Genomic DNA, 57671 nt, shown 5'->3' on the forward strand with positions numbered 1-57671 from the left:
ACCGACACCGTCGAGGCCGTGATCGGAGCCGTCTACCTGGACCGCGGTCTGGAGGCGGCCACCGAGTTCGTCCACCGGCTGTTCGACCCGCTGATCGAGGAGTCCTCTCAGCTGGGAGCCGGCCTGGACTGGAAGACCAGCCTCCAGGAGCTCACCGCCTCGGTGGGCATCGGGGTGCCCGAGTACGTGGTCATGGAGTCCGGCCCGGACCACGAGAAGACCTTCACCGCGGCGGCCCGGGTGGCCGGCGAGGACTTCGGCAGCGGCGTCGGCCGCTCGAAGAAGGAAGCCGAGCAGAAGGCCGCCGAGAGCGCCTGGCGCGCGATCAAGGAGAAGTACGCCGACCGGCTGCCCGCCGGCGCGTGACGTGGAAGTAGCCTTCACTCCTGCTGATCCCTTTTCCGCAGGAGGTCTGTTCCCGTGCCCGAACTTCCCGAGGTCGAGGTCGTCCGCCGTGGTCTGGCGAACTGGGTCGCCGGGCGGACCGTCGCCGACGTCCAGGTGCTGCACCCGCGCGCGGTGCGCCGCCAGCCGGCCGGTGCGGCCGACTTCACGGCGCGGCTGACCGGCACCACCCTCGGCACCGCCCAGCGGCGCGGCAAGTACCTCTGGCTGCCGCTGACCGGCACGGGTGCGGGTTTCTCGCTGATCGGCCACCTCGGGATGAGCGGCCAGCTGCTCGTCCAGGACCCGTCGACGCCGGACGAGGCCCATCTGCGGGTCCGGCTGCGCTTCACCGACGGCGGGCGCGAGCTGCGCTTCGTCGACCAGCGGACCTTCGGCGGCCTGGCGGTCGAGGAGGCCGAGGAGGGCGACCCGGAGGGCACACCGGTCTCCATCGCGCACATCGCCCGGGACCCGCTCGACCCGCGCTTCGACGACGAGGCCTTCACGGCCGCGCTGCGGGCCAAGCGCACCACGGTCAAGCGGGCGCTGCTGGACCAGACCCTGATCAGTGGTGTCGGCAACATCTACGCCGACGAGGCGCTGTGGCGTTCCAAGCTGCACTACGACCGCCCGACCGCGACGCTCACCCGCCCGCAGGCCGCCCTGCTGCTGGCCAACGCCCGGGACGTGATGACCGCGGCGCTCGCCGTCGGCGGCACCAGCTTCGACAGCCTGTACGTCAACGTGAACGGGGAGAGCGGCTACTTCTCCCGGGACCTCGACGCCTACGGCCGCGAGCAGGAGCCCTGCCGCCGCTGCGGCACCCCGATCCGGCGGGCCGCCTGGATGAACCGCTCAAGCTACTTCTGCCCCCGCTGCCAGCGCGTGCCGCGGACCCGCAGCGGGGACTGAGCCGCTACTGCCTGGCGAGTTCCGGCTGGTCGGCGGAGTCCTCGGCCGGGGCGCCGTGGGTGTCCTGGCCGAAGTAGGCGACGCCGACCGCGGAGACCACCGCGAGCAGGAAGCCGATCACGCCGAGCCAGCCCAGGCCGGCCTTGGAGGAGTCGCCGAGCCAGAGCACGCCGATCGCGCCGGGCAGCACCGTCTCGCCGACCACCAGTGCGGCCGTCGCGCCGTTCACCGAGCCGATCTGCAGCGCCACGGTGTGCACGTACATGCCGCCGAGGCCGCCGATCACGATCGCGTACAGCGCCGGGTCGGAGAGCAGCCGGCCGAGGTCGAACGGGTCGATGCCGTTGAGGATGCGCACGCCGATGCCCAGGGCGCCGAAGCCGAGGCCGGAGAGCAGACCGGCGACGATCGCGCCCTTGGAGCCCATCCGGCGCACCAGCAGGCCGCCGCCGACCAGCAGCACGGTGGTGATGATCAGCAGCCACCAGTGGAAGGACATCTCCGCGTGGTGGCCGCCCTCCGGGCCGGCCGAGACGGCCAGCAGCACCAGCGCCGAACAGAGCACGCCGATCGAGGCCCACTCCAGCTGCTTGAGCCGGAGGCCCAGCAGCCTGATGCTCAGCACCGCGGTGATCACCAGGTTGGCGCTGATGATGGTCTGGGAGAGGAACAGCGGCAGCAGCCGCGCGGCCAGCGCGCCCAGCCCGAAGCCGATCAGGTCGAGCACCGTGCCGGTGATGAACTCCCAGGTGACGGCGGCCTTCGCGGTGGAGGACAGGCTCGGTCCGCCGTGCTCGGTGGTCGCGGTGGTGGCGCCCTCGGCCTCCTCCTCCCGGGCGGAACGGCGGGATCCGACGGCTTGCAGGACCGAGCCGGTGCCGTAGCAGGCGGATGCCGCCACGGCCGTGACGAGGCCGATGATCACCGAGCGCTCCGATCGGGAGTTGGTTCAAGAACAGGTCATGGGACCAGCGGTCCGGGACCACTATGCCCGCTCGCGCGGTACGGTCGGCACGCCCCCTCGGGCCTTTGCGGACCGCCTCCGGACCGTCCCGGGCCCGCCGGGACGCACGTCCTGGCGCCTCGCGCGGTTCCCGCGTCCCACCCGTCTCAGGGGTGATTGGGGGAAATGTCATCCGCGAGAAGGGGAAGCGCCCCGGCGGACGGCGGGGAATCTTGTCATAACCAGTATGCGAAGGGTATGCCGTGCTCTGCCGCCGGTCACGGTAGCGTCGGGGGCATGAGAACCCTTGCACGACGTTCCCGGGGCGCCGGGCCACTTGCCCTGGTGGCGGCGCTGCTCGGGCTGCTGCTCCTGTTCGCGCCGGCGGCCTCCGCCGCCGGCGGGCTGAGCGACGCCGCGGCCACCCTGAAGAAGGGGCAGGTCTACGTCGCCCCGCAGATGCTGGACCGCTTCAGCCAGGCCCAGGCGGACGCCCTGACCAAGAAGATCGAGAAGGCCGACAAGCCGATCTTCATCGCTGTCGTCCCCGACGCCGCCAACAAGGACACCGTCCTGACGGACCTGCGCACCCTGGTGGGCATCGACGGCGTCTACGGCGTCTGGCGGGGCACCAGCGGCTTCATGGCCCGCTCCGACCGCGGCGCGATGGGCGTCGGCGTCGCGGACCGGATCGGGGGCGCCGTCACCCGCGCCGACAAGGGTGACATCAACGCCACCCTGAACGACTTCGTCGACCAGGCCGCCCCGCAGACCAAGGGCACCGGGGTCAACGACAGCACCTCGATCGCCTGGGTGGTCATCCCGGTCGTGCTGGTGGCGCTGGCCGGCGCCGGCGTCTTCTTCCTCTTCCGCCGCGCCAAGAAGCGCAAGGAGGAGCAGGCCCGGGCCGAGCTGGAGCAGCTGCGCCGCGTGGTGGACGAGGACATCACCGCCTTCGGCGTGGAGCTGGAGCGGCTCGACTTCGACCCGCGCGCGAGCGATGCCGACGACGCCCAGCGCACCGACTACAGCCACGCCCTGGACTCGTACGAGAAGTCCAAGCGGCTGATGGACGAGGCCAAGAAGCCCGAGGACGTCAAGCAGGTCACCGAGGCGATCGAGGACGGCCGGTTCCAGTTGGCCACCCTGGCGGCCCGGCGGGAGAAGCGCCCGCTGCCCGAGCGGCGCCCCCCGTGCTTCATGGACCCGCGCCACGGCCCGTCCGTCAAGGACGTCGACTGGGCCCCGGCCGGCGGCTCCGCCCGCAGCGTCCCGGTCTGCCAGGCCGACGCGGACCGGGTCGCGGCCGGCCTCGACCCGGCGGTGCGCACCGTCGACACCGAGTACGGCCCGCAGCCGTACTGGAACGCCGGCCCGGCGTACGCGCCCTATGCGGGCGGCTACTACAGCAGTTTCGGCGGCGGCCTGCTGCCCGGCCTGCTGATCGGCACCGCGCTCGGCTCGATGATGAGCACCCCGTCCTACGCGGCCGCGCCGATGATGGAGGGCGGCCACGGCGGCTACGGCGGCTACCAGGACCAGTACGAGGGCGGCGACTACACCGGCGCCGACTTCAACGCCGCGGACTTCAGCGGCAGCGACTGGAGCGGTGGCGGCGACTTCGGCGGCGGTGGCGACGACTGGTGATCCGCTGATCCGATCCTGACCCCACGGCCCCGCCGGTTCTTCCGGCGGGGCCGTTCGCCGTCCTCGGCCGGGGCCGAGTGACGCGGTTTGAGAAGCCAACCCGGTGTGGCACGCTGGCACCGTGACCTCCGACACCCCGCTCGCCCGCACCCTCGCCGCCGTTCCCGGCCGACCCTGCTCGATGGCGGCCGCGCTGCAGGTGGTGGGCGAGAAGTGGGCGCTGCTGGCGGTGCGAGAGCTGTTCTACGGCAACCACCGCTTCGACCGGATCGCCCGCAACACCGGCGCCCCGCGCGACCGGCTGACCGCGCGGCTGCGCGCCCTGGAGGAAGCCGGGGTGGTCGAGCGCCGCGCGTACAGCGAGCGGCCGCTCCGCTACGAGTACCACCTCACCGAGGCCGGCCGGGACCTCGCCCCGCTCGCACACGCGCTGCGCACCTGGGGCGACCGCTGGCTGGTGCCGGACTCCCCGGTGGCCTTCGCGCACGAGCCCGAGGGCCACGAGCCGCACCCCTTCGACCCGGCCTGGGTCTGCCGCACCTGCGGCCGGGAGGCCCGCCGCGGCGAGCTGCACGCCGAGGTGCGCACCCCGGGTTGGACGGTCGAGGGCCCCGTGGAGCTGTGACCGGCCGCGGCGAAGGTTAGGGTCGGGGGCATGCACGGTCGCGACGCCCACAGCGATGAACCGGTCCGGGTGACCGCCTGGGTCCGGGGGAAGGTCCAGGAGGTCGGCTTCCGCTGGTGGACCAGGGCGCGGGCGCTGGAGATCGGCCTGACCGGCTACACCGGCAACCTCGGCGACGGTCGGGTGCAGGTGGTGGCCGAGGGTCTGGCCGCCGACTGCGAGCAGTTGCTGGCCCTGCTGCGCGGCCCCGACACGCCCGGCGCGGTGAGCGGCGTGACCGAGATCTGGACCGCCGTCGGCGCAGGTTACGAGGGCTTCGAGATCCGCTGAGCCGCTGTTTTCCGGCCCGACACCGTCGTGTCCCGGAAATGATCGGCAACCGCCGGTGTCATACGGTTGCCATTCGGGCAGACTCGTGGTTGACTCCGCATCGAACGATGATCCACGAGCACGTGGTGGACCCGGGCCCGAGACCCCCAGGCGTGACGACACCGCCGGGCAGGTGACAGGGGCGCGGTAGCGTGCGGTGATCGTGTTGACCCGTACCGTCTTTGGTGAGACGCTTGAAGCCCGCGCACACGATCGCGTTTCCCGGCAGGCGCATGCCCTCGTGAGCCCAGCTCACGGTGGTTGTGTCGTAGTGCCCAGCCAGCACTTCCGGTGCGCGCCGCGCGTGCGTCCCCCTTCCCCTAGACCTGTACCGTTCCGGTTCGGTCACTCAGCGTGGAGGACCATTCATCATGGCAAAGGCGCTTCTCGGGTACGTCGGCGGCCCCGACCCGCGAATGCTCTCCGAGATGCGACGGCTTCAGCAGCGCGTCCAGGACCTTGAAGCCCAGCTCCTTCGGATGCAGGCTGAGAACGACGCTCTCACCGCTGTCGCTAGTGAGCACTCGCTGCTCAACAGCATTGATCTGGACCAGCGGGAGCCGGCTCTCACCTGAGCCCCGCCCCGGTCCTCACAGATCGACGCCGCTGTGCACTGAGCCGCCCCGAAAGGGACGCAGCTTTGCAAGGGACGCCCGGATGTGGCGTCCCTTCGTCGTGTCGGACTCCGGATACAGTCGGTCCCCGTCGTGAGTGATTGAGGAGACCGGCCGCGTGCATCTGAAGAGTCTGACGCTGCGCGGATTCAAGTCCTTCGCCTCCAGCACCACCCTGCGCTTCGAGCCGGGCATCACCTGCGTCGTCGGCCCGAACGGCTCCGGCAAGTCGAACGTGGTCGACGCGCTGTCCTGGGTGATGGGCGAGCAGGGGGCCAAGTCGCTGCGCGGCGGCAAGATGGAGGACGTCATCTTCGCCGGGACCAGCGGGCGCGCCCCGCTCGGCCGCGCCGAGGTCAGCCTCACCATCGACAACGGCGACGGCGCCCTGCCGATCGACTACTCCGAGGTGACGATCACCCGGACCATGTTCCGCAACGGCGGCAGCGAGTACGCCCTCAACGGCGAGACCTGCCGCCTGCTGGACATCCAGGAGCTGCTCTCCGACTCCGGCATCGGCCGCGAGATGCACGTCATCGTCGGGCAGGGCCAGCTCGACTCCGTGCTCCACGCGGACCCGATGGGCCGACGCGCCTTCATCGAGGAGGCGGCCGGCGTCCTCAAGCACCGCAAGCGCAAGGAGAAGGCGCTGCGGAAGCTGGACGCGATGCAGGCCAACCTCAACCGGGTCCAGGACCTGGTGGCCGAACTGCGCCGCCAGCTCGGACCGCTCGGTCGGCAGGCCAGGATCGCCCGCCGCGCCGCCGGCATCCAGGCCGACCTGCGCGACGCCCGGCTGCGGCTGCTCGCCGACGACCTGCTCACCCTGCGCCGGGCCGTCGAGGCCGAGGTCGCCGACGAACTGGCGCTGCGGCTGCGCCGGACCACCGTCGAACAGGAGCTGGCCCGCGCGGTGCAGCGCGAACGGGTCCTGGAGGCGCAGGTCCAGCAGCTCGGCCCGAGCCTGGAGACCGCCCGGCAGACCTGGTACCGGATCTCCGCGCTCGCCGAGCGCACCCGCGGCACGATCGGACTGGCCGAGGCCCGGGCCCGGCACGCCGCCGCCGGGGGACAGAGCGAGGAGCGGCGCGGCCGCGACCCCGAGGAGCTGGAGCGGGAGGCAGAGCGGGTCCGCGAGGAGGAGGCCGCCCTCGTCGAGGCGCTGGAGGAGGCCCAGTACGCGCTGGCCGAGGCGGTCGAGCGCAAGGGCGGGCTGGAACGTGGGCTGGCCGCCGAGGAGCGCCGGCTGCGGGACGCCGCCCGGGCCATCGCGGACCGCCGGGAAGGCCTCGCCCGACTGCAGGGGCAGGCCGCCGCCGCCCGCTCCAAGGCGACCTCGGCCGAGGCCGAGATCGGCCGGCTCACCGAAGCCCGGGACGAGGCGCTGCTGCGCGCCGAGGCCGCTCAGGGCGAACTGGACGAGCTCCAGCAGCAGGTGGACGGACTGACCGGGGACGACGAGCAGGCCGAGGCCGGGCACCGGGCGGCCCGGGAGCGGCTGGCCGCCGTGGAACGGGAGCTGGCCGCCGCCCGCGAGGCGGCCGGGGCCGCCGAGCGTGAACGGGCCGCACTCACCGCGCGGCACGAGGCGCTCTCACTCGGACTGCGCCGCAAGGACGGCACCGGTGCGCTGCTGGACGCGGGGGAGCGGCTGACCGGGCTGCTCGGCCCGGCGGCCGCGCTGCTGCGGATCGAGGCCGGGTACGAGGTGCCGGTCGCCGCGGCGCTCGGAGCGGCGGCCGACGCGGTGGTCGTGGACTCGCCGACCGCCGCAGCCGGGGCGTTGCGGCTGCTGCGCGAGCAGGACGCCGGGCGGGCCGCGCTGTTGATCGCCGGCGCTCCGGAAGTTCCGTATGCGGACGGGCGGTCGCCGGGCGGGAAGTTGCCGGAAGGGGCCCGGTGGGTGGCCGAACTGGTGGACGGCCCGGCCGAGTTGCTCGCCGCCGTCCGGGGCCTGCTGGCCGGGGTGGCGGTGGTCGCCGACCTTGACCGGGCGCTGCGACTGGTCGCCGACCGCCCCGGGCTGACCGCCGTCACCGCCGACGGGGACCGGCTGGGCGTCGGCCTCGCACAGGGCGGCTCCGGCGGCGCGCCGAGCCTGCTGGAGACCCAGGCGGCGGTGGACGAGGCGGGTCGGGCGATCGGGGAACTCACCCTGCGCTGCGCCGAGTCGGCCCAGCGGCTGACCGAACTCACCGAGCTGCGCCGGGAGTCGGCAGCCGAGGTGGAGCAACTCGCCGAGCTGCGGCGGCGGGCGGAGAAGGAGCGGGCTCAGACGGCCGGTGCGCTCGGCCGCCTCGGCGGGCAGGCCCGCGCCGCCGTCGGGGAGGCCGAGCGGCTGTCGGCCGCCGCCGCCCGGGCGGAACAGGGCCTGGCCGAACTGCTGCTCACCGCCGAGGAACTGGCCGAACGACTGGCCGTGGCCGAGGAGTCGGCGGACGCGGGGGAGGACGAGCCGGACCCCGCCGAGCAGCAGCGGCTGGCCGAGGCCGCCTCGGCCGCCCGGCAGGCCGAGCTGGAGGCCCGGCTCGCCGTGCGCACCCACGAGGAGCGGGTCCGCGCCCTGGCCGGCCGGGCCGACCAGCTGGACCGCGCGGCCCGCGCCGAGCGGGAGGCGCGCGCCCGGGCCGCCGAACGCCGTCGGCGCGCCGAGCACGACGCCGGGGTGGCGAAGGCCGTCGCGGCGGGCGCCCGGCAGTTGCTGGCCTGCCTGGAGGTGTCGCTGGCCCGCGCCGACGCCGGGCGCGCGGCGGTCGAACAGGCGCGCGCCGAGCGCGAGAACGAACTGCGCGAACATCGCGAGCACGGCCGGGGCCTCAAGGAGGAGCTGGACAAGCTGGTCGACGCCGGGCACCGGGACGAGGTGCTGCGGGCCGAGAAGCGGCTGCGGATCGAGCAGCTGGAGGCCCGGGCGCTGGAGGAGTTCGGCATCGACGGGGGCGAGCTGCTCGCCTCGTACGGGCCGGACCAGCCCGTCCCGCCGTCGTCCGCGGCGTCAGCCGTTGATGTCACAGCCGAGGAGGGCAAGGAGCCGGGGGAGCCGTACCCGTACGTCCGGGCCGAGCAGGAGAAGCGGTTGAGGACCGCCGAGAAGGCCTACCAGCAGCTCGGCAAGGTCAACCCGCTGGCGTTGGAGGAGTTCGCCGCGCTGGAGGAGCGCCACCAGTTCCTTGGCGAGCAGCTGGACGACCTCAAACGCAGCCGGCGCGACCTGCTGGACATCGTCCGCGACGTGGACCAGCGGGTCGAGCAGCTGTTCACCTCGGCGTACCACGACACCGCCGCCCAGTTCGAGGGCGTCTTCGCCCGGCTCTTCCCGGGCGGCGAGGGGCGGCTCGTCCTGACCGACCCGGACAACATGCTCACCACCGGGGTCGAGGTGGAGGCCCGCCCGCCGGGCAAGAAGGTCAAGCGGCTGTCGCTGCTGTCCGGCGGCGAGCGCTCGCTGACCGCGGTGGCGCTGCTGGTGGCGATCTTCAAGGCCCGGCCCAGTCCGTTCTACGTGATGGACGAGGTGGAGGCGGCGCTGGACGAGACCAACCTGCGTCGGCTGATCGGGATCATGGAGGAGCTGCGGGAGAGCTCCCAGCTGATCGTGATCACCCACCAGAAGCTGACCATGGAGTCCGCCGACGCCCTGTACGGCGTGACCATGAAGGGTGACGGGATCTCCCAGGTGATCAGCCAGCGGCTGCGGGAGGAGCACCGCGAGCGGAAGCCCCGCGGTGCCGTCCCGGAGCCGACGGGTTGAGACCCGCCAGCCGATGTCGGGCACATGCCCACCTGCGACCCCCGATCACGGATACTGGGGGCGTTGTGACTCCTCCCCCTCAGGTGTGAGGGGGCTTCTCACTCAGTCGTCTGACGACCTTGTGACGGCCAAGCCCTGACCGGTGCCGGACGGGACAGCGGCCATAAGGGAGGCGGCAGCGCTTCGTGCGTCGAAAGCCGAAGGATCATTCTGTCGTGGGAACAAGCGAAGGAAACTGATGTGGAATACGTGATCCTTGCCGTAGTCATCGCCGTGATCGCCATTTGCGCGATCGCGGGCCTCGTCGTTTCCGGCAGACGACGCCAGCAGCTGCCCCCGAAGTCGCAGGCGCCGGTCATCACGGCGCCGAAGACCACCCCGCAGGAGCCCCAGGTCGGCGAGGAGGCCGCGCCGCCGACCGAGGAGCCCCGCCGCACCGTCGAGGAGGTGGAACTCCCGGCGGTCCCCGAGGCCCCCGAGGCCCCCTCGGTTCCTGAGGCCCCCGAGGTCCCCGAGACCGTCGAGGCCGCCGAGGCCGAGGCGGTGCCCGCCGTCGAGGTCCCCGAGCCCACCGCCGGCCGGCTGGTCCGGCTGCGCTCCCGGCTCTCCCGCTCGCAGAACTCGATCGGCAAGGGCCTGCTCTCGCTGCTCTCCCGCGAGCACCTGGACGAGGACACCTGGGAGGAGATCGAGGACACCCTGCTCACCGCCGACGTCGGCGTCGCGCCGACCCAGGAGCTGGTCGAGCGGCTGCGCACCCGGGTGAAGGTGCTCGGCACCCGGACGCCCGAGGAACTGCGCGCACTGCTGCGCGAGGAGCTGGTCGAGCTGATCGGCCAGGACGCCGACCGCACCGTCCACTCCGTCAAGCACGAGGAGGGCCCGGCCGTGGTCCTGGTCGTCGGCGTCAACGGCGTCGGCAAGACCACCACCACCGGCAAGCTGGCCCGCGTCCTGGTCGCCGACGGTCGCAGGGTGGTGCTCGGCGCCGCCGACACCTTCCGTGCCGCCGCCGCCGACCAGCTGCAGACCTGGGGCGAGCGGGTCGGTGCGCGCACCGTGCGCGGCCCGGAGGGCGGGGACCCGGCCTCGATCGCCTTCGACGCGGTCAAGGAGGGGATCGCCGAGGGCGTGGACACCGTGCTGATCGACACCGCCGGCCGACTGCACACCAAGACCGGCCTGATGGACGAGCTGGGCAAGGTCAAGCGGGTCGTCGAGAAGCACGGCCCGGTGGACGAGGTGCTGCTGGTGCTGGACGCCACCACCGGCCAGAACGGCCTGATCCAGGCCCGGGTGTTCGCCGAGGTGGTGGACATCACCGGCATCGTGCTGACCAAGCTGGACGGCACCGCCAAGGGCGGCATCGTGGTCGCGGTGCAGCGCGACCTGGGCGTGCCGGTCAAGCTGATCGGTCTGGGCGAGGGCGCGGACGACCTGGCGCCGTTCGAGCCGGGTGCGTTCGTGGACGCGCTGATCGGGGACTGACCGGGGCTCCCCGTCGGATGAAGGGTCCGCTCCTCCGGGAGCGGGCCCTTTCGCGTGCCCGGGCTCCCGCCCCGAGCCGAAGGGGCGCGCCGGTGCAGAAAGCGAGGAGCGACAAGCGAGCGACGAGCGCCGGAGCGACGACCGTCGGCACCGGGTCAGAGCGCTCCGGAGGCGAGCGGGCGAGTCACGAGGCGATCCAGGCGGGCTCGGCGGTGCGCTCGCGGCTGCGGTGGCAGGCATAGGCGAGGGTGCCGAGCAGCAGCCGGGCCTCGGGCGGGCAGCCGGCGTTGTCACGGGTGGGGCGGCGCAGCCAGCGGACCGGGCCTAGCCCGCCGAGGACGGTGGGCGGGGCGGCGACGTAGCCGCCCTCGCCGTGGCAGGCCAGGTCGAGCGCGGCGTCGTCCCAGCCCATCCGGTACAGCAGGTCGGGCAGTCGGCGGGCGGTGCCGGCGGCGACCAGGAACTGCAACCGGCCGGTGGGCGGGGCGAGCACCGGGCCGACCTGGGTGCCCATCCGCTCCAGCCGGACCAGCGCCTGCAGGCCGGCCTGCTCGGGGACGTCCAGGACGTCGAAGGCGCGGCCGGTGGGGAACAGCACGGAGCCCTCGGCGCCGGCGGAGCGGGCCCGCCTCTCGGTGCCCGGCACGGGGTGCAGGCCGGGCGCGGCGCAGCGGTGGGCGCCGCAGGGACAGCGGGTCGGGGCGGTGGCGGAGCCGGCCGGGTCGCCGGTGGCGACCGCCCAGCCCCAGCGGCCGGTGTACTCCGCGGCGGCCTGGGACGCGGTGACCTTGGTGCGGCGGCGCGCGCCCAGCGGTGCCAGCCGCAGGTGCCCCAGTCGAAGTTCGCCGAACAGGTTGTCCATGCCTCCCCCAACAGGTTCTCGTTGCCGATGGTTACGGGATGGTGACTGTGTGTTGATTGTCCGTTGCGTGGTGCGTTGTGCGGTGGCGGCGCGCGGCGCTTGGCGCGCGCCTGTTGCGGTGGTGCGCCTCGGGCGCCGCCTTGTGGGGGCGGCGTCGATGCCGGATCGTCGTGTGCGTGAGGCTGTTGCCGTCCCGAGTGGGTGGCGAGCTCGCCTGTGACTGCGGTGGATTGCGGGGTCTGCCGGGTCTTCCGGGGTTGGCCGGGGGACTTGGCGGCTCGCATATGCCGCACCGTCGGGACTATCCAGTGAAGCGCGTGCCCCTTGACTTCGGTTCACTCCTGGGGGTGGCGAAAGGTGGCGTTTCGCCAGAGCCGCTCCCACGGGTACCTCGCGGGGCACTACGTTCGGCACACGGACGTCGTCGAGGAGCCTGCTCCGGGCCGTAGGGGAACGGGAGTTGGGGATCTGACGAACCGTCCGGAGCGATGGCACACCAGTACGACGAGGCGGTACCGCAACACCTCAGGCGCGGCACGTCTGGCAAGAGCCCGCAACCGTCGGGCGGTCACGATCGGGGGCCCCTCAGGGGCCGGGCGGGATGGGGACGTTCCCATGGCAGAGAAGCAACCCAATGAGAAGCTGACCACGTGGTTCGCCCGCAGTGGCTGGTCCAAGGGGGAGTTGGCCCGCCAGGTCAACCGCCGGGCCCGGCAGATCGGCGCCCACCACGTGTCCACCGACACCTCCCGGGTGCGCCGCTGGCTCGACGGAGAGCAGCCCCGCGAGCCGATCCCGAAGATCATGTCGGAGCTGTTCTCGGAGCGCTTCGGCTCGGTGGTCTCGATCGAGGACCTCGGCCTGCGCGCCGCGATCCCGGTCTCCACCGTGGGTGGCGGCGTGGACCTGCCGTGGAGCGCCCCGCAGACCGTCCAGCTGATCAGCGAGTACTCCCGCAGTGACCTGATGCTCAACCGCCGGGGCTTCCTCGGCACCTCGCTCGCCCTGACCGCCGGCGCCGCGCTGATCGAGCCGATGCAGCGCTGGCTCGCCCCCGGCCCGGGCGGCATGCCCACCCCGATCCTGACCGCGGCCAACGGCGGCGAGGCGTTCACCGGCCGGCTCTCCGAGCCCGAGCTGGAACTGTTGGAGCAGACCACGGTCATGTTCCGCCAGTGGGACGCCCAGAACGGCGGCGGGCTGCGCCGCAAGGCCGTGGTCGGCCAGCTCCACGAGGTCACCGACCTGCTCCAGGAGACGTACACCGAGGACACCACCAAGCGGCTGTTCCGGCTCACCGCCGAGCTCGCCCACCTGGCCGGCTGGATGTCCTACGACGTCGGGATGCACCCGAGCGCGCAGAAGTACTACGTGCTGGCCCTGCACGCGGCCAAGGAAGCCGGTGACCGCCCGTTCGGCGCGCTGATCCTCACCGACATGAGCCGCCAGATGATCCACCTCAACCGGGGCGAGGACGCCCTGGAGCTGATCCACCTGGCGCAGTACGGCAGCCGGGACACCGCCACCCCGCGCCAGCAGTCCCTGCTGTACGCGATGGAGGCGCGCGCCTACGCCACCATCGGCGAGGTGAACCGCTGTGCCCGGGCGATCCGGCTGGCCGAGGACACCTTCACCGACATCCGCGAGGGGGACGGGGATCCGGACTGGCTGAAGTTCTTCTCGCCGGCCGAGCTGAACGCCGAGAACGCCCACTCCTACCGCGACCTCGCGTACCACTCGGACAACGCCCAGCTGTACGCCTCGCTGTCGGCGCCGGTGATGGAGCGCGCCGTCGACCTGTTCCGCCAGGACGAGGACCATGTGCGCTCGTACGCCTTCAACCTGGTCGGCATGGCCAGCGTGCACCTGCTGCAGAGGGAGGCCGAGGAGGCGGTGGCGTACGCCGAGCAGGCGGTGGACATCGCCACCAAGGTGCGCTCGGAGCGGCTGAACTCCAGGGTGCGCAAGACCACGGAGGCCGCGGCCGCCCGGTTCAAGGGCGTGGACGCGGTGAGCCGGCTCAAGGAGCGGGTGGTTCAGGACATCCCGGAGTACGTCTCGGTGGTCTGAACGCCCCCACGCAGAGGACTCCACCGACCGTGACGGCCGCCGCCGCCACGGTCGGTGGCATTTCCCCCCGAAGAGCGGTGCCGGTGCCGGTGCCGGTGATGGCGTGCGGCGGCACGGTACGCCATCCGGCCCTGCGGCATGGCCGCGGTTCACGTGCCCGTAACCCGCGCGTCGCACGCGTCACGGCCGCGAAACAACGGACCGCACTGGCCGAAACCAGCCTTCGGCACTCTCCTCTTCATCGCCGCCACCCCGGGTGGCACGGGACAGGTACCCGGGGGTGGAGCGGCTTTCACGCAGAGGAGACGCCGATGCCGGACGGCTTCAGCGCGGGCGACACCGCCTTCGTGCTCATCAGTGCGGCCCTGGTCATGGTGATGACCCCGGGCCTGGCCTTCTTCTACGGGGGCATGGTCAGGGCCAAGAGCACACTGAACATGCTGGCGATGAGTTTTCTCTCGCTCGGCATCGTCAGCGTGCTCTGGGTCCTCTACGGGTACTCGCTCAGCTTCGGGCCCGACTCCTTCGCCGGACTCATCGGCAACCTGGACTTCCTCGGGATGCGCGGCATCGGGCTGAACGAGCTGACCGGGTCCATCCCGGTGACCGCGTTCGCGGTCTTCCAGCTGATGTTCGCGATCATCACCCCGGCGCTGATCAGCGGTGCCATCGCGGACCGGGCCAAGTTCGCCGCCTGGGGCCTGTTCATCGCCCTCTGGGTGACGATCGTCTACTTCCCGGTCGCGCACTGGGTGTTCTTCTTCGACAACGGCAACGGCGGCTGGCTCGGCGACAGAAACGGCGTGATCGACTTCGCCGGCGGGACGGCCGTGCACATCAACGCCGGTGTCGCGGGCCTCGCGCTCTGCCTGGTGCTGGGCAAGCGGGTCGGCTTCAAGAAGGACCCGATGCGCCCGCACAGCCTGCCGCTGGTGATGCTCGGCTCCGGGCTGCTGTGGTTCGGCTGGTTCGGCTTCAACGCGGGCTCGGCGCTGGCCGCCAACGGCGTCGCCGCGATGGCGGTGGTCAACACCCAGGTCGCCACCGGCGCGGCGCTGGTCGGCTGGCTGATCTACGAGAAGCTCAAGCACGGCGCGTTCACCACGCTGGGTGCCGCCTCCGGCGCGGTGGCCGGTCTGGTGGCGATCACCCCGGCCTGCGGCTCGGTCAGCCCGCTCGGAGCGGTGGCGATCGGCCTGATCGCGGGCGCGGTCTGCGCCGCCGCCGTCTCGCTGAAGTACCGCTGGGGCTTCGACGACTCGCTCGACGTGGTGGGCGTGCACGCGGTGGGCGGGGCGATCGGCTCGCTGCTGATCGGCCTGTTCGCCACCGGCGGGGTCGGCCAGACCGCCAAGGGCCTGTTCTACGGCGGCGGGCTGGGCCAGCTCGGCAAGCAGGCGATGGGCGTGGCGGTGGTCGCGGCGTACTCGTTCGTGCTGTCCTGGCTGCTGGCGAAGGCGGTCGACAAGCTGGTCGGCTTCCGGGTCGCCGAGGAGGTCGAGGTGGCCGGCATCGACCAGGCCGAACACGCCGAGTCCGCCTACGATTTCAGCGCCGTGGGCGCGGGCCTGGCCCGAGCCCTGCCGGGCCTGGGCGGCGTGGCCTCCGCGCCGGTCGCCGGGTCCGCCGAGAAGCCCGTCGAGAAGCCCGCCGAGAAGACCGAGGTCGACGCCTGATGAAGCTCATCACCGCCGTGATCAAGCCGTACCGCCTGGACGAGGTGAAGGCCGCCCTGCAGGCCTTCGGGGTCCACGGCCTGACCGTCACCGAGGCCAGCGGCTACGGCCGCCAGCGCGGCCACACCGAGGTCTACCGGGGCGCCGAGTACACCGTGGACCTGGTGCCGAAGATCCGGATCGAGGTCCTGGTCGAGGACGAGGACGCCGACGACCTGATCGACGTCCTGGTGAAGGCCGCCCGGACCGGGAAGATCGGCGACGGCAAGGTGTGGAGCGTCCCGGTCGACACCGCCGTCCGGGTCCGCACCGGCGAACGCGGGCCGGACGCCCTGTGAGGCCCTGACCGATCGGCGGGCCCGCGCCCCCTCCCCACGGGGGGCGCGGGCCCGCCGACGGCGTATCGGCGCCCGGCCGGGCCGCAGGCCGTACGGCGCCCCGATCGGCCGCTCGGCGGCCCACCTGACGGACGGGACCCACGCGCATGACCACCGAGACCAGCCCCTCCGACCCCTCCGACCACGCCGCCGCCAGGGCCGAGCTGCTCGACCGGCCCGGTCTGACCGGCCGCCCCCGCCGCGCCGCGCTCGCCCGGCTCACGGACGACTGGCTGGCCGGGCTGCTCACCGCCGCCGATGCCCCCGCCTCCGGTGTCGCGCTGGTCGCCGTCGGCGGCTACGGACGCGGCGAACTGTCCCCGCGGAGCGACCTGGACGTGCTGCTGCTGCACGACGGCCCGATCGCCCGTGAGCTGCCCGAACGGATCTGGTACCCGGTCTGGGACGCGGGGGCCGATCTCGACCACTCGGTGCGCACCGTCGCCGAGGCCCGCTCCGTCGCCGCCGCCGACCTCAAGGCCCAGCTCGGCCTGCTGGACGCCCGCCACCTCGCCGGGGACGCGGCGCTCACCGCCGCGCTGCGCTCCGCGGTGCTCACCGACTGGCGCGCCGGTGCCGCCGCGCGCCTGCCCGAGCTGCGCGAGCTGGGCCGGGAGCGGGCCGAGCGGCACGGCGAGCTGTCCTTCCTGCTGGAGCCCGACCTCAAGGAGGCCCGCGGCGGGCTGCGCGACCTCGTCGCGCTGGACGCGATCGCCGCCACCTGGCTCGCCGACGCGCCCCGGGACGGCCTGGACGCGGCCGCGCTGCGGCTGGCCGACGTCCGCGACGCGCTGCACCTGGCCACCGGTCGGTCCACCGAGCGGCTCAGCCTCCAAGACCAGGACCAGGTCGCCGAGCGGCTCGGCGTGCTGGACGCGGACACCCTGCTGCGCCAGGTCTACGAGGCCGCCCGGACCATCGCCTACGCGAGCGACGTCACCTGGCGGGCGGTGGACCGGATACTGGCCGCCCGGTCCGGCCGGGGCCGCCGGGTGGGTCGGCTGGCCATCCCGTTCACCGGCACCGGCCGCGGCACCGGCGCGGTGGCCCGGGGCGTGGTCGAGCGCCGCCCGCTCGCCGAGGGCGTGGTCGAGCAGGACGGCGAGGCGGTGCTCGCCCAGGCCGCCCGCCCGGCCGCCGACCCGGTGCTGCCGCTGCGCGCCGCGGCTGCCGCCGCGCAGAACGGGCTGACCGTCTCGTACGCGACGGTGCGCCGACTGGCCACCGAGTGCCGACCGCTGCCGGTGCCCTGGCCGGACGAGGCGCGCGAGCAGCTGGTCACCCTGCTCGGCGCGGGGGAGGCGGCCGTCCCGGTGTGGGAGGCGCTGGAGGCGGAGGGGCTGGTCACCCGGCTGCTGCCGGACTGGGAGCGGGTGCGCTGCCGTCCGCAGCGCAACGCGGTGCACCGCTGGACGGTGGACCGGCACCTGGTCGAGACGGCCGTGCGGGCCGCCGCGATGACCCGCCGGGTGGCCCGGCCGGACCTGCTGCTGGTCGCCGCGCTGCTGCACGACATCGGCAAGGGCTGGCCCGGCGACCACAGCGAGGCCGGCGAGGTGATCGTCCGCGACCTGGCCGTCCGGATGGGCTTCGGCGCCGAGGACGTCGAGACCCTGGCGGTGCTGGTCCGCCACCACCTGACCCTGGTCGACACCGCGACCCGGCGAGACCCGGACGACCCGGCCACCGTGGAGGCGATCACCAAGGTCATCGGTACCCCGGTGGAGCTGGAGCTGCTGCACGCGCTCACCGAGGCGGACGCGCTGGCCACCGGCCCGGCCGCGTGGAGCAGCTGGCGGGCCTCGCTGGTGGACGGCCTGGTGGCCCGGGCCGCCGCCCAGCTGGCCGGGGCCGGCGGGGCACCCGCGGAGGGGGCGCCCTCCGCGGAGCAGGAGCGGCTCGCGGTCGAGGCCGCCCGCACCGGCGCTCCCGCGCTGTCGCTGCTGGCCCAGGCCGAGGGGTCGGACCCGGGCACCGAGCCGATGGGCGTCGAGCTGACCCTGGCCGTCCCGGACCGGCCCGGGCTGCTCGGCACGGTCGCCGGGGTGCTGGCGCTGCACCGGCTGACCGTCCGCTCGGCAGGGCTGCGCGAGCTGGACCCGATCGGCGCGGGCCCGGTGCTGCTGCTGTCCTGGCGGGTGGCCGCCGAGTTCGGCGAGCTGCCGGAGGCCGCCCGGCTGCGCGCCGATCTGCGCCGGGCCCTGGACGGCTCGCTGGACGTCTCCCGCCGCCTCGCCGAGCGGGACGCCGCCGCCCCGCGCCGCAAGGGCATCGCCACCCCGCCGCCGGTGGTCGTGGTGGCCCCCGCGGTGGCCTCGGCGACCGCGACCGTGCTGGAGGTCCGCGCGCACGACGCCCCCGGGCTGCTGCACCGGATCGGCCGGGCGCTGGACGGGGCGGGGGTGCGGGTGCGCACCGCGCACGTCTCCACGCTGGGCGCGGAGGCCGTGGACTCGTTCTACCTGACCGACGCGGAGGGCCGTCCGCTCACCGCCGAGCGGGCCGGTGAGGTGGCGGCGGCGGCCCGGGCGGCGCTGGGCTGAGAGCCCGCCCGGGCAGGGGTCCCGACAGGGGTTTCGACAGGGATTCCGACAGGGGTTCCCACAGGGGTGGAGACCGTACCCGGGGTGGCCGGATACCCTGGGGGACGACGACCGTACCGATACCGATGCCGCAGAGGACCCGCGCCGACGTGTTCGACACCCTTTCCGATCGCCTCGCAGCGACGTTCAAGAACCTCCGGGGCAAGGGCCGCCTGAGCGAGGCGGACATCGACGCCACCGCCCGCGAGATCCGCATCGCGCTGCTGGAGGCGGATGTCGCGCTGCCGGTCGTCCGGGCCTTCATCAAGCAGGTCAAGGAGCGGGCGCTCGGTGTCGAGGTCTCCGGTGCGCTGAACCCGGCGCAGCAGATCATCAAGATCGTCAACGAGGAGCTCATCGCGATCCTCGGCGGCGAGACCCGTCGCGTGCGGTTCGCCAAGAGCGGCCCGACGGTCATCATGCTCGCCGGTCTGCAGGGTGCCGGTAAGACCACCCTCGCGGGCAAGCTCGGCCACTGGCTCAAGAAGCAGAAGCACACCCCGCTGCTGGTCGCCTGTGACCTCCAGCGCCCCAACGCCGTCAACCAGCTCCAGGTGGTCGCCGAGCGGGCCGGTGTGGCCTTCTACGGCCCGCAGCCGGGCAACGGTGTCGGCGACCCGGTGAAGGTCGCCGAGGACTCGATCGAGTACGCCAAGCAGAAGCAGTACGACGTCGTCATCGTCGACACCGCCGGCCGCCTGGGCATCGACGCCGAGCTGATGCAGCAGGCCGCCGACATCCGCGCCGCGGTGAACCCGGACGAGGTCCTGTTCGTCGTCGACGCGATGATCGGTCAGGACGCGGTCACCACCGCGCAGGCCTTCCTCGACGGCGTCGACTTCACCGGTGTCGTGCTCTCCAAGCTCGACGGCGACGCCCGTGGCGGTGCCGCGCTGTCGGTCGCGCACGTCACCGGCCGGCAGATCATGTTCGCCTCGAACGGTGAGAAGGTCGACGACTTCGACGCCTTCCACCCGGACCGGATGGCTTCGCGCATCCTCGGCATGGGTGACGTCCTCTCGCTGATCGAGAAGGCCGAGCAGACCTTCTCGCAGGCCGAGGCCGAGAAGATCGCCGCCAAGCTGCGCGGCGGCCCGAAGCAGTTCACCCTGGACGACTTCCTGTCACAGCTGGAGCAGGTCCAGAAGATGGGCTCGATCTCCAAGCTGCTCGGCATGCTGCCCGGCATGGGTCAGATCCGCGAGCAGATCAACAACATCGACGACAAGGACGTCAACCGGGTCGGCGCGATCATCAAGTCGATGACCCCGACCGAGCGCGCCGAGCCGGAGCTGATCAACGGCTCCCGCCGGGCCCGTATCGCCAAGGGCGCGGGTGTCCAGGTCGGCGAGGTGAAGAACCTGGTCGAGCGGTTCTTCGACGCCCGCAAGATGATGTCCGCGATGGCCTCCGGCAAGGGCATGCCCGGCATGCCGGGGATCCCGGGGATGGGCGGCGGCGCGAAGAAGTCCGCCAAGAAGGCCCCGCAGGCCAAGGGCAAGCGCAAGAGCGGCAACCCGCTGAAGCGCGCGCAGGAGGAGGCTGCGGCCGCCGAGCGCCGCGCCCTCGGCGCGGGCGGCGCCCAGGGCCCGGCCGACGGCGGCGCGTTCGGCCTCGGCGCGGGCAAGGGCCCGGCCGACTTCGAGCTGCCCAAGGAGTTCAAGGACATGCTGTAGGCCCCGGCCCGGCTCCGTCCCCGATCGGCCCGTCGTCCCGCATTTCCGGGGCGGCGGGCCGCTCGCATGTCCGATGATGTTGGCGTGCGAGTGATGATCAGGGCCCCGAGGGCCGACGACGAGGTTGTGTACGCCGAGGCGGTCCGACGGTCCGCCGAGCACATCGGGCGGTGGAATCCGGTCGAGCCGGACGGTCTGCCGGAGCTGCTGGAGCGCCAGGGGGCCGGGCTGCGCACCTTCCTGATCTTCGACCGGGACACCGGCGGGCTGGTCGGCAAGGTGAACGTCGCCAACATCGTGATGGGCCGGTTCTGCAACGGCGCGCTGGGCTACGACTCGTACCTGCCGTTCGCCGGCACCGGGCGGATGACCGAGGGCCTGCGGCTGGTCCTGGAGCGCTGCTTCGCCCCGCAGTCGGTCGGCGGGCTCGGCCTGCACCGGCTGGAGATCAACGTACAGCCGGAGAACGAGCGTTCGATCGCGATGGCCAAGCGGCTGGGCTTCCGGCACGAGGGCTTCACGCCGCGGATGCTGTTCCTGCAGGGGGACTGGCGCGACCACGAGCGTTTCGCGCTGACCGCCGAGGAATGGCCGGGCAGCATGGCATAACCGCTGGTGGGGGCCGTGGCGCGGCCTGTGGGAGCGGTGGGGCGCGGCGTTGCGGTTGGCTCGTCCGAGCGCCTGTCCGTATTGTCCGGTGGGTGACCGAACCCGTGCCGCCGCGCCAAACCCCCGACCAGCCCTGGCGGTCCGAGGGCGCCCCGCCCCCGCCGCCACCCCGCCGCCGGATGCCCGGCGGCTGGCCGGGCCTCATCCTCACCGCACTCGTGGTGTTCCTGATCTCCGACCTGCTGCTGTCGTTCTTCGGCAACGAGGGCACCACCACGATCTCCTACACCGAGTTCAACAACCAGCTGAACAAGGGCAACATCACCAAGATCTACTCCAAGGGCGACGCGATCGAGGGCACCCTCAAGACCGCCCAGCCCAAGCCGGACAGCGGCAAGGGCGACTACACCGAGTTCGACACCCAGCGCCCCTCCTTCGCGGGCGACAACCTGTGGGCCACCCTGCAGCAGCAGGGCGTCGAGGTCACCGCCACCTCACCGGTGCAGCAGCGCAGCTTCCTCACCAACCTGCTGCTCTCGCTCGCCCCGATGCTGCTGCTGATCTTCATCTGGGTGCTGCTCGCCCGCCGGATGGCCGGCGGTCTCGGTGCCGGGCCGCTCGGCCGCAAGGCCCCGCCCAAGCCGGTCACCGCCGAGCAGGGCAAGCGGACCACCTTCGCCGACGTGGCCGGCATCGACGAGGTGGAGGCCGAACTCACCGAGGTGGTCGACTACTTGAAGAACCCCGACCAGTACCGCAGGCTCGGCGCCAAGATGCCGCGCGGCGTACTGCTCAGCGGCCCGCCCGGAACCGGCAAGACCCTGCTGGCGCGGGCCGTGGCCGGCGAGGCCGACGTGCCGTTCTTCTCCGCCTCCGCCTCCGAGTTCATCGAGATGATCGTCGGCGTCGGCGCCAGCCGGGTGCGCGAACTGTTCGCCGAGGCCCGCAAGGTCGCCCCGGCGATCATCTTCATCGACGAGATCGACACCATCGGCCGTCAGCGCGGCGCCGGCGGCGGCATGGGCGGGCACGACGAGCGCGAGCAGACGCTCAACCAGATCCTCACCGAGATGGACGGCTTCTCCGGCTCCGAGGGCGTCATCGTGATCGCCGCGACCAACCGGGCGGACGTGCTCGACCCGGCGCTGCTGCGCCCCGGCCGCTTCGACCGGCGGATCACCGTCAGCCCGCCCGACCGGGAGGGCCGCGCCGCGATCCTGGCCATCCACACCCGGACCGTCCCGCTGGCCGGCAGCGCCGACCTCAACCAGCTGGCCAAGGTCACCCCCGGGATGACCGGCGCCGAACTCGCCAACCTGGTCAACGAGGCGGCTCTGCTGGCCGTCAAGCGCAAGCAGGACGCGGTCAACGAGCGGGACCTCTCGGACGCCCTGGAGAAGGTCCAACTCGGCGCCGTGCGGCCGCTGGTGATGCCCCAGGAGGAGCGTGAGCGGACGGCCTACCACGAGAGCGGGCACGCGCTGCTGGGTATGCTCCAGCCCGGCGCGGACCCGGTGCGCAAGATCACCATCGTGCCGCGCGGCCGCGCCCTCGGCGTCACCCTCTCCACCCCGGAGAACGACCGCTACTCGTACACCGAGCCCTACCTGCGCGGCCGGATCATCGGCGCGCTGGGCGGGATGGCGGCCGAGCAGGTGGTGTACGGGGTGATCACCACCGGCGCGGAGAGCGACCTGGAGCAGGTCACCAACATCGCGCGCGGGATGGCCGGGCGCTGGGGGATGAGCGAGCGGGTCGGGCGGCTCACCGCGGTGCCCGCGGACGCGCAGGGCGCGTACGGGCTCTCGGCCGCGCCCACCACGCTGGACGCGGTGGACGAGGAGGCGCGGCGGATCGTCGCCGAGTGCTACGAGGACGCGGTGCGGCTGCTGACCGAGCAGCGGCACCGGCTGGAGGCGCTGGCGGCGGCGCTGCTGGAGGCGGAGACGCTGGACGAGGAGGAGGCGTACCGGGCGGCGGAGGTGCCGCGGAAGGCCTCGGAGGAGGACGGCGGGTCGGCCTCGGGCGGCGGCCCGGGTTCGTCCTCGACTTCGGGTTCGTCCTCGACTTCGGGCTCGGACGGCGACGGCGGGTCGGACGGGAAGCCGCGCGACCGGGCGTGAAGTCGCTGACCGGGGGCGCTCGCCGTGATGGCGGGCGCCCCCGGTTTCTTTCGTCCGGTTCCTTTCGTCCGGCTTCTGTCTCCGCTCGGTTCCGCTTCCGCTCGTTCCTGCTCGCGGTCGTCAGATGACCCGCTTGACTCGCTACCGGCCCGCTACCGGGGCCGTTCGGCGACCAGGTAGCGGAAGACGTTCTCCATCCGGACCGTGCCGTCCGGGCGCAGGTACGGCTGCATTGCCTCCTCCAGCTCCTTGGCCACCAGGGAGGCGCCGGAGAACTCCTCGGCCGCCTCGAACAGCCCGGTGGAGAGCAGGCCGCGGACCGCGCTGTCGAGGTCCGGGTAGGCGAACGGGCAGCTCACCCGGCCGCTGCCGGCCGGGCGCAGGCCGGCCGGGGCGAGCAGGTCCTCCAGCGCGCCGGGCGCGCTCAGCTCGAACGGGTCGCGCGCGGTGGTCCGGCCCGCCATCCGGCGTGCCACGTCCAGTACCGGGGCGCTCTGGCAGCGCTCCGGCGGGCCCCAGGCGGCGAGCACCACGTGCCCGCCGGGGAGGGTGAGCCGGGCCGCCTCGGCGACCACCGGGCCAGGCGCGGTGGCGCCGGGCAACTGCTCGAAAACGGTCACCAGCGAATGGGCCGAGCGGGGGACGGCGGCGGTCGGCCGGGACCCGGCGCACACCCGCAGCCGGCGGTCGCGGGCCAGTTCGCGCAGCTCGTCCCGCGGCTCCTGTCCGGCGACCTGGGCGCCCCGTCCGGCCGCGAGCAGCAGGGCCAGTCCGGACCGGCAGCCCAGTCCCAGCACGCTGCTCGCCGGGCCGACCTCCAGGCGGTCGTACACCGCCTCGTAGAGCGGTACCAGCATGCGTTCCTGGATCTCCGCCCAGTCGCGCGCCCGCGCGGGCGCGGCGGCTCCGGGCTGCGGGTGGTGCGGTCGTGCGCCCGCTGGTCGTACGGTTGTGCCGGTCGTCCGAGCTGAAGCCATCGCGGCCTCCCATCCGGTCCTTCGGTGTGCTGCTACGGCTCCCCCAAAGTCCCGCCCCACTCCAGCGAACAGCGGGTCGGGCCCGGCGTCCAGAGGGGTGCAGGGTGGTGCGCGCGTGTCGCGGTCGTGCGCCCCCTGCGGCCGACCGCGGGCCGCCGTCCAACGGCCGGGGGTGTGATACCGATTCGAAACCGGGGGCCCCGTCCCCGTACCATTCCGCCCATGGCTAAGGCACCCGTTCTCACCCCTCAGGCGGAAGACTTCCCCCGCTGGTACCAGGACCTCATCAACAAGGCCGAGCTGGCCGACAACGGTCCGGTGCGCGGCACCATGGTCATCCGACCGTACGGCTACGGCCTGTGGGAGCGGATGCAGCAGGAGATGGACGCGCGCATCAAGAAGGCGGGCGCGCAGAACGCCTACTTCCCGATGTTCATCCCGCAGTCCTACCTGACCAAGGAGGCCGAGCACGTCGAGGGCTTCGCGCCCGAGCTCGCGGTGGTCACCCACGGCGGCGGCAAGCAGCTGGAGGAGCCGGTCGTCGTTCGGCCGACCTCCGAGACGATCATCAACGAGTACTTCTCGAAGTGGGTGCAGAGCCACCGCGACCTGCCGCTGCTGATCAACCAGTGGGCCAACGTGGTCCGTTGGGAGCTGCGCCCGCGCGTCTTCCTGCGCACCACCGAGTTCCTCTGGCAGGAGGGCCACACCGCCCACGCCACGTACGAGGACGCCCGCGACTACGCGTCGATGATCCACACCCAGGTCTACGGCGACTTCATGACCAACGTGCTCGGCATCGACGTCGTGCTCGGCCGCAAGACCGCCAAGGAGCGCTTCGCCGGCGCCATCAACACCCTCACCCTCGAGGGCATGATGGGCGACGGCAAGGCGCTGCAGATGGGCACCAGCCACGAGCTGGGCCAGAACTTCGCCAAGGCGTTCAACACCACCTACCAGCTGCAGGGCGCCGAGCGCGAGCACGTCTGGCAGACCTCCTGGGGCGTCTCGACCCGCATGGTCGGCGGTCTGATCATGTCCCACGGCGACGACAACGGCCTGCGGGTGCCCCCGCGTCTGGCCGCGGTCCAGGCCGTCGTGCTGGCCATCAAGGGCGACGACGCCGTCATCGCCAAGGTCCGCGAGATCGGCGCCGCGCTGGAGGCGGTCGGCATCCGGACCGTCGTCGACGACCGCACCGACACCCCGTTCGGCCGCCGCGCCGTCGACTGGGAGCTCAAGGGCGTTCCGCTGCGCATCGAGGTCGGCCCGCGCGACCTCGAGAACGGCACCGCGATGCTGGCCCGCCGCATCCCGGGCGGCAAGGAGCCGGTCTCCATCGACGCCCTGGCCGCGCTGCTGCCGGGCATCCTGGAGGAGGACCAGGCGCTGCTGCTGCGCCAGTCCCGCGAGCGCCGCGAGGCCCGCACCGTCGATGTCAAGACCCTCGACGAGGCCGTCGAGGCCGCCGCGACCGGCTGGGGCCGGATCTCCTGGGCCGACCTCGGCCCGGAGGGCGAGGCCAAGCTGGCCGAGCAGGGCGTCACGGTCCGCTGCATCGTCGCGGCCGATGGTTCGGTGCCGGAGACGGACGACCAGGACGGCAATATCGCGATCGTCGCGCGTGCGTACTGAAGCCTGTTACCTGCAGGTAATGACCGCTGTCGGCGACATTTGCCCGGAATGCGGATGGGTAAGAATCCGGTAACTCTCCCGGGCGACTACCGGCACCCGACATCCTACTCACCGGTCAACTGCCGGTATTAACGGAATAGCGGTACGGTGTACGGCCCGTGGCCCTGTCAACTTCGACGGGTTCACGGGCCGTACGTCCTGGGGCGACAGCCCGCCCCTCGGACGGAATTCACGAGGCCCGCCGACTCTGCGACGGGCCGAAACCGGCAGGGGGTTGGTCTTGCGTCAGATCCGGAACACGCAATTCGCGCACAGTCGCGCATTCCTGGGAGTTCCCTGGGAATTCCTGGAGAACGGGAACATGCGGAACATCGGCTCGCTCTGCATCGTTGGTCTAGCGTGAGCACGACACAGCCCCTCGTCCTCGCGGCCGAACTGGCCGCCGCCTGGAGCGACATCCAGGCCCACCACCAGGACCTCCCGGACCTGGCCTCGCCCGAGGCCCTGATCGGCGAGTCCTCCTCGGCCTGTGGCACGCGGCTCGGTTTCGAGCGGCTCCTCCACGAGGCTGCCCACGGTCTGGCCGCGGCCCGGGACATCCGGGACACCTCGCGCGCCGGCCGCTACCACAACCGACGCTTCCTGATGCTGGCCTCCGAGCTGGGCCTGGCGCACCCGGTCGAGCCGCACGCGAGCAGCGGCTTCTCCCAGGTGACCATGCTCAAGGAGACGCAGGAGCGCTACGCGGAGACCATCGAGCGCCTGGACCGCGCCCTCGGCGCGCACCAGGAGGCGGTGGCCGGCGACGGCGCGACCCGCGCCTTCCGCGGCCCGGCCGCCCGGCACGGTTCCTCCGGCGGCGGCGTCCGGGTCAAGGCGGTCTGCGGCTGCGGGCGCAACGTCCGGGTCGTGCCGTCCGTACTGGCGCAGGCGTCCATCGTCTGCGGCGCGTGCCAGCAGCCGTTCAAGATCGCATAACCGGGCGGTCGGGACCGGTGGGCGACTGTGCGGGCAGTCGGTGCGCCGGGGCGATCGGACGTTCGGAGTCGGTGAGTTTGTGGGCTGACCGGGAGCGGGGGCTCCCGGTCGAGCCCTGAACCCTTGTGTTCCGGGTCCTGGAGCGGCTCTGTCGTGAGCCCCAGTGGTCCCCGGAGGGGTCCCCGAGTGGTCCCCGGGAGGTTCCGTTCGGGGCGGCCTGAGCGGCTGCGTCCGCGGAGGGCGGGTCAAGACCGTTCGCGCCGGTATGGCAGAATGGACAGCTGAGTACTCGGCAGCCGGGCAGGACCCCTCTCTCCTACGGCTGGCGTGTCCCTTGAACGCCCCGCCCCGCAACCCCACGCGGACGGCGAGGACGCTCACCCACGTCAACACCAGGAGAATCCACTCCCGTGGCAGTCAAGATCAAGCTGAAGCGTCTCGGCAAGATTCGCTCCCCGCACTACCGCATCGTCGTCGCCGACGCCCGCACCAAGCGTGACGGTCGCGCGATCGAGGAGATCGGCATCTACCAGCCGACCTACAACCCCTCGAAGATCGAGGTCGACAGCGACCGCGCCCAGTACTGGCTGTCCGTCGGCGCCCAGCCGACCGAGCCGGTGCTCGCCATCCTGAAGCTGACCGGCGACTGGCAGAAGTTCAAGGGCCTGCCGGCTCCGGCGCCGCTGAAGGTCGCCGAGCCGAAGGTCGAGGACTTCTCGCACCTGTTCGCCAAGGCCGTCGCCGGCTTCGAGGACGCCACCACCGGTGTCGCCATCACCCCGAAGGCCAAGAAGTCGGACAAGGCCGAGGCTGAGGCCGACGCCGCCGCCGAGGCCTGATCGTGATCGAGGACGCCCTCGACCACTTGGTGAAGGGCATCGTCGAGCACCCCGACGAGGTGCAGGTGCGCTCGCGCAACCTGCGTCGGGGCAACACCATCGAGGTGCGAGTGCACCCTGATGACCTCGGCAAGGTGATCGGCCGGGGCGGCCGCACGGCGCGCGCTCTGCGCACCGTGGTCGGCGCCCTCGGCGGTCGCAACGTCCGGGTCGACCTGGTCGACGTGGACAACATTCGCTGACGCAGCTGCTCGTTCAGCCGTCGGGCTTGAGGCCGACCGGGACGCATGTCGTCCCGGTCGGTCTTTTTTGCTAGCTGTCTCTGCTTACCTGTCTCTGCCTTCTTGCTCAGCAACTCCAGGAGAACGATCACCGTGCAGCTCGTCGTCGGCAAGATCGGCCGCGCCCACGGCATCAGGGGGGACGTCAGTGTCGAGGTCCGCACCGACGAGCCGGAACTCCGGCTCGGACCCGGTGCCGTCCTGCTCACCGACCCGGCCTCGGCCGGACCGCTGACCGTCGAGTCCGGCCGGGTGCACAGCGGCCGACTGCTGCTGCGCTTCGCCGGCGTCAAGGACCGCAACGCGGCGGAGGCGCTGCGGGGCACCCTGCTCATCTCCGAGGTCGACCCGGAAGAGCGGCCCGACGACCCGGAGGAGTACTACGACCACCAGCTGATCGGCCTCGACGTGGTGCTGCTCGACGGCACCCCGGTCGGCGAGCTGACCGAGGTGGTCCACCTGCCGTACCAGGACCTGCTCACGGTGAAGAAGGCCGACGGGACGGAGGTGCTCGTGCCCTTCGTCAGCCAGATCGTGCCGACGATCGACCTGGAGAACCAGCGGGCCGTGATCACCCCGCCGGCCGGGCTGATCGACCCCGAGCAGGCCGAGGTCGCCGGTCGGGCGGCGGCGGAGCCGGAGGCGTCGGGCGAGTCCGACGAGTCCGCTGCGTCCGACGAGTCCGCTGCGTCCGGCGAGTCCGCTGCGTCCGCCGAGTCGGGGCGGTCCGGCGAGTCGGAGCGGTCGGGGGAGTCGGAGTGACCGTCGAGCAGACCCCCCAGGGTGCTGGACAGGACGCCGGGCAGGGTGCCGCGTCGGGTGTCCAGTCCGGGATGCGGATCGACGTCGTCACGATCTTCCCCGAGTACCTGGAGCCGCTGAACATCTCGCTGGTCGGCAAGGCCCGCGCCCGCGGCCAGCTGGACGTGCACGTCCACGACCTGCGTGAGTGGACCTACGACGTACACCGCACGGTGGACGACAGCCCGTACGGCGGCGGCCCCGGCATGGTGATGAAGCCCGAGCCGTGGGGCGAGGCGCTGGACGCGGTGGTGGCCGGCGGCCCCGAGGGCGAGGTGCCCACGCTGGTCGTGCCCACCCCCAGCGGGCGCCCGTTCACCCAGGAGCTCGCCCAGGAGCTGGCCGGCCGTCCCTGGCTGGCGTTCACCCCCGCGCGGTACGAGGGCATCGACCGCCGGGTGATCGAGGAGGCGGCCACCCGGATGCCGGTGGTCGAGGCCTCGATCGGCGACTACGTGTTGGCCGGCGGCGAGGTCGCGGTGCTGGTGATGGTCGAGGCGATCGCCCGGCTGCTGCCCGGCGTGCTCGGCAACGCCGAGTCCCACCGGGACGACTCCTTCGCTCCCGGCGCGATGGCCGACCTGCTGGAGGGCCCGGTCTTCACCAAGCCCGCCGAGTGGCGCGGCCGGACCGTGCCGGACGTGCTGCTTAGCGGCAACCACGGCAAGATCGCCCGCTGGCGGCGGGAGCAGGCCTTCGCCCGCACCCTGGCCAACCGGCCCGACCTGGTCGAGCGCTGGCAGTACGGCGCCTTCGACAAGAAGGACCGGCAGGCGCTCAGCGTCCTGGGTCTGGCCTGGGACGAGGAGCTCGGCCGATTTCGGTCCGTGGCCGGTGGTGTGGAACAATAGGCCGCTGCTGTCTGTCGCCGGCCCCCTCCCGTAGGGGGCACGTGGACCGGCGCCCCCGCCACGGGGGGATCGCCGTCAGCCGACGCGGCCCGCAGCAGACCCCATTGTGACGAACTTCCGTGGGCGGCCCGTGGCGCCTGCGATGGAGAGCAACATGAGCAACAAGCTCGCTGCTGTCGACGCGGCCTCGCTGCGCACCGACATCCCGGCCTTCCGCGCCGGTGACACCCTGAAGGTCCACGTCCGGGTCATCGAGGGCAACCGCTCCCGTGTCCAGGTCTTCCAGGGCGTCGTCATCCGTCGTCACGGCGCCGGCGTCGGTGAGACCTTCACCGTTCGCAAGGTCAGCTTCAACGTCGGCGTGGAGCGCACCTTCCCGGTGCACACCCCGGTCGTCGAGAAGATCGAGGTCGTGACCCGCGGTGCGGTTCGCCGCGCCAAGCTGTACTACCTGCGTGACCTCCGCGGCAAGGCCGCGAAGATCAAGGAGAAGCGCGACCGCTGATCCACCGGCCCCCGGCCACGCCGGGGGATCGGAGCGCTCTGAAGGGCCGGGCTGCCGCAAGGTAAGCTCAGCCCCCGATGAGCACGCACGAACCACCCGCGGACCGCGACGGCAGTCCCGCACCCATCGGTGCGGACTCGCTGTCGCGGTCCGCGGTCGTTTCCGGGACGGTTCCGCGGGACGGTTCTGCGGCGGCTCCTGGTGCCGGCGCCGATTCCGGTGCCGGGGCCCTCGCCGAGGGCGCGGCCGTGCGGGAGCGCGGCCGAGGGTCGGAGCGCGACCGGGATGCGGCAGGTGCGGGGGTGTGTGAGGCCGCGGAGCCGGGCGAGAGCGAGAAGCAGCCCGAGGGTGCCCAGCCGGGCGAGGAGTCGGACGAGGAGTCCGGGCGCTCGCGGTCGCGGGACCTGTTGCTGTTGGTCGGGATCTGCCTGGCGGCCCTGCTCCTGGTGAACGCCTTCGTCGCGCGTCCGTTCACGGTGCCCTCCGGTTCGATGGAGGACACCCTGCGGCCTGGCGACCGGCTGATCGCCAACCAGCTCGCCTACGCCTTTGGCGGCCACCCCCAGCGGGGCGATGTCGTGGTCTTCGACGGGACGGGCTCCTTCCTGCCCGAGTCGGCCGAGCAGCCGGGCTTCTGGGACAACGTTCGTTCGATCGGCCGGGACCTCGGGCTGGCCCCGGCCGGGAACACGGTCTACGTCAAGCGCGTGATCGGCGTCGGCGGGGACCGGGTGACCAGCACCGGCCCGGACAAGCCGATCACCGTCAACGGCGTGCCGGTGGACGAGAGCTCCTACCTGGCCCCGGGTGACGAGCCGTCGAACGTGGCCTTCGACATCGTGGTGCCGACCGGCAAGCTGTTCGTGCTGGGTGACCACCGGAGCGCCTCCCGGGACACCCGCGACCACCTCGGCGAGCCCGGCGGCGGCTTCGTGCCCGAGGACAAGGTGATCGGCCGGGCGGACTGGGTGGTCTACCCGTTCTCCCGCTGGGCCGTCCTGGACCGGCCCACGGCCTTCGCCACGATCGCGGGGACGGGTGGTCATGGGGACCAGAGGTAGGGGGCGGGTCGCCGACCGCCCGGCTCCGGAGCCGGATGACGGTGGTCCGGGCGGCGTCGGGCCCGATTCGGCGCCGTCGGTCCGCGGTCGCGCCGAGCGCCGTCGCACCGCCCGGCGCGCGGCCCGTCGGCGCAAGCGCTCGCTGCTGCGCGAGTTCCCGCTGATCATCCTGGTGGCGCTGCTGGTGGCGCTGGTGATGAAGACCTTCCTGATCCAGGTGTTCGTGATCCCCTCGGGCTCGATGGAGCAGACCATCCAGGTCGGGGACCGGGTGCTGGTGGACAAGTTGACCCCCTGGTTCGGCAGTGAGCCGCAGCGCGGCGATGTCGTGGTGTTCAAGGACCCGGGTGGCTGGCTGGAGAACGATCGCAAGCCGTCCTACGACGGTCCGGTGCTGGGCGCGGCCAAACACGTGCTCACCTTCGTCGGGCTGTTGCCGTCCGACGACGAGCAGGACCTGATCAAGCGCGTGATCGGCGTCGGCGGGGACACCGTCGAGTGCTGCGACGCGCAGGGACGTCTCAGCGTCGACGGCCGTCCGGTGGCGGAGTCGTACCTCGCGGCGGGCAACCCGCCGTCCCGGCAGCCCTTCAAGGTGACGGTGCCGAAGGGGCGCCTGTGGGTCATGGGCGATCACCGGGACGTCTCCGCCGACTCCCGTTTCCACATGGGCAATCCAGGACAGGGGACCATCCCGCTGAGCGGTGTGATCGGTCGCGCGTTCGTGATCGCCTGGCCGCTGGACCGCTTCCATCAACTCGATGAGCCGAGTTCACTCTCCTCTCTTGCCGGGGCTTCGCAGCCCGGCGGAACTACGCCGAAATCGATGGGCGTTGGACCGGTTCCCATGGAACCTCCGCTCGTTATGGGTGTGTTGGGCATCCTTCCGCTCGTCGTTCGCCGGCCGGGGCGGCCTCCCGAGTGAGCCGCTCCGGCGGTTGAACGGCCGGACCGCGCGTGTGGAACCGCGAGCCGGATGCCCTGGAGTGATAGAGAAGTGCAGGTGCGGCCGGGAGTGGTCCCGGCTGTGCGTCGAGGCCGTGTTGGTGTCAGGGGAGCCCGTTGTGGGCAGCCCTGATGCGTTCATGGTCGCGGCGAGCGTGGTGCCCGCTGTGCGGCACTCTGAGCGCGGGCGCGCGGGCGTCCGCACAGCAGGGAGGAGACGTTGTGGGGGATTTGGTGATCGGCGCCCGCTCGGGCGCCGGGGACCCCGAGGGCTCGGGCGGCGGCCGGGTGACCCGGTCCGCCGATTCCTCGATGCCTTCGGCCGCGGTCGATGACGCGACCGCCCAGACCGCCGATGAGCACGGCACCGGGGCGGAGGGCTCCTCGGAGCCCCCGCGGTCGGGGAGCGAGCCGGCGGACGAGTCGGAGTCGGAGGCTCCGGCCAAGCCGCACAAGCAGCGCTCCTTCCTGAAGGAGCTGCCGATCCTGATCGGCATCGCGCTGATCCTCGCGCTGGTGATCAAGACCTTCTTCGTCCAGGCGTTCTCCATTCCGTCGGAGTCGATGCAGAACACGCTGCAGGTCGGCGACCGCGTCCTGGTGGACAAGCTGACCCCTTGGTTCGGGGCCGAGCCCGAGCGCGGTGAGGTCGTGGTGTTCCACGACCCGGGCGGCTGGCTGAACGACGAGCCGACCCAGCAGAGCGGCAACTCCTTCGTCCGCGGTGTCCAGGACGTGCTCAGTTTCGTCGGCCTGATGCCCTCCGCCAACGAGAAGGACCTGATCAAGCGGGTCATCGCGGTCGGCGGGGACACCGTCGAGTGCAAGGGCGACGGGCCGGTCAAGGTCAACGGCGTCGCGCTCGACGAGCCGTACATCTACCCGGGCAACACCCCCTGCGGGACGCAGCCCTTCGGCCCGCTGAAGGTGCCGGACGGCCGCATCTGGGTGATGGGCGACCATCGCGCCGACTCGCTGGACTCCCGCTTCCACATGGACCAGCCGGGTGGCGGAGCCGTGCCGGTGGACAACGTCATCGGGCGTGCCTTCGTGGTGGCCTGGCCGGTCTCCCACTGGTCCACGCTGCCGGTGCCGGACACCTTCGACCAGGAGGGTCTGACGGGGGCCTTGCCGATGGAGCCTCCTGTGGCCGGTGCGGTGGGTGCCGTCGCCCTGCTTCCGCTGGTGCGCCGGGCGCGGGCCCGGGCGGACCGCCGGAAGGAGTCCTGAGCTCCACCGGGTCTTCCCCAGCTCTTGTGCGGGCCGCGGTACCGACGAGTAATCTGCTCGGACGTGCCACGGCCCGTCGGCGTTTGCGCTCGAGCCACCGGCGTGCCAGTGGTGTTCTCCGGTCGGCCAGAGGTGGACGGTGTCGATGAGCAGTGTCGTGGAACAGTCGGCCGACCGACCGGCCGTGCCCCCCGCCCGATCCCGTCGCGGGCCCGCCGCGGTATTGCAGGGCATCGCGCTCGCGCTCGGGCTGGTGCTGATGATCGGCGGCTTCGCCCTCATCGCGGTCGACTACCGGCCGTACAAGATCCCCACCGCCTCGATGCACCCGACGCTCCAGGCCGGGGACACCGTGCTCGCCCGCAAGGTCGGCGGCGGCGACATCGGTCGGGGCGACGTGGTGGTCTTCCGCGACCAGGCATGGGGCGGGGAGCTCATGGTCAAGCGGGTGGTCGCGGTCGGCGGGGACACCGTCGCCACCACCGGCAGTGACCAGCGGCTGACGGTGAACGGGCAGCCGGTGGACGAGCCGTACCTCGCGACCCAGGGCCGCCAGGGCGAGTCGTTCAGCGTGACGGTGCCGCAGGGGCGGCTGTTCCTGCTCGGCGACAACCGGCTCGGCTCGCTCGACTCCCGCACCCACCTGCAGGTGGACGGCGGGACCGTCCCGGCCGCCGCGGTCGAGGCCAGGGTCGAGGCCACCCTTCAGCCCTTCGGCCGGATGGGCGTGCTCGACCGCACCACGGCCTTCGACTCCTTCGCGGGCCCGAAGGCCGGCGAGCCCGGGCCGCTGGAGCCGGCCGCCTACGCCAGCGTCGCGGGCGCGGCGCTGATCGTCGTGACCTCGGCGGTGGGCGGGGTGGCGGGCTTGGCCCGCCGGCTTCGCCGGGGGCGCAGCTCCTGAGCGTGGCCGTCGCCGACCGGGCCGCTCTGCGGAACATCGCCCCGGACGGACGCGTCGGGTGGCAGGATCGGTAGCGCCACCGATGCGTACGGAAGGAGCGTGGAGCGCTGCCATGACAGCACAGCGTCGCAGGGCGGCGCGGATCCTGCTGCTGGACGGGCTGGACCGCATCCTCCTTTTCCTGGGCGCCGATCCGACCGTGCCCGGGGAGACGTGGTGGTTCACGCCCGGGGGCGGCTTGGAGCCGGGGGAGGACGTGCGCGAGGCCGCCGAGCGGGAGCTCGCGGAGGAGACCGGCTTGCGGGGTGTGGACCTGGGGCCCTTGGTGGCGTACGGCACGGTGTCGTTCTCCTTTCAGGGACAGCGCTACGAGCAGGAGCAGTGGTTCCACTTGGCCCGGACCACGGAGACGGGTCTGGACCACTCGGGCATGGGCGAGGAGGAACACGCCCAGCTGCTCGCGGCGCGCTGGTGGACGGTCGAGGAACTGCGGGGGACCGCCGAGACGGTCTATCCGGCCGGGCTGGCGGACTTCCTCGGGCGGCTGCTGGCAGAGGGCCCGCCGGTCGATCCGGTACGGCTCTGAGCGTGGGTGCGGTGGTCCACAATGGATGGACGTGACAAGTTGAGGGGACGCCTGGATGAGTGCCGAAGATCTCGAGAAGTACGAGACCGAGATGGAGCTCAAGCTCTACCGGGAGTACCGGGACGTCGTCGGCCTGTTCAAGTACGTGATCGAGACCGAGCGACGGTTCTACCTCACCAATGACTACGAGCTGCAGGTGCACTCGGTCCAGGGCGAGGTGTTCTTCGAGGTGTCGATGGCGGATGCGTGGGTCTGGGACATGTACCGGCCGGCCCGGTTCGTCCGCAAGGTCCGGGTGCTGACCTTCAAGGACGTGAACATCGAGGAACTCGCGAAGAGCGACCTGGAGCTTCCCTCGGACGAGTCCGGCTTCGGGAACTGACGTTGGACGACTCCGTCCCGCGTTGTCCAGCCGAATTTCGCGCGACGGGGGCTTCTCACCCCTGCGGGTGACAAAAGTTATCCACAGGTCCGGGTTATCCACAGGGAACCGGAATTTCCCGGCTTCGTCGCGCACGGTGGTGCAGCCTCCTCGGCGGAGGTGGTCACCATGCAGAACACCATCGTGCAGGACCAGGCCGTACCGAACACGGCCGCAGCCGGGGCGGACACCGGGAAGCGCCCGGACCGCGGCACCAGGAACGGGCTCGGCCGCTACGGCGAGCGGGTCGCCGCCCGCCGCCTCACGGAGGCCGGGCTCCGCATCCTGGACCGCAACTGGCGCTGTGCCGAGGGCGAGCTGGACATCGTCGCCCTCGACGGCGACACCGTCGCGGTCTGCGAGGTGAAGACCCGCTCCGAGCGGGGCTTCCAACAACCCAGCGAGGCCATCGACCGGGCCAAGGCCGCCCGACTGCAACGCCTGGCCGAGCGCTGGATGGCCGAACGCTGGCCCGGCCACTTCGTCCGGCTCGCCGGGCCCGGGTACGACCCCGGGCCGGCCGATCCGCAATGGCCGCCCGCTCCTCCGGGTGGGGTGCGGATCGACCTGGTGGCAGTGGTCAACCGGGCGCGGGGTGCGGCCCTGGTCGACCACCTGCGGGGGGTGGTCTGACATGGCCTTCGCCCGGACCTGTTCCGTCGCGCTGGTCGGGGTCGACGGAGTGATCGTCGAAGTCCAGGCCGATCTGGAGCCCGGGGTGGCCGCGTTCACCCTGGTCGGCCTGCCCGACAAGGCACTCACCGAGGCCCGCGACCGCGTCCGCGCCGCGGTCTGCAACAGCGGGGAAGCCTGGCCGCAGCGCAAGCTGACCGTCGGCCTCAGCCCCGCCTCGGTGCCCAAGAGCGGCAGCGGCTTCGACCTTGCGGTGGCCTGTGCCGTGCTGGCCGCGGCCGAGCGGCTCGACCCGTCCTCCATCGCCGACCTGCTGCTCATCGGGGAACTGGGGCTGGACGGCGGGGTGCGGCCGGTCCGCGGGGTGCTGCCGTCGGTGCTGGCCGCCGCCGACGCCGGGTACGTGCGGGTCGTGGTCGCCGAGCAGACCGTGCCCGAGGCCTCGCTCGTCCCCGGGGTGACGGTGATCGGCGTGCGCAGCCTGCGCCAACTGGTCGCCATCCTGACCGGGGCGACGGCGCCGGAGGAGCCGCCCGACCCGATCGGCGGCCGGCCGGATCCGCTGATGGCGGGCCTGATGCTGCCCAGCGCCGGCGTGCGGGGCCTGCCCGACGACCGGGCGCTCCGGCTCGACATGGCCGACGTGGCCGGACAGTACGAGGCCCGGCGGGCGCTGGAGATCGCCGCCGCCGGAGGACACCACCTCTACTTGAAGGGCCCACCGGGCGCGGGCAAGACGATGCTGGCCGAGCGGCTGCCCTCGCTGCTTCCGCCGCTGACCCAGAAGGAGGCGCTGGAGGTCACCGCCGTCCACTCGGTGGCGGGCCTGCTCCCGGCCGGGCGCCCGCTGATCGACACCGCGCCCTACTGCGCCCCGCACCACTCCACCACGATGCCCGCGATCGTCGGCGGCGGCAGCGGACTGCCGAGACCGGGTGCGGTCTCGCTGGCCCACCGTGGGGTGCTCTTCCTCGACGAGGCGCCGGAGTTCCCGGTGCGGGTGCTCGACGCGCTGCGGCAGCCGCTGGAGTCGGGCGAGGTGGTGATCGCCCGCTCGGCCGGGTCCCTCCGGCTCCCGGCCCGGTTCCTGCTCTGCCTGGCCGCCAACCCCTGCCCGTGCGGCCGGTACTCACGGCGGGGCGAGGGCTGCGAGTGCACGCCCGCGATGGTCAGCCGGTACCAGGGGCGGCTCTCCGGGCCGCTGTTGGACCGGGTCGACCTCCAGGTCCAGGTCGCCCCGGTGACCAGGGTCGAGCTGATGGAGCGGGACGCCACGGCGGAGAGCACCGAGACCGTCGCGGCCCGGGTGCTGGCCGCGCGGGAGCGGGCGGCGGCCCGGCTGGAGCACACCCCCTGGCGGACCAACGCGGAGGTGCCGGGCCATGAACTGCGCACCCGCTGGCAGCTCGCGTCCGGCGCACTCAACGACGCCGCGCGCCAGCTGGAGCGCGGACTGCTGACCGCCCGCGGCCTGGACCGGGTGCTCCGGGTCGCCTGGACGGTCGCCGATCTGGCCGGCCGCGACCGGCCGGACCAGCGGGACGTGCGCACCGCCCTGGTCATGCGCACCGGGGTGGAGCAGGGGTTGCCGCTGAACAATCGTCCCTTCGGCCAGCTCGGGGGCATCCCGGCCCAGCGTCGCAGCGGCCCGGACGACGACTGGCCGCCGGTGCGGGAACAACCCCCGGCGAGCGAGGAGGACGCGGCATGAGCCGGCTGTTGAGGAACCCTCAAACACCGCGAACGGCTGGGCCCAACACCGCAGCCGAGCCCGCCACCGCGGCCGCACCCGATCCGGAGCGCCTCGCCCGCGTCCTGCTGAACCGGCTCAGCGAACCGGGTGACGCGGTGGTCGGACGCTGGCTCAGACAACTCCCCGCCGTGGAGGTGGTCCGGGCGATCCGGGCGGGGACCGTCCCCGAGCACCCCGGGCTGGACGCCGCCCGGCTCGCCGCCTACCAGGCGCGGTTCCCGGGTCTCGACCCGGCGGACGACCTGAAACGGGTACGAGCAGTCGGTGGACGCTTCATCATTCCGGGGGACACGGAATGGCCCAGCCAACTGGACGACCTGGGTGACGGACGCCCGATCGGGCTGTGGACCACCGGCACCGCTTCACTCCGGTTGCTCGCCCTGCGCTCGGTGGCGATGGTGGGCTCCCGGGCCTGCACGGCCTACGGCGCTCATGTCGCCGGGGAGTTGTCGGCCCAACTGGCCGAGCGCGGCTGGGTGGTGGTCTCCGGTGCCGCCTACGGGATCGACGCGGCCGCCCACCGAGGGGCGCTCGCCGTCGGCGGGATGACCGTCGGTGTGCTCGCCTGCGGGGTCGACGTCGCCTACCCGAAGGGGAATGCCGAACTGATCCGGCGGATCGGCGTTCAGGGGCTGCTGGTCAGCGAACTCCCGCCCGGGGAGCACCCGAACCGCTTCCGCTTCGTGCTCCGCAACCGGGTCATCGCGGCGCTCACCCGGGGCACCGTGGTGGTCGAGGCGGCCATGCGCAGCGGAGCCCTGAGCACGGCCAGACGGGCGCGGGACCTCAACCGCCACACCATGGGCGTCGCCGGCCCGGTCACCTCGGAGCTCTCCGCCGGGGTGCACGCCTTGATTCGCAGCGGCAGCGCCACGCTGGTGACCGACGCGGCCGAGATCACCGAGCTGATCGGGGCGATCGGGGACGACCTGGCGCCGCAGCGCAGCGGGCCGGTACTGCCCCGGGACCTACTGGAGCCGGCGGTGGCCCGGGTACTGGAGGCCGTCCCGGCCGCGGCGGAGGGCGCCCCGGTCGAGCGACTGGCCCGTCAGTCCGGTCTCTCGCCCGATGAAGTCCTGCAGCGGCTCTACGAATTGGTCTCGCTCGGCTATGTGGAGCGGCACGGTGCGCACTGGCGCATGGTGCGGAGAAGGAGGTGACCATGAGAAGGGGGGAACACGAGTGCGCCCGGGGAGGGCGCGCCGGGACGGCCCGGCTGACCTGCTGATCCGGTTCTTCCGCTCGTATGGCCGGATCCGGTGAGTGGACGCCACCGGATCGAGGGACGACCGGGTGGCGGTAGCGCTTTGCAGTGAGTTGGTCACGCTACGCTCCACCTGCCTTCCCTATCAGCACATGACTCGGCAGAACGGCGCAGACCAACGTATGCCCACACACATTCCCGGACACAGAGTGACCGGTGGCGCTCGGTCCTCGGGAGGGCCGCGGACCGAGCGGCGACCTGCGAATGAGTTCCCGTCCAAGCCGGCGGGGACGATGGGAGGCCTGTCGCGCCAGGGCGGCCGGCCGACGGTGGTGCCCGGTCAACCCGCGGACGCGACCCGCGGTACCGAGCCGACCCACGACAGCGGGGCGGCCGGTGGGGCGGGCGCGCCCGGTGGCGCGACCGTCGACCACGCGCCTCGCCCGCCCGGCAGCGCCCCCACCCCGGACGGCACCTCCCTACCGGCCGCTACCCCCCCACCCGGCGTTACCTCACCGCCCGGCGTTACCTCACCGCCCGGCGTTACCTCACCGCCCGGCGTTACCTCACCGCCCGGCGCCCCGGGGCGCAACGCGCTCGAAGAGCTCTGGCGCTCCTACAAGGGGACCGGCGATCAGCGGCTGCGCGAGCAGCTGATCCTGCACTACTCACCGCTCGTCAAGTACGTCGCGGGCCGGGTCGGGGTCGGCCTGCCCTCCAACGTCGAGCAGGCCGACTTCGTCTCCTCCGGGGTCTTCGGGCTGATCGACGCGATCGAGAAGTTCGACATCGACCGCGCCATCAAGTTCGAGACCTACGCGATCAGTCGTATCCGCGGCGCGATCATCGACGAACTGCGCGCCCTGGACTGGATCCCCCGTTCGGTGCGGCAGAAGGCGAAGGCCGTCGAACGGACGTACGCGACGCTGGAGGCCCGGCTGCGCCGGACGCCGCACGAGCCCGAGGTCGCGGCCGAGATGGGCATCGCGATCGAGGACCTGCACGCGATCTTCAGCCAGCTGTCGCTCGCCAACGTGGTGGCCCTGGACGAATTGCTGCACCCGGTGGGTGAGGGCGGCGACCGGCTGAGCCTGATGGACACCCTGGAGGACCACGGCGCGGACGACCCGGTCGAGGTGGCCGAGGACCGCGAGCTGCGCAGACTGCTGGCTCAGGCGGTCAACACCCTCCCCGAGCGGGAGAAGACCGTGGTGACGCTCTACTACTACGAGGGACTCACCCTCGCCGAGATCGGACAGGTACTGGGGGTGACGGAGAGCCGGGTGAGCCAGATCCACACCAAGTCCGTCCTCCAGCTTCGCGCCAAGCTCTCGGACATCCGTTAGCGCGTACCGGATCCGCCCGGCGGGCCGGTACCTCGTCCGAATGCGCGGCGCCGTACCGGTCGCGGGTACGGCTCCGTACAGTGGGTGCGTGCCGAAGATCCGAGCGGCCACGGTGGCCGAGCATCGCCAGCTGCAGCGGGCAGCCCTCCTCGACGCTGCCCGCAATCTGCTCACCGAGGGCGGCATGGAGGCCCTGACCTTCCCCGGGCTCGCGGCGCGCACCGGACTGGCGCGTTCCTCGGTCTACGAGTACTTCCGCTCCCGCGCCGCCGTGGTCGAGGCACTCTGCGAGGCGGACTTCCCGCTCTGGGCGGCCGAGATCGAGGCCGGGATGGAGAGCTGCGACACCGCCGCCGAGCGGGTCGAGGCGTATGTCCGGGGCCAGCTGGCGCTGGCCATCGACCCGAGGCACCGGGCGGTCGTGGCGATCTCCGCGCTGGAACTCGACGAGGCCGCGCGGGAGCGCATCCGGGCGGCGCACGGTCGTCTCGTCGGCCTGGTCGTCCAGGCGCTGGAGGAGCTCGGGCATGAGCAGCCCCGACTCGCCGCGGCGTTGCTGCAGGGGATCGTGGAGGCAGCCGTCCGCCGGGCCGAGCAGCCGGCCTCCGGCGAACGCGCGGGCTGCCCGGCCGAGACCCCCGAAACCCCCGAGGCGATCGCCGACGCCGCCGTCGCCCTGGCGCTGCACGGCCTCGCCCGCGCCTGAGCCGCCGTCCGTGACAGGGCCACCGCCCGTGATAGGGCCGCTCGACCCCGTGCCGCCCACCGACCCCGTGGCGTCCACCCGCCCCGCGCCGCCCAGTGGCAGTAGCCGTGCCGTGCCGGCGCCGAGCAGGGCCAGCGGATCGAGGTACCGGCCGCCGCGCAGCAGCCCCCAGTGCAGGCAGTCCCGCGCGCCGCAGTGTCGTCCGTCCGGGGCGAGCTGCCCGACCACCTGCCCGGCGGTCACCTGGGTGCCGACCGGGACGGTCCCGGTGACCGGCAGGTAGGTGGTCCGGAGCGGGGGAGCCCCCGAGCCCGGGTGGGCGACGGTCACCACCGGCCGCCCAGCCACCAGGCCGGAGAACACGACCACCCCGGCGGCCGCCGCCCGTACCTCCGCCCCGGGCGCGGCGGCGAGGTCCACTCCCCGGTGCCCGGCCGCCCAGGGTTTCGCCGACGGTTCGAACCGTCGGAGCACCCCACCGGGCCCGCCCACCGGCCAGGCCCGCGCCGCCGCACCCCGTTCGGGCCCGTCCCCGGTCGCGCCGGCCGCGGCCCCCGCGCCACCGGACAACCCGAGCACCGTCGTCACCACCAGCACCACCCCGGCGAAGGCGGCGAACACCCCTCGAACCCCACTGAGCCCAGTCATGCTCCGAGGCTCGCCGTGCCCCCGGCCTCACACCACCCACTTCCGGATTCCTGTGGACAAACCGCCTCCGCCCCCGACCGGTGTCCCTCCGGCGGGTGTACGGACGCCGCCATCCGGTGTACAAGCGGTATACCGGCACCGGATCGTGGGCAGGCACCCGGCCGACGCGCATCCGGTGCGCACCGCCCTCCCGCCGCCGCGGGCCCGCCCGTCGCAGCCGTTTCCCGGACTTCTCCAAGGCCCTCCGCAGGCCCTCCGCCGCTCGTGAAGTCGCTCGCCCCTCGGCGCTTCCCGTACACTTCACACGCGACCCGGTCCGCCGGGTCGACTTCGCACGCCCCGCCACCGGTGGTCGGACGCGGTTCATCCGCAGCCCCGCCAGGTGCGAGTGCCGCTCGGTCCGCCGAGCCCGACCGGTCCCCGGACCGAGCGGGTGGAGCGGCTCGGCACGTTCGGGGCGTCAGGCGTGGCTGTCACCTGGCCGCCACGGACAACCGAGACTGACCCGGCCGTAGGCGGTCACCCGACGGGAAAACCCCACGGGAACGCCACAGCCGGGCCGTAACACCTGAGGAGCACGGCAATGGCCGTCGTCACGATGCGGGAGCTGCTGGAGAGCGGCGTCCACTTCGGTCACCAGACCCGCCGCTGGAACCCGAAGATGAAGCGCTTCATCATCACCGAGCGCAACGGCATCTACATCATCGACCTCCTGCAGTCGCTGAACTACATCGACCGCGCCTTCGAGTTCATCAAGGAGACCGTTGCCCACGGCGGCAGCGTCCTCTTCGTCGGCACGAAGAAGCAGGCCCAGGAGGCCATCGCCGAGCAGGCCACCCGCGTGGGCATGCCCTACGTGAACCAGCGCTGGCTCGGCGGCATGCTGACCAACTTCTCGACCGTCTACAAGCGCCTGCAGCGCCTGAAGGAGCTCGGCGAGCTGGACTTCTCGGACGTGGCCGGCTCCGGCCTCACCAAGAAGGAGCTCCTGGTCCTCCAGCGCGAGCACGACAAGCTGGAGAAGACCCTCGGCGGTATCCGCGACATGCAGCGCGTTCCCAGCGCTGTCTGGATCGTGGACACCAAGAAGGAGCACATCGCGGTCGGCGAGGCCCGGAAGCTCAACATCCCGGTCGTCGCCATCCTCGACACCAACTGTGACCCGGACGAGGTCGACTACAAGATCCCGGGCAACGACGACGCGATCCGCTCCGTCACCCTGCTGACCCGCGTGATCGCCGACGCCGTCGCCGAGGGTCTGAAGGCCCGCGCCGGTGTCGCCAAGGGCGACACCAAGGCCGAGCCGGGCGCCGACCAGCCGCTGGCCGACTGGGAGAAGGACCTCATCGAGGGCGAGAAGAAGGCCGAGGAGGCCCCCGCCGCCGCCGAGGCTCCGGCCGCCGCCGAGGCTCCGGCCGAGCAGGCCTGACGTACCAAGGGTGAGGGGTACCCGCCGGTGCGAAGCCGGCAGGTGCCCCTCTCTCCCGCGCCGGGACCGAACCACCGGTCCCGGCGCCACCCCACGCAGACACGCGAGACGCGAGAAGAGATTCACACCATGGCGAACTTCACCGCCGCGGACGTCAAGAAGCTCCGTGAGCTCACCGGCGCCGGCATGATGGACTGCAAGAAGGCCCTGGACGAGGCCGAGGGCAACGTCGAGAAGGCCGTCGAGTTCCTGCGCATCAAGGGCCAGAAGGGCGTTGCCAAGCGCGAGGGCCGTGACGCCTCCAACGGCGCCGTCGCCGCGCTGATCGCCGAGGACAAGAAGTCCGGCGTCCTCGTCGAGCTGAACTGCGAGACCGACTTCGTCGCCAAGGGCGAGAAGTTCGTCGAGGTCGCCGACGCGATCGCCGCCCACGTCGCCAAGACCACCCCGGCCGACCTGGACGCCGCCCTGGCTTCCGAGATCGAGGCCGGCAAGACCGTCCAGCAGTTCGTGGACGAGGCCAACGCGAGCCTGGGCGAGAAGATCGTCTTCCGTCGCTTCGCCCAGTTCGACGGTGACGGCTACGTCGCGGTCTACCTGCACAAGACCAGCCCCGACCTGCCGCCGACCGTCGGTGTCCTGGTCGAGCTGGACAAGGAGAACGCCGAGGTCGCCAAGGACGTCGCGCAGCACATCGCCGCCTTCGCGCCGAAGTTCCTGTCCCGCGAGGACATCCCGGCCGAGGACCTCGAGAACGAGCGCCGCGTCGCCGAGGCCACCGCTCGCGAGGAGGGCAAGCCGGAGGCCGCCCTGCCGAAGATCGTCGAGGGCCGCGTCACCGGCTTCGTGAAGGAGAACTCCGTCCTGGAGCAGGCCTTCGCCAAGGACAACAAGAAGACCGTCGCCAAGGTCCTCGAGGAGAACGGCGTCGCCCTCAAGCGCTTCGCCCGCTTCCGCGTCGGCGCCTGAGCCACGTTCCACCTGGTCCCCGGCCCCTTTAGGCTGGGAACCGCCCCCGCCCGCTGACCAGGGCGGGCGGAACGCCGAACGGGCTCACCCAGCGCCAACCGTCCATGGGCGGGCCGCTTCGGCACCATGAACGACGAGGAGGCCATTGCCGTGCAGGACACCGAACCGGTTCCCGCGGCAGTGGCCTCCTCGCGTGTACACGCAGGCCGGGTATCCGCACACCCAGGCCTGTGAGCCAGCAGGTGCAAAAAGGAGAAGTCCATGCAGGAGACGCAGGAGACCGCGCAGGACCCCAAGGCGGGCTCGCGCCGCCGGGTGCTGCTGAAGCTGTCCGGTGAAGCCTTCGCCGGTGGCGGCGGGCTCGGCGTCGACCCGGACGTCGTGCACGCGATCGCCCGGGAGATCGCCACGGTCGTCCGCGCCGGTACCGAGGTCGCGGTGGTCATCGGTGGCGGCAACTTCTTCCGGGGTGCCGAGCTGCAGGTCCGTGGCATGGACCGGGCCCGCTCGGACTACATGGGCATGCTCGGCACCGTCATGAACTGCCTCGCGCTGCAGGACTTCCTGGTCAAGGAAGGCATCGAGACCCGGGTCCAGACCGCGATCACCATGGGCCAGGTCGCCGAGCCGTACCTGCCGCTGCGGGCCGTCCGGCACCTGGAGAAGGGCCGTGTGGTGATCTTCGGTGCCGGTATGGGCATGCCGTACTTCTCCACCGACACCACGGCCGTCCAGCGCGCCCTGGAGATCCACGCCGACGTCCTGCTGATGGGCAAGAACGGCGTGGACGGCGTCTACGACTCCGACCCGCGGACCAACCCGGACGCGGTGAAGTTCGACGCGCTGGAGTACTCCGAGGTCATCGCGCGTGACCTGAAGGTCGCCGACCTCACCGCGATCACGCTGTGCAAGGACAACAACCTCCCGATGCTGGTCTTCGAACTGCTGGCGGAGGGCAATATCGCGCGCGCGGTGAAGAGTGAGAAGATCGGCACACTCATCAGCCAGGATTCCGTCCGGGCCTGAGCAGCAACCAGCCGTACGGGACGGCGTCCGCCGCGACCGGCCCCGACGCCGACACCGGTCGGGACAACAGCAGATGAACCGGACAGGGAGACCACAGTGATCGAAGAGACCCTCCTCGAGGCCGAGGAGAAGATGGAGAAGGCCGTTTCCGTCGCCAAGGACGACCTCGCGGCCATCCGCACCGGCCGTGCCCACCCGGCGATGTTCGCCAAGATCGTCGCCGAGTACTACGGCGCCGTGACTCCCATCAACCAGCTGGCCTCGTTCTCGGTGCCGGAACCCCGGATGGCGGTCGTCTCGCCGTTCGACAAGACCGCGCTGAAGGCCATCGAGCAGGCCATCCGCGACTCCGACCTGGGCGTCAACCCGTCGAACGACGGCTCCATCATCCGAGTGGTGCTGCCCGAGCTCACCGAGGAGCGCCGCCGGGAGTTCATCAAGATCGCCCGCACCAAGGGCGAGGACGCCAAGGTTTCGATCCGTTCGGTGCGCCGCAAGGCCAAGGACGCCATCGACAAGCTGGTGAAGGACGGCGAGGTCGGCGAGGACGACGGCCGCCGCGCCGAGAAGGAGCTCGACGACACCACGGCCAAGTACGTGGCCCAGGTCGACGAGCTGCTGAAGCACAAGGAAGCCGAGCTGCTCGAGGTCTGATGAACGACGCCCCTGACGCCCCTGGCTACTGGGGCCCGTCCGACCAGCAGTTCCAGCCCTACCGCCCGGCGCCGCAGCCGCAGGCACCCCGGCCGTCGGCCCAGCCGACGCCGGGGTACGGCGAGCACCCGGCGCCGGTCCAGGGCCAGTCCGTCCCGGGGCACGCGGTTCCGGGGCACGCCGTTCCGGGGCACGTCGGCCCGGGGCATCCCGCCCAGGGACACCCCGGCCACCCGGGCGGCCGGGCCGCCCACCAGGGTGCGCCGGCCGCTGTCCCGGGTGACCACGGCCTCCGTTCGGATCACCCGCAGCAGCCTCCGGTGTACTGGGGCGGCGACGCGGAGGAGACTCAGATCATGCCTCCCGTACCGGCCGATCCCGGCCCGCACTCCGGCGTGCCCGACCACGGCCCCGCTCAGGGCCCGTCGGCGCCGTACGGGCAGGCGACCCCCGGTCAGCCGGCCGAGCCCGGCTCCGGCCCGGCCCGGGAGGCCGGCCGGCTGACCGGCGGCCCGCTGTTCCGGGACGAGCAGCCCGAGACGGCGCCGCCGGGTGTGACGGAGACGGTCGTGCTGCGCGCGATATCCGACGACGTCACCCCCGCCCCCGGTCCCGGCGCCCAGCCGTACCCGGGGGCTCCGGTGCATCCCGTGCCGCCGCAGAGCCACCAGGTGGTCGGGCAGCCCCACTTCGTGCCGTCGTCCCACCCAGGGCAGGAGACACCCGTGGCCGCCCAGCCCGCCCCGCAGCCGGAGTCGCGCAAGCAGCGCGGTGGCCGTAACCTCCAGGCCGCCATAGGTGTGGGGGTGGGTCTCGGCGCGGTGATCGTCGCCTCGCTGTTCGTGGTCAAGGCGCTGTTCCTGGTCGTCGTGATGGCCGCGGTCGCGGTCGGCAGCTGGGAGCTGACGACCCGGCTCGCCGAGCGCAAGCAGATCAAGGTGCCGCTGATCCCACTGTTGGTGGGCGGGGTCGCCATGGTCGCCACCGGCTACTGGGCCGGGATCCAGTGGGCCGCGGCCTCGCTCGCGCTGACCGGGCTGGCGGTGATGGTCTGGCGGATGGCCGCACCGCCGGAGGACTACCTGCGGGACATAACGGCGGGTGTGTTCACCGCCTTCTACGTGCCGTTCCTGGCCACCTTCGTGGCGATGATGCTGGCGGCCGACGACGGCCCCCAGCGGATCGTGCTCTTCCTGATCGTCACGATCTGCAGCGACACCGGGGCCTACGCCGTGGGCTACAAGTTCGGCAAGACCAAGCTGGCCCCGACGATCAGCCCCGGCAAGACCCGCGAGGGCCTGGCCGGCGGCATCGGCCTGTCGATGCTGGCGGGCGCCCTGCTGATGCAGCTGATCATCGACGACGGCAGCTGGTGGCAGGGCCTGATCCTGGGCGGCTGCGCGGCGGTCACCGCGACCCTGGGCGACCTTGGCGAGTCGATGATCAAGCGCGACCTCGGGATCAAGGACATGGGCACTCTGCTGCCCGGCCACGGCGGCATCATGGACCGGCTGGACTCGCTCCTGCCGACCGCCCCGGTGGTCTGGCTGCTGCTGGCCGCCTTCGTCGGCAGCTAGCGCGAGATCTCACCGCGAGGGCCCCGGACGCCTGGCGTCCGGGGCCCTCGCGCGTCTGCGACACTGGAACAACCATGCCTAAGCCCGGAGAACTCACCTTTGTCGCGCCGCGCGGCGCCAAGCCCCCGCGACACCTCGCCGACCTGAGCCCCGCCGAGCGCAAGGAGGCCGTCGCCGAGCTGGGCGAGCAGCCGTTCCGCGCCAAGCAGCTCTCCAACCACTACTTCGGCCGGATGTCGAACGACCCGGCGAGCTGGACGGACATCCCTGCCGCCAGCCGGGAGAAGCTCACCGAGAGCCTGCTGCCCGAGCTGATGTCGGTGGTGCGGCACGTCTCCTGCGACGACGACGCCACCCGCAAGACGCTGTGGAAGCTGTTCGACGGCACCCTCGTCGAGTCGGTGCTGATGCGCTACCCGGACCGGGTCACCATGTGCATCAGCTCGCAGGCCGGCTGCGGCATGAACTGCCCGTTCTGCGCCACCGGCCAGGCCGGGCTGACCCGCAACCTGTCCACCGCCGAGATCGTCGAGCAGATCGCCGCCGGGATGCGTGGGCTCAAGGCAGGCGAGATCCCGGGCGGCGAGGCGCGGCTGTCCAACGTGGTCTTCATGGGCATGGGCGAGCCACTGGCCAACTACAACCGGGTGCTGGCCGCGATCCGCCGGCTGACCGACCCGGCCCCGGACGGCTTCGGGCTGTCCCAGCGCGGCATCACGGTCTCCACCGTCGGCCTCGTCCCGGCGATGAACCGGCTGGCCGACGAGGGCCTCAGCTGCCGTCTGGCGCTGTCGCTGCACGCCCCGGACGACGAGCTGCGCGACGAGCTGGTCCCGGTGAACACCCGGTGGAAGGTCGCCGAGGTGCTGGACGCGGCCTGGAACTACGCGGAGAAGTCCGGTCGCCGGGTCTCCATCGAGTACGCGCTGATCAAGGACATCAACGACCAGGCCTGGCGCGCGGACCTGCTCGGCCGGCTGATCAAGAACCACCGGGTGCACGTCAACCTGATCCCGCTGAACCCGACCCCGGGTTCCAAGTGGACGGCCTCCCGGCCGGAGGACGAGCGCGAGTTCGTCCGTCGGCTCCAGTCGCACGGCGTGCCGACGACCGTGCGCGACACCCGTGGCCAGGAGATCGACGGCGCCTGCGGCCAGCTGGCCGCGGCCGGCTAGGAGTCAGCGCAGTCCGGCGGCCGCCAGTGCGGCGGTCGCCCCTCCGGTCAGCAGCAGTGCGGTGCCGACCGCGAGGGTGCGCAGCGCGACCGCGCCGAACAGCAGCCGGGGCGAGGCGCCGAGGCGCAGCAGTGCGTCGGTGACCTCGCTGCGGTCGGTGCGGACCTCGGCCAGCCGGGAGACCACCGCGGCGGCCGCACAGCCGAGCACCAGGCAGGCCTCGACGGCGGGCAGCGCGTCGGCGCTGTCGGGTGTGCCGATCCAGTAGCGGATGGTGGTGAGCACCAGCGCGACGGTGAGGGTGAGGACGGCCAGCGGCGGCCCGAGCCGCCGGGCCTGGGCAGTGAGGCCGCGTCCGGCCAGCAGTCGCAGCGGGGTGGGCCGACCGATCGCGAGCAGCCGCCCGGTCCAGGCGAGCAGCGGGCCGGTGAGCAGCGCGAGGCCGAGCGCGCTGGCGGCCCAGCCGCCGAGGGCGGCGGTGCTGGTGGTGCCGAGCCCGGCGGGCAAGTGGATCGGGCGTCCGTCGGCGGCGGCGTCGGGACGCAGTGCGATGAGTTCGAGCGCGGCGCCGATCACCACCAGCCCGATCGGCAGGGCGATCCGCCAGACGCCGAAGTCGGTCCGGACGTGGGTGCGGCGGCCGGGCAGGGTGTCGGCGGCGGGCACCGCGCAGGCGGCGGCGACGCCGGCGGTGAGCGGGACCAGGGCGAGCAGGGTGACCGGCGCGGCGGCCGGCAGCGGCACGCCCATGCCGAGGTCGGGGGCGAGCGAGGGCCCGGCGATGTCGTTGCGCAGCACCAGGAAGAGCAGCAGGGTGAGCACGCTGCCGAGGGTGCAGGCGAGCGCGACCTCACCGGCGATCAGCGTGCGGATCGTGCGGGAGCCGGCGCCGGCGGCGGTGAGGCCGGCGATCCGCTCGGGCCGCCGGGCGGGCACCGAACGGGCGGTGACGGCCGCGAACCAGGCGACGGCGGCGAGCGGGGGCAGGCACCAGAGCAGCCGGACCAGTGCGTCGGTGCCGCCGAGCGGGTCGCTCAGCGCCCGGCCGAGGGAACGCAGCAGGAAGGCGGCGACGACGCCGGCGACCAGTGCGGTGAGCAGCCAGCGGCCGAGGTCGGGCACCCGGTAGCTCCGGGCCAGACGGAGGTAGAACACGTCGACTCTTTCAGCGGCTGGGCGTCGTCAGCGGCGGGTGGCCGTGACGGCGGACGCACTGGTCGTCCCCGGGGTGGCGGTGCCGCGCGGGACGGGGGCGGCGGGGGCGGTGAGCCGTCCGTCGACGAGGGCGACGGCACGGTCCGCGAACCGGACGAGCTCGGGATCGTGGGTGGCCAGGACGAGGGTGAGTTGGTGCGAGCGGGCCGCGCTGGTCAGTATCCGCAGGACCTGGTCGGTGGCCTCACGGTGCAGCGGGGCGGTGGGGTCGTCGGCGAAGACGACGGGCGGCAGCGGGGCGAGGGCGCGGGCCACGGCGATCCGCTGGCGCTGGCTCTGGACCAGCCGGTCGGGGCGCTGTCGGCCGATCTCGCCGACGTCGAGGCGCTCCAGCCACTCGTCGGCGGCGGTGTAGGCGGCCTTGTTGCCGGCCCCGGCGAGCAGCAGCGGCAGGGCGACGTTCTCGCGGGCGGTCAGTTCGGGGACCAGGTGCGGTTCGGAGCCGACGAAGCCGAAGCGGTCGCGGCGCAGCCGTTCGCGGCCGGACCGGCCGAGGGTGTGCACGGGGGAGCTGTTGAACCAGACCTCGCCATTGTCGACCGTGAGCTGGGCGGAGAGGCAGCCGAGCAGGGTGCTCTTGCCGGAGCCGCGCGGGCCGGTGATGGCGAGCACCTCGCCCTCGCGGACGCCGATCGAGATGCCGCGCAGGGCGGGCGTGCCGTAAAGGGACTTGACGATCCCTCGGGCCCACAGCACGTCGTTGTCAGGCGGTGCCGCTGACATGAGGTTCCATCCTGGGTGCCGCAGGGATATGACAGTCGTCAGATTAGAACGACCGGGACCGGTCGCGGTTGCGGCGCACTGGTCCATCACGGGCAAATCACCCGCATTCAGGCATGTTTGGTCGTACGACTGTGATGTTGCCGGGCCGCCGGGCGGGGACGCCGAAGGGCGGCCCCGCGGGGAGCGGGGCCGCCCTTCGGCGGAGGGTGGGGAAGGGGGCTCAGGGGATCAGAGCTTCGCCCACGCGTCGGTGAGGCTGGTCCGCAGGATCTGCTCGATCTCGTCGAAGGTCGACTGGTCGGAGATCAGCGGCGGGGCCAGCTGGACGACCGGGTCGCCACGGTCGTCGGCGCGGCAGTACAGGCCGTTGTCGAAGAGGGCCTTCGAGAGGAAGCCGTAGAGCACGCGCTCGGTCTCCTCGTCGTTGAAGGTCTCCTTGGTGACCTTGTCCTTCACGAGCTCGATGCCGTAGAAGTAGCCGTTGCCGCGGACGTCGCCGACGATCGGCAGGTCGCGCAGCTTGCTGAGGGTGCCCAGGAAGCGCGACTCGTTGTCGAGCACGTGCTGGTTCAGGCCCTCGCGCTCGAAGATGTCGAGGTTGGCGAGCGCCACGGCCGAGGAGACCGGGTGGCCGGCGAAGGTGTAGCCGTGCAGGAAGGTGTTGTCGCCCTTGTAGAACGGCTCGGCGATGCGGTCCGAGATGATCGTGGCGCCGATCGGGGAGTAGCCCGAGGTCATGCCCTTGGCGCAGGTGATCATGTCCGGCACGTAGCCGAACTTGTCGGCGCCGAACATGGTGCCGAGGCGGCCGAAGGCGCAGATGACCTCGTCCGAGACCAGCAGCACCTCGTGGCGGTCGCAGATCTCGCGCAGGCGCTGGAAGTACCCGGGCGGCGGCGGGAAGCAGCCGCCGGCGTTCTGCACCGGCTCGACGAAGACGGCGGCGACGGTCTCGGGGCCCTCGAAGAGGATGGCCTCCTCGACCTGGTCGGCGCACCAGCGGCCGTACGCCTCGGGGTCGACGGTGCCGTCGGGGCCCTCGAGGTAGTGCGGGGCGCGGTAGATGTTGGTGTTCGGGGCCTTGTGGGTGCCCGGCACCAGCGGCTCGAACGGGGCCTTGAGGCCCGGCAGGCCGGTGATGGACAGCGCGCCCTGCGGGGTGCCGTGGTAGGCGATGGCGCGGGAGATGACCTTGTACTTGGTCGGCTTGCCGATCAGCTTGAAGTACTGCTTGGCGAGCTTCCAGGCGGTCTCGACGGCCTCGCCGCCACCGGTGGAGAAGAAGACCTTGTTCAGGTCGCCCGGGGCGTAGTTGGCCAGGCGCTCGGCCAGCTCGACGGCCTTGGGGTGCGCGTAGCTCCAGATCGGGAAGAACGCGAGTTCCTTGGCCTGCTTGGCGGCGACCTCGGCGAGCTCGGTGCGGCCGTGACCGGCCTGCACGACGAACAGGCCGGCCAGGCCGTCGATGTACTTCCGGCCCTTGTCGTCCCAGATGTACGTGCCCTCGCCCTTGACGATGGTCGGCACGGGGGAGTTCTCGTACGACGACATGCGGGTGAAGTGCATCCACAGGTGGTCGTAGGCGGTCTTGGAAAGGTCCTTCTGCGCCGGGTCGGCTGTCATCGGGTGCCCCAGGTGTAGGTCTGTTTCCGGAGCTTCAGGTAAACGAAGCTCTCGGTGCTCCGCACGCCGGGAAGCGCGCGGATGCGCTTGTTGATCAGTTCGAGCAGGTGCTCGTCGTCCTCGCAGACCAGTTCGGCCAGGAGGTCGAACGAGCCTGCGGTGCAGACGACGTAGTCGACCTCGTCGAGGGCGGCCAGCGCGTCGGCGACGGGCTCGATGTCGCCCTCGACCCGGATGCCGACCATCGCCTGGCGGGTGAAGCCGACGGTGAGCGGGTCCGTGACGGCGACGATCTGCATCACGCCCTGGTCGAGCAGCTTCTGGACGCGCTGTCGTACGGCCGCCTCGGACAGGCCGACGGCCTTGCCGATGGCGGCGTACGGGCGGCGCCCGTCCTCCTGGAGCTGCTCGATGATCGCCTTGGAGGCGGCGTCGAGGGGAACGCTCGCGTTCCGGTCGCGGTTGGCCACGCGGCCACTGTGCCTGATCGCTCCCCTGTTCGCAAGCGAGGAAACTGCTGATTTCGTCGCGGTCTTGGAAATCGCATGCGGATTTCATCGTGTAAGCGGGCCAAGCCTGTCGATCCCGGCAGTATTGCGGCTACCCTGGCACGGTACGCGCGCGCCCCCGCAAGGCGGCGCGCATTCCGCCACCAGTGGACCGCGCCGCTTCGGGCCCGGCCACTCGGCACCCTTCGTAGGCCGGACCCGCCGACGTACCATGGCGCCGGAATCTGCAATGCCGCAGGCCCAGACCGAGGAGAGACCCGTGAGCGACCTTCGCACGCTGCGCAACTACATCAACGGTGAGTTCGTCGACGCGGCTGACGGCCGCACGCTCGACATCGTGGACCCGACCACCGGCGAGGTGTACGCGACGTCGCCGCTGTCCGGTGCCGCTGACGTGGACGCGGCCATGGCCTCGGCCGCCGCCGCGTTCCCGATCTGGCGCGACGCCACCCCGAGCACCCGGCAGAAGCTCCTGCTGAAGATCGCCGACGCGGTCGAGGCCCGGGCCGACGAGATCGTCGACGCCGAGGTGCGCAACACCGGAAAGCCCCGCGCGCTGACCCTCTCCGAGGAGATCGGCCCGATGGTGGACCAGATCCGCTTCTTCGCCGGCGCCGCCCGCCTGCTGGAGGGCAAGGCCGCCGGTGAGTACATGGACGGGATGACCTCGATCATCCGCCGCGAGCCGGTCGGCGTCTGTGCCCAGGTCGCGCCGTGGAACTACCCGATGATGATGGCGGTGTGGAAGTTCGCCCCGGCCATCGCCGCGGGTAACACCGTCGTGCTGAAGCCCTCGGACACCACCCCTGCCTCCACCGTGCTGCTGGCCGAGATCATCGGCGGCGTCCTCAAGGACCTGGAGCTGCCGGCCGGCGTCTTCAACGTCATCTGCGGTGACCGCGAGAGCGGCAAGCTGATGGTCGAGCACAAGACCCCGGCGATGGCCTCGATCACCGGCTCGGTCCGGGCGGGCATCCAGGTCGCCGAGTCCGCGTCCAAGGACGTCAAGCGCGTCCACCTGGAGCTGGGTGGCAAGGCCCCGGTCGTGGTCTTCGAGGACGCCGACATCGCCGAGGCCGTCGAGGGCATCTCGGTGGCGGGCTACTTCAACGCCGGCCAGGACTGCACCGCGGCCACCCGCGTGCTGGTGCACGAGTCGATCCACGACGCCTTCGTCGAGGCGCTGGCCAAGGCCGCGGCCGAGACCAAGACCGGCGGTGTGGACGACGAGGACGTGCTGTACGGCCCGCTGAACAACGCCAACCAGCTGAAGCAGGTCGCCGGCTTCATCGAGCGCCTGCCCGCCCACGCCAAGGTCGAGGCCGGTGGCCACCAGGTCGGCGACAAGGGCTACTTCTACGCCGCGACCGTCGTCTCCGGCCTGCAGCAGGACGACGAGATCATCCAGAACGAGGTCTTCGGCCCGGTCATCACCGTGCAGAAGTTCACCGACGAGGACCAGGCCGTCGAGTACGCCAACGGCGTCGAGTACGCGCTGGCCTCCTCGGTGTGGACCAAGGACCACGCCCGCGCCATGCGGATGTCGCGCCGCCTGGACTTCGGCTGCGTCTGGATCAACACCCACATCCCGCTGGTCGCCGAGATGCCGCACGGCGGCTTCAAGAAGTCCGGCTACGGCAAGGACCTGTCGGCGTACGGCTTCGAGGACTACACCCGGGTCAAGCACGTCATGACTGCGATCTGATGATCGTCTGAACTGACAAGGGGCCCGGGTCTTTTCGATCCGGGCCCTGTCACTTTGCACCCTGTCGGCGGGTCGCGTGACCGACTGACAGGATGAAACTGCACTTCGGCGGCGGGCGGCCCTAGCCTTACCGGCATGAGCATCCCCACCGCTGACTCAGCCGCCGGCCGGGCCGTCAAGGCCGCCGACCGCGCGCACGTCTTCCACTCGTGGTCCGCCCAGGCGCTGATAGACCCCCTCGCGGTGGCCGGCGCCGAGGGCTCGTACTTCTGGGACTACGACGGCAACCGCTACCTCGACTTCTCCTCGCAGCTGGTCAACACCAACATCGGCCACCAGCACCCGAAGGTGGTCGCCGCGATCCAGGAGCAGGCGGCGAAGCTCTGCACCATCGCGCCCGGCTTCGCGGTCGAGTCGCGCAGCGAGGCCGCCCGGCTGATCGCCGAGCGCACCCCGGGCGACCTGGACAAGATCTTCTTCACCAACGGCGGCGCCGAGGCCAACGAGAACGCCATCCGGCTGGCCCGGCTGCACACCGGCCGGCAGAAGGTGCTGTCCACCTACCGCTCGTACCACGGCGCCACCGCCAACGCGATCGCCCTCACCGGCGATCCGCGGCGCTGGGCCAACGAGACCGGCGTCTCCGGTGTGGTGCACTTCTGGGGCCCGTACCCCTACCGATCCAACTTCCACGCCGAGAACGAGGCGCAGGAGTGCGAGCGCGCGCTGGAGCACCTGGAGCAGGTGCTCGCCTTCGAGGGGCCGGGCACCGTCGCGGCGATCATCCTGGAGACGGTGGTCGGCACCGCGGGCATCCTGATCCCGCCGGCGGGCTACCTGGCCGGGGTGCGGGAGATCTGCGACCGCTACGGGATCGTGTTCATCCTCGACGAGGTGATGGCGGGCTTCGGCCGCACCGGCGAGTGGTTCGCCGCCGACCACTGGGGGGTCACCCCGGACCTGCTGACCTTCGCCAAGGGCGTCAACTCCGGCTACGTGCCGCTGGGCGGCGTGGCGATCAGCGCCGAGATCGCGGCCACCTTCGCCGAGCGGGCCTTCCCCGGCGGGCTCACCTACTCCGGCCACCCGCTGGCCTGCGCCTCGGCGGTGGCCACCCTCAACACCATGGCGGAGGAGGGCATCGTCGAGAACGCCAAGCACATCGGCGAGACGGTGCTCGGCCCCGGCCTGCGCGAGCTGGCCGAGCGGCATCCCTCGATCGGCGAGGTGCGCGGCCTGGGCGTGTTCTGGGCGCTCGACCTGGTGCGGAACCGGGAGACCCGCGAGCCGCTCGTCCCGTACAACGCCGCGGGCGCGGACAACGCGCCGATGGCCGAGCTGGCCGCCGCCTGCAAGCAGCGCGGGCTCTGGCCGTTCGTCAACATGAACCGCTTCCACGTCGTTCCGCCGTGCACCGTCACCGAGGAGGAGGCCAAGACCGGCCTCGCGGTGCTGGACGAGGTGCTGTCGCTCACCGACGCGCACACTGTCTGACGTACCTACCAGGACGGCCCCGGGCACCCGTGTGTCCGGGGCCGTCCCACGCTCCGGAAGGCCCCACATGTCCAGCAGCTCCACCCCGCCCCGTCGTTCCGCCCCGAGCCGCCCTCAGGGCCCCGCACGCATACGCCGACGTTCCGTGCTCGGCGGGGCCGCGCTGCTCGGCGCCGGTACGCTGACCGGCTGCGGCATCCCGTCGGCGTACGTCGCCGAGGACCGCCGTTCGGCGCCGGACCGCTCGGAGAGCGACAAGCGGCTGAACTTCTCCAACTGGACGCAGTACATCGACACCGACGACCGGGGCAGGCGCCCGACCCTGGACGCGTTCAGCGAGAAGACCGGGATCGCGGTCACCTACAGCGAGGACATCAACGACAACGACGAGTTCTTCGGCAAGATCAGCCCGGTGCTCACCCAGGGCGCCGACCCGGGCCGGGACCTGATGGTGATCAGCGACTGGATGGCCGGGCGGTACGTCTCGCTGGGCTGGGTGCAGGCGATGGACCGGGCCAACCTGCCCAATGTCACCGCCAACCTGGACCCGCAGCTGGCGAATCCGGCCTTCGACCCCGGGCGCAGGCGCAGCGTGCCCTGGCAGTCCGGGATCACCGGCATCGCGTACAACCACAAGGCGCTCGGCCGGGAGCTGAAGTCCACCGCGGACCTGTGGGCACCCGACCTCAAGGGCCGGGTCACCCTGTTCGCCGGGCTGGACGAGGCGCTCGGGCTGCTGATGCTCTCCCAGGGCGCGGACATCACCGCCTTCAGCGACGACGACGCGCACAGGGCGATGGACCTGGTGCAGAGGATGGTCGACACCGGCCACGTCCGCCGCTTCACCGGCAACGACTACACCAGCGACCTCGCCTCCGGCGCGGCGATCGCCTGCCAGGCCTACTCCGGCGACGCCGTCCAACTCACCGCCGAGAACCCGGACATCGCCTTCGTGGTGCCGGAGGAGGGCGGCGAGCTGTGGGCGGAGAGCCTGATGATCCCCAACCGGGCCGTGCACAAGCGCAACGCCGAGCTGCTGATCGACTACTACTACCAGCCCGAGGTGGCCGCCGACCTCGCCGCGGCCGTCCAGTACATCTGCCCGGTGCCGGCCGCCCGCGAGGTGCTGGCGGACAGCGGCGACAAGGAGAAGGCCGAACTCGCCGAGAACCCACTGGTGTTCCCGACCGAGGAGATGCGCGCCCGGCTGCACGGCATGCGCGACGTCACCTCGGCCGAGCGGCCCGGGCTGCACAAGGTCTGGGGGCGCATGACCGGAGTGTAAGGGGTCGGGGTGTGACCGCCGTCGATCAGCGGCGGACGGCGTCCAGGGCGAGCAGTGCCACGTGCAGGGACAGGCAGGACTCCACCTGGTCGAGGTCGACGCCGAGGATGCGTTCGACCTTGTGCAGCCGGTCGTAGAAGGACGGCCGGGACAGGTGCGCGGCGTCGGCCGCCGCCGACTTGTTCCGGCCCTGCTCCAGGTAGATCCGCAGCATCTGCACCAACTGGCCGTTGTGCTCGGCGTCGTGGGCCAGCAGTGGGCCCAACTCCCTTTCCACGTAGGTCTGCAGGCGGGCGTCGTCGCGCAGCAGGTGGAGCAGGCCGCGCAGCCGGACGTCGGGCAGTCGGTAGTAGGAGGCGGTCCGGCCGCCGCCGGGCGCGTCGTGCAGGGCGGCGTCGGCGACCTGGGCGGCCTCCAACAGGGTGCGCCGGGCGTCGCGGACCGAGCCGACCGAGGAGCCGACCGCGACCACCGGGCCCGGGGTGTCGGAGCCCTCCCGGTCGGCCTCGGCGGACATCCGGCGCAGGGCGGCCGAGAAGGAGTCCAGCGCGGCGTGCTCGTCCTGCTGGGCGCCGAGCGCGATCAGCAGGCCCACGCCCTCGTCGTCCAGCGCGCCGACCAGGGCCGAGAGCCGGCAGGCCCGGACCGCGCCGGCGGCCAGCTCGGTGAAGTCGCGCAGCCGGGCCTGCGCCTCCAGCGCGGCCGGGATCGGCCCGCGGCGCCGGCGCAGCACCACGCCGACCAGCCGGCGGCCGTCCAGCGGGACGCCGAGCGCTTGGGCGCGCAGGGCCACCTCGGAGACGGTCAACGCGTGGGTGAGGATGCCGGAGAGCAGGGTGCGGTGGGTCTGTCGCTCCAGGCTCTCCCGGTCGCGCACCACGAGCCGGTTGAGCGCCAGCGCGGAGGCGCCGCGCTCCAGCAGCATGGCGTGCGGGTGGGTCTCGCCCTCGGGCAGTGGGCCCGGTTCCTGGATCAGGACCAGCCGGCCCCAGTCCTGGCCGCGGGCGCCGACGGTGGTGACCAGCCAGCCGCTGCGCGGGTCGTGGCCGGTGCGGCCGGGCGGACGGACCCCGCGTGAGCGGCGCTCCCAGTCCTCCAGCAGCTCGACCTCCGGGCGTCCGGCGGAATCGTGGGCGAGCACCTGGTGGGCCAGGTTCTCCAGGACCACCGGCGCGCCCGCCATCCGGGCCACCTGACGGATCACCTCCGGAGCCTCGGCTCCCTCCACCACCAGCTCGTTGAACACCTGGTGGACCGACTCGGAGATTCGCA

At 72.2% G+C, this 57671-nt stretch carries 49 protein-coding genes and 2 pseudogenes (1 of these 51 running past the window's edge); 42 read left to right on the top strand and 9 right to left on the bottom strand.

Going from position 1 to position 57671, the window contains the following annotated elements:
- Both ABZW30_RS31745 and mutM read left to right on the top strand, forming a co-directional pair.
- The coding region (locus tag ABZW30_RS31745) for a putative dsRNA-binding protein (RefSeq protein ID WP_355674673.1) at window positions 1-366 on the top strand (366 nt) is incomplete at its 5' end.
- A 54-nt stretch (window positions 367-420) separates the two neighbouring features.
- Window positions 421-1299: a bifunctional DNA-formamidopyrimidine glycosylase/DNA-(apurinic or apyrimidinic site) lyase gene (gene mutM, locus ABZW30_RS31750; RefSeq protein ID WP_355674674.1), complete on the top strand. Its 879-nt coding sequence runs from the start codon at window positions 421-423 to the stop codon at window positions 1297-1299.
- Between the two features lie 4 nt (window positions 1300-1303).
- Here the strand turns inward: mutM and ABZW30_RS31755 are convergent, their stop codons facing one another.
- The gene (locus tag ABZW30_RS31755; RefSeq protein WP_355674675.1) at window positions 1304-2224 is read right to left on the bottom strand and encodes a hypothetical protein; all 921 of its coding nucleotides are present in this window, start codon (window positions 2222-2224) and stop codon (window positions 1304-1306) included.
- 315 nt (window positions 2225-2539) lie between these two features.
- Between ABZW30_RS31755 and ABZW30_RS31760 the strand changes: the two genes are divergently transcribed.
- The 6 genes from ABZW30_RS31760 to ftsY all read left to right on the top strand — a co-directional run bounded on the left by ABZW30_RS31760 (window position 2540) and on the right by ftsY (window position 10736).
- A complete protein-coding gene (locus tag ABZW30_RS31760) occupies window positions 2540-3889 on the top strand; it encodes a hypothetical protein (RefSeq protein ID WP_355674676.1) in 1350 nt (449 codons plus the stop codon).
- Between the two features lie 121 nt (window positions 3890-4010).
- Window positions 4011-4514, top strand: coding sequence for a helix-turn-helix domain-containing protein (locus ABZW30_RS31765; protein WP_355674677.1), 504 nt, complete (start codon window positions 4011-4013; stop codon window positions 4512-4514).
- 30 nt (window positions 4515-4544) lie between these two features.
- On the top strand, window positions 4545-4844 hold the full coding sequence (locus ABZW30_RS31770) for an acylphosphatase (RefSeq protein ID WP_355674678.1): 300 nt from the start codon (window positions 4545-4547) through the stop codon (window positions 4842-4844).
- A gap of 410 nt (window positions 4845-5254) precedes the next feature.
- Window positions 5255-5458, top strand: a complete 204-nt coding sequence (locus ABZW30_RS31775; RefSeq protein WP_355674679.1) for a hypothetical protein — start codon at window positions 5255-5257, stop codon at window positions 5456-5458.
- 157 nt (window positions 5459-5615) lie between these two features.
- Complete coding sequence (smc, locus tag ABZW30_RS31780; protein ID WP_355674680.1) at window positions 5616-9248, top strand: chromosome segregation protein SMC; 3633 nt, start codon at window positions 5616-5618, stop codon at window positions 9246-9248.
- A gap of 240 nt (window positions 9249-9488) precedes the next feature.
- The gene (gene ftsY / locus ABZW30_RS31785; RefSeq protein WP_355674681.1) at window positions 9489-10736 is read left to right on the top strand and encodes a signal recognition particle-docking protein FtsY; all 1248 of its coding nucleotides are present in this window, start codon (window positions 9489-9491) and stop codon (window positions 10734-10736) included.
- Between the two features lie 184 nt (window positions 10737-10920).
- Here ftsY and ABZW30_RS31790 read toward each other — a convergent pair whose 3' ends face one another.
- The gene (locus ABZW30_RS31790; RefSeq protein ID WP_355674682.1) at window positions 10921-11598 is read right to left on the bottom strand and encodes a bifunctional DNA primase/polymerase; all 678 of its coding nucleotides are present in this window, start codon (window positions 11596-11598) and stop codon (window positions 10921-10923) included.
- A gap of 615 nt (window positions 11599-12213) precedes the next feature.
- On the opposite strand from ABZW30_RS31790, the gene ABZW30_RS31795 reads away from it, so the two are divergent.
- From ABZW30_RS31795 to ftsH, 7 genes are all read left to right on the top strand, one after another.
- Window positions 12214-13668, top strand: a complete 1455-nt coding sequence (locus ABZW30_RS31795; protein WP_355674683.1) for a hypothetical protein — start codon at window positions 12214-12216, stop codon at window positions 13666-13668.
- Between the two features lie 311 nt (window positions 13669-13979).
- On the top strand, window positions 13980-15344 hold the full coding sequence (locus ABZW30_RS31800; protein ID WP_355674684.1) for an ammonium transporter: 1365 nt from the start codon (window positions 13980-13982) through the stop codon (window positions 15342-15344).
- Window positions 15344-15682, top strand: coding sequence for a P-II family nitrogen regulator (locus ABZW30_RS31805; protein ID WP_350515293.1), 339 nt, complete (start codon window positions 15344-15346; stop codon window positions 15680-15682). The genes ABZW30_RS31800 and ABZW30_RS31805 overlap by 1 nt, the downstream gene beginning before the upstream one ends.
- 146 nt (window positions 15683-15828) lie before the next feature.
- Window positions 15829-18264 carry a [protein-PII] uridylyltransferase gene (locus ABZW30_RS31810; RefSeq protein ID WP_355674685.1) on the top strand — a complete coding sequence of 812 codons (2436 nt, stop codon included), beginning with the start codon at window positions 15829-15831 and terminating at the stop codon, window positions 18262-18264.
- A 149-nt stretch (window positions 18265-18413) separates the two neighbouring features.
- The gene (gene ffh, locus ABZW30_RS31815) at window positions 18414-19979 is read left to right on the top strand and encodes a signal recognition particle protein (RefSeq protein WP_355674708.1); all 1566 of its coding nucleotides are present in this window, start codon (window positions 18414-18416) and stop codon (window positions 19977-19979) included.
- Window positions 19980-20072: 93 nt separating this feature from the next.
- Window positions 20073-20588 (top strand): GNAT family protein, encoded by a 516-nt coding sequence (locus ABZW30_RS31820; protein ID WP_355674709.1) that lies wholly within the window; start codon window positions 20073-20075, stop codon window positions 20586-20588.
- A gap of 92 nt (window positions 20589-20680) precedes the next feature.
- Complete coding sequence (ftsH, locus tag ABZW30_RS31825) at window positions 20681-22711, top strand: ATP-dependent zinc metalloprotease FtsH (protein ID WP_355674686.1); 2031 nt, start codon at window positions 20681-20683, stop codon at window positions 22709-22711.
- A 152-nt stretch (window positions 22712-22863) separates the two neighbouring features.
- Here the strand turns inward: ftsH and ABZW30_RS31830 are convergent, their stop codons facing one another.
- The gene (locus tag ABZW30_RS31830; RefSeq protein ID WP_355674687.1) at window positions 22864-23568 is read right to left on the bottom strand and encodes an SAM-dependent methyltransferase; all 705 of its coding nucleotides are present in this window, start codon (window positions 23566-23568) and stop codon (window positions 22864-22866) included.
- A gap of 342 nt (window positions 23569-23910) precedes the next feature.
- Between ABZW30_RS31830 and proS the strand changes: the two genes are divergently transcribed.
- The 18 genes and pseudogenes from proS (at window position 23911) to ABZW30_RS31920 (ending at window position 40367) form a co-directional block, all read left to right on the top strand.
- A complete protein-coding gene (gene proS / locus ABZW30_RS31835; protein ID WP_355674688.1) occupies window positions 23911-25323 on the top strand; it encodes a proline--tRNA ligase in 1413 nt (470 codons plus the stop codon).
- Window positions 25324-25722: 399 nt separating this feature from the next.
- On the top strand, window positions 25723-26301 hold the full coding sequence (locus ABZW30_RS31840; protein WP_280685330.1) for a hypothetical protein: 579 nt from the start codon (window positions 25723-25725) through the stop codon (window positions 26299-26301).
- Between the two features lie 410 nt (window positions 26302-26711).
- A complete protein-coding gene (gene rpsP / locus ABZW30_RS31845) occupies window positions 26712-27140 on the top strand; it encodes a 30S ribosomal protein S16 (RefSeq protein ID WP_045700219.1) in 429 nt (142 codons plus the stop codon).
- Between the two features lie 2 nt (window positions 27141-27142).
- The gene (locus ABZW30_RS31850) at window positions 27143-27382 is read left to right on the top strand and encodes an RNA-binding protein (protein WP_030056773.1); all 240 of its coding nucleotides are present in this window, start codon (window positions 27143-27145) and stop codon (window positions 27380-27382) included.
- A gap of 132 nt (window positions 27383-27514) precedes the next feature.
- On the top strand, window positions 27515-28183 hold the full coding sequence (gene rimM, locus ABZW30_RS31855) for a ribosome maturation factor RimM (protein ID WP_355674689.1): 669 nt from the start codon (window positions 27515-27517) through the stop codon (window positions 28181-28183).
- A 71-nt stretch (window positions 28184-28254) separates the two neighbouring features.
- Window positions 28255-29073, top strand: a complete 819-nt coding sequence (gene trmD, locus ABZW30_RS31860) for a tRNA (guanosine(37)-N1)-methyltransferase TrmD (protein ID WP_355674710.1) — start codon at window positions 28255-28257, stop codon at window positions 29071-29073.
- 154 nt (window positions 29074-29227) lie between these two features.
- A complete protein-coding gene (gene rplS, locus ABZW30_RS31865) occupies window positions 29228-29578 on the top strand; it encodes a 50S ribosomal protein L19 (protein WP_030243502.1) in 351 nt (116 codons plus the stop codon).
- A 302-nt stretch (window positions 29579-29880) separates the two neighbouring features.
- The gene (lepB, locus tag ABZW30_RS31870; RefSeq protein WP_355674690.1) at window positions 29881-30639 is read left to right on the top strand and encodes a signal peptidase I; all 759 of its coding nucleotides are present in this window, start codon (window positions 29881-29883) and stop codon (window positions 30637-30639) included.
- Window positions 30623-31564, top strand: coding sequence for a signal peptidase I (lepB, locus tag ABZW30_RS31875; RefSeq protein ID WP_355674691.1), 942 nt, complete (start codon window positions 30623-30625; stop codon window positions 31562-31564). The genes lepB (ABZW30_RS31870) and lepB (ABZW30_RS31875) overlap by 17 nt, the downstream gene beginning before the upstream one ends.
- 242 nt (window positions 31565-31806) lie before the next feature.
- On the top strand, window positions 31807-32814 hold the full coding sequence (lepB, locus tag ABZW30_RS31880) for a signal peptidase I (RefSeq protein ID WP_355674692.1): 1008 nt from the start codon (window positions 31807-31809) through the stop codon (window positions 32812-32814).
- A gap of 145 nt (window positions 32815-32959) precedes the next feature.
- Window positions 32960-33718: a signal peptidase I gene (lepB, locus tag ABZW30_RS31885; protein WP_355674693.1), complete on the top strand. Its 759-nt coding sequence runs from the start codon at window positions 32960-32962 to the stop codon at window positions 33716-33718.
- A 112-nt stretch (window positions 33719-33830) separates the two neighbouring features.
- Window positions 33831-34304, top strand: coding sequence for an NUDIX domain-containing protein (locus ABZW30_RS31890; RefSeq protein WP_355674694.1), 474 nt, complete (start codon window positions 33831-33833; stop codon window positions 34302-34304).
- Between the two features lie 55 nt (window positions 34305-34359).
- Window positions 34360-34686: a DUF2469 domain-containing protein gene (locus tag ABZW30_RS31895; protein WP_030056781.1), complete on the top strand. Its 327-nt coding sequence runs from the start codon at window positions 34360-34362 to the stop codon at window positions 34684-34686.
- A gap of 168 nt (window positions 34687-34854) precedes the next feature.
- The gene (locus ABZW30_RS31900) at window positions 34855-35358 is read left to right on the top strand and encodes a YraN family protein (RefSeq protein WP_355674695.1); all 504 of its coding nucleotides are present in this window, start codon (window positions 34855-34857) and stop codon (window positions 35356-35358) included.
- Window position 35359: 1 nt separating this feature from the next.
- The gene (locus tag ABZW30_RS31905) at window positions 35360-37069 is read left to right on the top strand and encodes a YifB family Mg chelatase-like AAA ATPase (protein ID WP_355674696.1); all 1710 of its coding nucleotides are present in this window, start codon (window positions 35360-35362) and stop codon (window positions 37067-37069) included.
- Window positions 37066-38271, top strand: a complete 1206-nt coding sequence (gene dprA / locus ABZW30_RS31910) for a DNA-processing protein DprA (RefSeq protein WP_355674697.1) — start codon at window positions 37066-37068, stop codon at window positions 38269-38271. Before ABZW30_RS31905 ends, dprA begins: the two co-directional genes overlap by 4 nt.
- A 613-nt stretch (window positions 38272-38884) precedes the next feature.
- Window positions 38885-39661 (top strand): annotated as a pseudogene (gene whiG, locus ABZW30_RS31915) (RNA polymerase sigma factor WhiG); the annotation flags it as partial.
- A gap of 112 nt (window positions 39662-39773) precedes the next feature.
- A complete protein-coding gene (locus tag ABZW30_RS31920) occupies window positions 39774-40367 on the top strand; it encodes a helix-turn-helix domain-containing protein (RefSeq protein WP_355674711.1) in 594 nt (197 codons plus the stop codon).
- A gap of 147 nt (window positions 40368-40514) precedes the next feature.
- Here the strand turns inward: ABZW30_RS31920 and ABZW30_RS31925 are convergent.
- Window positions 40515-41015: pseudogene (locus ABZW30_RS31925) on the bottom strand (peptidoglycan DD-metalloendopeptidase family protein); the annotation flags it as partial.
- 583 nt (window positions 41016-41598) lie between these two features.
- On the opposite strand from ABZW30_RS31925, the gene rpsB reads away from it, so the two are divergent.
- The 6 genes from rpsB to rlmN all read left to right on the top strand — a co-directional run bounded on the left by rpsB (window position 41599) and on the right by rlmN (window position 47845).
- Window positions 41599-42444, top strand: a complete 846-nt coding sequence (gene rpsB, locus ABZW30_RS31930) for a 30S ribosomal protein S2 (protein WP_355674698.1) — start codon at window positions 41599-41601, stop codon at window positions 42442-42444.
- 129 nt (window positions 42445-42573) lie between these two features.
- Entirely contained in the window at window positions 42574-43413 is an 840-nt protein-coding gene (gene tsf, locus ABZW30_RS31935) for a translation elongation factor Ts (protein WP_355674699.1), read from the top strand.
- 261 nt (window positions 43414-43674) lie between these two features.
- Entirely contained in the window at window positions 43675-44439 is a 765-nt protein-coding gene (gene pyrH, locus ABZW30_RS31940) for a UMP kinase (protein WP_030056790.1), read from the top strand.
- Window positions 44440-44535: 96 nt separating this feature from the next.
- Window positions 44536-45093, top strand: coding sequence for a ribosome recycling factor (gene frr / locus ABZW30_RS31945; RefSeq protein ID WP_355254729.1), 558 nt, complete (start codon window positions 44536-44538; stop codon window positions 45091-45093).
- A 500-nt stretch (window positions 45094-45593) separates the two neighbouring features.
- Window positions 45594-46670, top strand: coding sequence for a phosphatidate cytidylyltransferase (locus tag ABZW30_RS31950; protein ID WP_355674712.1), 1077 nt, complete (start codon window positions 45594-45596; stop codon window positions 46668-46670).
- A 74-nt stretch (window positions 46671-46744) separates the two neighbouring features.
- Entirely contained in the window at window positions 46745-47845 is a 1101-nt protein-coding gene (gene rlmN, locus ABZW30_RS31955; protein WP_355674700.1) for a 23S rRNA (adenine(2503)-C(2))-methyltransferase RlmN, read from the top strand.
- 3 nt (window positions 47846-47848) lie between these two features.
- Here the strand turns inward: rlmN and ABZW30_RS31960 are convergent, their stop codons facing one another.
- The 4 genes from ABZW30_RS31960 to ABZW30_RS31975 all read right to left on the bottom strand — a co-directional run bounded on the left by ABZW30_RS31960 (window position 47849) and on the right by ABZW30_RS31975 (window position 51876).
- The gene (locus ABZW30_RS31960) at window positions 47849-49000 is read right to left on the bottom strand and encodes a hypothetical protein (protein ID WP_355674701.1); all 1152 of its coding nucleotides are present in this window, start codon (window positions 48998-49000) and stop codon (window positions 47849-47851) included.
- 27 nt (window positions 49001-49027) lie between these two features.
- Window positions 49028-49783 (bottom strand): ATP-binding cassette domain-containing protein, encoded by a 756-nt coding sequence (locus tag ABZW30_RS31965; protein WP_355674702.1) that lies wholly within the window; start codon window positions 49781-49783, stop codon window positions 49028-49030.
- Between the two features lie 228 nt (window positions 49784-50011).
- Complete coding sequence (locus ABZW30_RS31970) at window positions 50012-51406, bottom strand: aspartate aminotransferase family protein (RefSeq protein ID WP_355674703.1); 1395 nt, start codon at window positions 51404-51406, stop codon at window positions 50012-50014.
- Window positions 51403-51876 (bottom strand): Lrp/AsnC family transcriptional regulator, encoded by a 474-nt coding sequence (locus ABZW30_RS31975; protein ID WP_030243538.1) that lies wholly within the window; start codon window positions 51874-51876, stop codon window positions 51403-51405. The genes ABZW30_RS31970 and ABZW30_RS31975 overlap by 4 nt, the downstream gene beginning before the upstream one ends.
- Before the next feature lie 268 nt (window positions 51877-52144).
- On the opposite strand from ABZW30_RS31975, the gene ABZW30_RS31980 reads away from it, so the two are divergent.
- The 3 genes from ABZW30_RS31980 (at window position 52145) to ABZW30_RS31990 (ending at window position 56399) form a co-directional block, all read left to right on the top strand.
- Window positions 52145-53620, top strand: coding sequence for a gamma-aminobutyraldehyde dehydrogenase (locus ABZW30_RS31980; protein ID WP_355674704.1), 1476 nt, complete (start codon window positions 52145-52147; stop codon window positions 53618-53620).
- A gap of 135 nt (window positions 53621-53755) precedes the next feature.
- Window positions 53756-55114 carry an aspartate aminotransferase family protein gene (locus ABZW30_RS31985; RefSeq protein WP_355674705.1) on the top strand — a complete coding sequence of 453 codons (1359 nt, stop codon included), beginning with the start codon at window positions 53756-53758 and terminating at the stop codon, window positions 55112-55114.
- Between the two features lie 130 nt (window positions 55115-55244).
- Window positions 55245-56399: a spermidine/putrescine ABC transporter substrate-binding protein gene (locus tag ABZW30_RS31990; RefSeq protein WP_355674713.1), complete on the top strand. Its 1155-nt coding sequence runs from the start codon at window positions 55245-55247 to the stop codon at window positions 56397-56399.
- Window positions 56400-56424: 25 nt separating this feature from the next.
- Here ABZW30_RS31990 and ABZW30_RS31995 read toward each other — a convergent pair whose 3' ends face one another.
- A protein-coding gene (locus tag ABZW30_RS31995) for a PucR family transcriptional regulator ligand-binding domain-containing protein (protein ID WP_355674706.1) crosses the window boundary here: on the bottom strand, window positions 56425-57671 show its 3' portion. It continues 409 nt past the right edge of the window; 1247 of the gene's 1656 nt are visible here — the last part of the coding sequence; the start codon falls outside the window, past its right edge — the gene reads right to left on this strand; the stop codon is at window positions 56425-56427.

Origin of the sequence: Kitasatospora sp. NPDC004669, assembly GCF_040609455.1 — a bacterium.
Classification (GTDB): domain Bacteria; phylum Actinomycetota; class Actinomycetes; order Streptomycetales; family Streptomycetaceae; genus Kitasatospora.

Excerpts from the sequence above, each read along its gene's own strand:
- rplS (WP_030243502.1), top strand. The coding sequence starts at position 29,228 with ATGAGCAACAAGCTCGCTGCTGTCGACGCGGCCTCGCTGCGCACCGAC.
- ABZW30_RS31810 (WP_355674685.1), top strand. The coding sequence starts at position 15,829 with ATGACCACCGAGACCAGCCCCTCCGACCCCTCCGACCACGCCGCCGCC.
- ABZW30_RS31890 (WP_355674694.1), top strand. The coding sequence starts at position 33,831 with ATGACAGCACAGCGTCGCAGGGCGGCGCGGATCCTGCTGCTGGACGGG.
- proS (WP_355674688.1), top strand. The coding sequence starts at position 23,911 with ATGGCTAAGGCACCCGTTCTCACCCCTCAGGCGGAAGACTTCCCCCGC.
- ABZW30_RS31805 (WP_350515293.1), top strand. The coding sequence starts at position 15,344 with ATGAAGCTCATCACCGCCGTGATCAAGCCGTACCGCCTGGACGAGGTG.
- ABZW30_RS31795 (WP_355674683.1), top strand. The coding sequence starts at position 12,214 with ATGGCAGAGAAGCAACCCAATGAGAAGCTGACCACGTGGTTCGCCCGC.
- ABZW30_RS31895 (WP_030056781.1), top strand. The coding sequence starts at position 34,360 with ATGAGTGCCGAAGATCTCGAGAAGTACGAGACCGAGATGGAGCTCAAG.
- ABZW30_RS31905 (WP_355674696.1), top strand. The coding sequence starts at position 35,360 with ATGGCCTTCGCCCGGACCTGTTCCGTCGCGCTGGTCGGGGTCGACGGA.
- ABZW30_RS31760 (WP_355674676.1), top strand. The coding sequence starts at position 2,540 with ATGAGAACCCTTGCACGACGTTCCCGGGGCGCCGGGCCACTTGCCCTG.
- ABZW30_RS31985 (WP_355674705.1), top strand. The coding sequence starts at position 53,756 with ATGAGCATCCCCACCGCTGACTCAGCCGCCGGCCGGGCCGTCAAGGCC.
- lepB (WP_355674691.1), top strand. The coding sequence starts at position 30,623 with ATGGGGACCAGAGGTAGGGGGCGGGTCGCCGACCGCCCGGCTCCGGAG.
- ABZW30_RS31770 (WP_355674678.1), top strand. The coding sequence starts at position 4,545 with ATGCACGGTCGCGACGCCCACAGCGATGAACCGGTCCGGGTGACCGCC.
- ABZW30_RS31790 (WP_355674682.1), bottom strand. The coding sequence starts at position 11,598 with ATGGACAACCTGTTCGGCGAACTTCGACTGGGGCACCTGCGGCTGGCA.
- ABZW30_RS31800 (WP_355674684.1), top strand. The coding sequence starts at position 13,980 with ATGCCGGACGGCTTCAGCGCGGGCGACACCGCCTTCGTGCTCATCAGT.
- trmD (WP_355674710.1), top strand. The coding sequence starts at position 28,255 with ATGCGGATCGACGTCGTCACGATCTTCCCCGAGTACCTGGAGCCGCTG.
- ABZW30_RS31830 (WP_355674687.1), bottom strand. The coding sequence starts at position 23,568 with ATGCTGGTACCGCTCTACGAGGCGGTGTACGACCGCCTGGAGGTCGGC.
- lepB (WP_355674693.1), top strand. The coding sequence starts at position 32,960 with ATGAGCAGTGTCGTGGAACAGTCGGCCGACCGACCGGCCGTGCCCCCC.
- tsf (WP_355674699.1), top strand. The coding sequence starts at position 42,574 with ATGGCGAACTTCACCGCCGCGGACGTCAAGAAGCTCCGTGAGCTCACC.
- ABZW30_RS31980 (WP_355674704.1), top strand. The coding sequence starts at position 52,145 with ATGCCGCAGGCCCAGACCGAGGAGAGACCCGTGAGCGACCTTCGCACG.
- pyrH (WP_030056790.1), top strand. The coding sequence starts at position 43,675 with ATGCAGGAGACGCAGGAGACCGCGCAGGACCCCAAGGCGGGCTCGCGC.
- ABZW30_RS31900 (WP_355674695.1), top strand. The coding sequence starts at position 34,855 with ATGCAGAACACCATCGTGCAGGACCAGGCCGTACCGAACACGGCCGCA.
- rpsB (WP_355674698.1), top strand. The coding sequence starts at position 41,599 with ATGGCCGTCGTCACGATGCGGGAGCTGCTGGAGAGCGGCGTCCACTTC.
- ABZW30_RS31820 (WP_355674709.1), top strand. The coding sequence starts at position 20,073 with ATGATCAGGGCCCCGAGGGCCGACGACGAGGTTGTGTACGCCGAGGCG.
- ABZW30_RS31970 (WP_355674703.1), bottom strand. The coding sequence starts at position 51,406 with ATGACAGCCGACCCGGCGCAGAAGGACCTTTCCAAGACCGCCTACGAC.
- rlmN (WP_355674700.1), top strand. The coding sequence starts at position 46,745 with ATGCCTAAGCCCGGAGAACTCACCTTTGTCGCGCCGCGCGGCGCCAAG.
- ABZW30_RS31775 (WP_355674679.1), top strand. The coding sequence starts at position 5,255 with ATGGCAAAGGCGCTTCTCGGGTACGTCGGCGGCCCCGACCCGCGAATG.
- ABZW30_RS31965 (WP_355674702.1), bottom strand. The coding sequence starts at position 49,783 with ATGTCAGCGGCACCGCCTGACAACGACGTGCTGTGGGCCCGAGGGATC.
- dprA (WP_355674697.1), top strand. The coding sequence starts at position 37,066 with ATGAGCCGGCTGTTGAGGAACCCTCAAACACCGCGAACGGCTGGGCCC.